The following is a 41,056-nucleotide window of genomic DNA, read 5'->3' on the forward strand; positions in this document are numbered from 1 at the left end:
GAAATTCCTTCAGAATAATTGTAAATATACTCTTGACCTGCTGTTACACTAAGTTTATGCTTTTTAGCGAATGTATTATTGTAAGTCAAAACGTTGTTGTAGTTTAAACGAGTCGAAAGATTATGTGTAATACCTCCGTTTGCTCCACCAGATCTGATAGCTTGTATTCCTTCAGCACCATTAAAGTACTTACTTTTAACGCTGTTATCCGTGTAACTTACCAAACCGCTGTAAACTAATTTTGGTGTAAGGTAGTACGAAAGTTGAAAGTTCATGTTGATAGAACGATTTACTGTTTCTCTTTTTTGGCTGTCAATAGTGATAAGCGGACTTTGAAATGCTGGTGAAGCTTGATTGTCTAACGGATCAATCAGCAAATATTTAAGATCATCATCAGAACCATTTTTTCCAATCGTAGGACGATATTGCAATAGCGTTTGCAGCATACTTAATCTAGCATTTCCACCATCATTTGTAGATAATCCTGTAATTTTTTGATTAGAATAATTGACAATAGCGTTAACCGTAAATTTTTTGCTTATCGCTTGTGTTACTTGCAATTTTGCAATGTTTTTTAAAGATTCACTGCCAATCATAATTCCTTGATCATTATTAACCGAATAAAACGCATTGTATTTTGTATCACTTTCGCCGCCGCTGATACCTATTTTATGATACTGATTTACAACAGCATTTCCAAAAACTTCATCTTGCCAGTTGATTCCCGCTCTATTTTTGTAAAGTCCTTCCATTTCATCATAAGTTCCAAAAGTGCTTAGGTATTTTTGCATTCTGGTGTCATCTGTCGCACTTTCGTAAACCAATTGTGTGTATTGGTACGGGTTCATTACCGGTAATGTTTTGGCAATTGTTTTTATACCGCCATAAGTATCGTAGCTTAATCTAAGTTTTCCGCCAGCAGATTTTTTTGTAGTTACTAAAATTACTCCATTTGCACCTTGCGCACCATAAATAGAAGTAGAGGATGCATCTTTTAAGACATCAATAGATTCGATATCCATTGGATCTAAAAAAGCAAGACCGCCAGTTTGTGCTACTCCATCGACTACATAAAGAGGTTCGTTACTCTGCGTGATCGAAGTTCCTCCTCTAATTCGTAATGAAGGTTGTGCTCCAGGAGTTCCGTCTGGCATAGTTACTTGCAATCCGGCAATACGACCTTGCATTGCCTGCGCTACATCCTGTACAGGAATTTTAGCTATTTCAGTTCCTTTTACAGAAGATATTGCACCAGTAAGGTTTTTTCGTGTTTTTGTTCCATATCCAACTACAACAACTTCATCAAGATTATTGGCATTGTCAATAAGCTTTGTATTGATAAGTGTTCTGTTCTTTACCTGTTCTTCAGTAGTTTTGGTTCCAATAAAAGAAAATACTAATACAGCATTAGATTTTACTTTAATTTGATATTCACCATCCATAGAGGTAATTGTGCTGTTTTTAGTTCCTTTTTCAGAAACGGTTGCCCCAGGCATAGGCATATTTTGGGAGTCGGTTACAACACCTTTAACTGTAATAACATCTTGCCCGTACATCACGCAAGTTGTCAGCAGTAAAAATAAAAATAGAGTCCTTTTCATAATTTTGGTTTTAACCGGAATAAGTTTTGGCTTATTCCAAATAGCTAATATTTGAGTTAGTTTTAACCTTGTAAAGCAAAAGTTACTGATGCATTATTTTTCCGGCAGTTAACGATTGGCTTTAATAAGGTTTGGTTTAATGTCTCTTAAATTGTATTCTTTTTAAATCACAATCGGCCGATGATTGTTTTTGGAGAAAAGTATAACAATTTATGAACTTGAAAAAATGACTTAGGGATTTTTTGTCTTGTAAACAAAAGATGTTTTTGTAAAAATTGATTCATTAGCTTTTGATTAGTCATGTTGGTTATTATTTGATAGAAACAAATATAGAAATCGACCTAAAATGACAGTTTTGAAAACGTCCAAAATACTATTGATTTTGATTAAAACAAGCTTTAAACCCCAAAAAATTAAGGGTAAAAATGTATTTTTAATATTTTTTCTTACTTTTTATTTAGTATTATCTTTTTCTATTTCATGCAAAAGATAAACAAGGTTTAAAATGCGGTTAAAAAGCATTTAAATAAGTGAAAAATAAAGTCGATATAAGCCGTTGATATTTAAGTAGAAAGTAAATTTAATCTGTTACAGTCTATTATTTTGTGTCTAGATTTTGAAAATTATAAGTAAAGGTTATTTGCTAAAAGGTGGATTTAGTTTCTTTGTAAAAGACAAGATAAAAACAAGACAAAAAAAAGACGTCCTGTTGAGACGTCTTTGAAATAGAATATTTAAAATATTTTCTTTTACTGTTTTTAGAAGGATGTTTTAATATCGCTTTTCTTGCCGTCAATACTAATTGTAAGGCTCACAATTCCTTTTTCCAGATTATGATCGGCATTTGGTTTAATACTGATTTCAGGAGCTTTAGAACCATTATAAGGATATACGATGCTTATAAAATCTTGTGTTTTGTTATCGATTTTATTTTTTTCGAATACAAAAGCAGGTCTTGGAGTTTCTTTGCCGTATGCATAAGATACTTTTCCATCTTCTTCACTAAGAGTTATTTTATCTGAATTTAAAGATTGTATCAACAAGTTGTTGCCGTCTTCGTAAGTAGTATACACCTTATTATTCGTTTTGTCGAAAAATGGTTTACTGTCTTCTTTCAATTGAAAATGAACACCTAATTTTCCAACTGCATTTCCGACAGCTTTATCTATGATCAAGAAATATTTTTTATTAATAAAAAGCACACTTCTCTGATGGTTTAAATCTTTATAACTTGGATTTGTGTAGGTTAAAATATCTAAATTTTGTCCAGTCTGCCATTTTTCTTCTTTCGCTTTAGTAATTACCATATTTTGGTTGTCTAAAGTCAATGTATTGTGCACTTTGGTTTGACGGTACCAATTTCTCATTTTGGTAACTTCAGCATCACCGCTGTAAATATAACAGCCTGTATCCGGCATGAAATTACGTCCGTTATTCCAAAGTTCAAAAGTTCCGTTGTCAGGTTGTGCGTGAAATTCTCCAGGAGGACTGGCTTTTAAAATCATTACAGTTGACTGCTCGTTCCAGCCGTTTCTAAAAGTATAAAAACCACCATTTGATAATGCGTTTGACAAGTTAGACGGCAGTTTTCCTGATGCGCCATCTGTTGCAAAATATTTAATTTCTTCATTCTCAGGAAACGCTTTTGACCATACAACAAATTGTTTTAATCTTGCGTTTTTCTCAACCAGCCATGCATCGCCAAACATTGGAATGTTATAGTTAGGGAAAGTGATGTTTATAAGTGCAAGTATCATTTTTTCGATTGTTTTCGAATAGGAAGCAGGAAATTCTTTTTCAACTCCTGCCATTTTAGCCGAATTGTATGCTTTTAAGAAAATATCGATTGTAGCAACATGGTAAGTAGGAGATAATTCCCACTGAACACCATCAGCCAAGACTTGTAATTTTATTTCTCGGTTTAGAATTTCAATACCGCTTTTTCGCCACTCAGAAGCTTCTTTTAGTTCAGGAAAAAAAGCACCCGCGCCTAAAATTCTCTGTGCTTCAAACAATAAATGGTTTCCATCTTTTGTGTAATGTGCTGGAATATATGAAGCTTGTTTAGCATAGCAATTCAAAAACTCCATTAAAAAAGCAGGAGTGAAATTGGGAGAGGATACAAACAAATTAAAAGTTCCAGGAAGACTTTGTACACGATCAGAAACTTCTAACGGACGCCATGCATATCGATCATTGTCTTTAGAAAGTCCTAACGGATTTTTTTTCTCCCAATCACGAAATTGAGCAATCCATTCTTTAGCATACTTTTCATCACCAGTACTTCTATACACAATACCCATTGGCTGCCACCAATTTACGCGGTGAAGCTGCCAGCGCATTTCGTTGTCTTTTATAGGCCAATAATTCCAGTCTATATCTGCGCCATAATCAAAATAGCTGTAACCTTTTATAGGTTGAAATTTATGCTGCAAAGCGTTATCAGCTTTTTCTTGATTTGCTTTTCCAACATCTTTTCCTTTAAATCTATCTTCATCACCCACATTGAAATCAGGATGTTTTATGTTTTTTCGATTGCGATAGTAGCTTAGCAACTCTTTTGCAGCCTCATTGTATTGTGCTGCGTCAAAGAGTTTTTTTGCTTTTTCTAAACCTGGATAGTTTAAATTGACAACGTCAAAATTTTCTTTTTTAATTAGAGTTTCTTGAGCATTGACAAAGGATGTTGTCAACGAAAGAAACAATATGCTTATAATGTTTTTTAGGTTTTTCATTCAGATTTTTAATTTAATTAGTTGCATAGATTGTGGTTATTTAATAAAATTAAAAGCTGTTTGATTTCAGTTTTTCTGAATTCCAAAGATAGCTTCGTAAAGTTTTTGTTGTATCACTGAGGCAATAAAAGTTGTCCTGAGTTTTTTAATCTTTTAAGGATTAAGGTTTTGTTGAATTTGGTTTATTTTTCCATTTATGGTTAAGGTTAGATCAATTTTACCATTTGGCAGATCATGTCCTTTATTCTCGATGATTTTTATTTCTGGTGGTTTGTTGCCATTGTATGGATAAAGTATGGAGATAAAGCCTTGCGTAAGCTCATTGTTTTTAGGTTTTTTAAATACAAAAGCAGGTCGATTTGTCTCTTTTTGATATTGGTAGGAAACAAAACTGGATTCTTCTTTTAGAGTAACTTTATCTTTATTAAGAAGTTGAATAACAAGATTGTTTCCATCGCTATAATTTGTAACGATGCTGTTGTTTAAGCTATTTATGCTCGCTTTACTATCTTCTTTTAAATTGTAATGAATTGCTAAATCGCCTTTTGCGGTTCCAATTGCTCTGTCGATAATGATGAAAAAAGTTTTATCTACGAACAAAAAGTTTCTTTCATGATTTAAATTCTTATAACTTGGATTGAGGTACGAAAGTAGTTGAAGATTTCCATCTGGCTGCCACTTAATTAGTTTTGCATCATTTTGGATATTTTGATCATCAAGAGTTAAGGTTTGATGTGCTTTAGTAGAACGATACCAATCTCTTTTACTATTTTCCTGATTACCAACATTCGCATAAACAAAACTGCCAGCGTCAGGAGTAAAGTCACGACCTTTTACCCAAAGAACAAAATTTCCGTTATCAGGTTGAGAATGAAACCCGGCGGGAGGTCCAGCTTTAATTTGCATTACGGTCGATGTTGTGTCCCAGCCGTTTCTAAAGGCATAAAAACCCGCATTGGGCAGACTGCTGGAAAGATACTCAGGTTTCAAACCTGATTTTCCGTCTGCAGCGTAATATTCAATTGTTTTATTTTGAGGAAAAACCTTTGTCCATACTTGATAATTTTTAAGCATGGCACTTTTAGTTGTTAAGAAAGAGTTGCCATATAATGGAAATGTATAATCAGGAAATGAATATTTACCAACTGCCAGTATCATTTTATCGACTAGATTATGATAACTTTCTGGAAACTCTTTTTCTACACCATTTAGTTGTGCAATTTGCAAGGCATCTAGAAAGATCTTAATTGTGCCAATATGATAGGATGGTGATAACTCAAACTGAACTCCATCAGGTAAAACTTGTTTTTTGATTTCGTCGTTTAAAACTGTGATACCGCTCTTACGCCATGTTTCGGCATGATTCATTTCTGGAAAAGAGCTTCCTGCATACATCATATGGAGTGCTTCGTATAAGCGATGATTTCCAATATCAGTATAATTATTCATTACATAATCAGCTTGTTCCTTATAAGAGTTTAAAAATTCCATTAAAAAAGCTGGAGTAAAATGCGGCGAATTAATAAACATATTAAAATATGAAGACCAGTGATTAAGCCTAAAAGAAACGACAAAGGCTTTCCAGGCATATTGTTTATCATCAGGATAAGCACCTTGTTTGTTTTTTTGGATCCAATCGCGTACTTCAAATACCCATTCTTTTGCATATGTTTCATTACCAGTACTATTGTAAACAATTCCTAACGGCTCCCAAAAAGCAGTACGATGCAAAAAGGTAGTCAGTAATTGATCTTGAACAGGACGATACTGCCAGTTGATGTCTTTTCCGTAATCGTAAGCAGGATAGCCTTTGTGCGGTTTAAATTTGTGCAATAAAATATCATTCGCTAGTTCCAAGGTATTGTCGCTTACTTTTTTACCAGCATATTTTTGTCTGTCTGTACTGTTAAAATCTAAATTTTTAACATCAGTACGACCGCGATAATATTTTAAAAGCTGTTCACTGGCATCTTCGTACTTTTTTGCAGTAACCAATGCTTTTACTTTTTCAAGTCCCTTATAATCAAGATTAATAAGGTCGAAACTCGTTTTATTTATTTTGGTTTCCTGTGCTAAAATGTTTTGTGCAGAAAACAGAATAAATGCAAAAATGAATAGGTATTTGTTAGTCTTCATCTTTAATTTATGGAGTTACGATTTCTCTGTAAAAGTTATTTTTTTAATTTCAGCATATTTTTTTAATGCCTCTAAATAATAATAATCTGCATAATCCAGTGGTGTATCAATTTCTGAATTGTATAAAAATGCTCCAACACTATGTTTCAATAAAAAGAAATTATTTTCACCTGGTTTAGCTAAATAAGCTTCAGAAGACAATGATTTTAAAATTGCTTCAGCATAATCTTCATATTTTTTTCCGTCCTTAACCTGAGTGCTTAAGTCTAATAATCCGCATGCAATTACTGCTGCAGCCGATGCATCTCTTGGAGCTAGTTCATCAGTATCCATTGCATTATGAACATCAAAATCCCAAACAGGAACCTTGTCTTTTGGCATACGAGGATGATTCATTATAAAAGAAGCAATGTTTTCTGCCTGCTGTAAAAATTTCTGATTTTTAGTATTTGCATAACACATTGCATAACCATAAAGTCCCCAAGCTTGTCCGCGTGCCCAAGCCGAATCGTCTGTTACTCCTTGGTGTGTTGCTTTGCGTAGTACTTTACCCGTTTTTGGATCGTAATCTACCAAGTGATAAGAACTATAATCTTTTCTAAAATGGTTTTTAATTGTTGTTAAAGCGTGTAAATTGGCAGCGTTTGCATATTCTGGCTTATTAAATTGATTAGCGCCCCAATACAAATATTCAAGATTCATCATATTGTCGATAATAACAGGGTAGTGCCACCAATCAAAATCCCAAGAACGAATGGCTCCAACTGTTGGACTAAAACGAGCGTATAAATTTTGGGCACCATCTGCAAGTGCAGGAAGATAAGTTTTATCACCAGTAATTCTGTAGGCATTTCCGTAAGAACAATAAAGCATAAAGCCTAAATCGTGCGTGTTTTTTATATGTCGGATAGAATCTAGTGCAAGTGTGAACTTTTGTGCTTCTTGAGCTAGTTTTTTATCTCCGGTTAATTCATATCCGTACCAAAGACTTCCGGGAAAGAATCCAGTTGTCCAATCGGTCAAACCAGCAAGTCTAACAGTTCCATCGGGATTTGTCGAACGAGGGTTTTTTCCGGGTTTATACGTTTCAGCAGCTTTGCTTAACTGATAATGTATTACTTCAGATGTTTTTTTTAACCAAGCGAGTGAGGGATCATTTTGGTTGGTTTGCGCAAACGAACTGAAGGTAATTACAAAGGCAGTAAAAAATAGGTTAAAGGTTTTTTTCATAGTTTAATCGTTTTTAGATCTATATCCATTTTGATTGGATATTTACAAAAGCGAAGTTAAACTTGAGGTGCAAATTCGTCTTTCAGTTTTTGTTATAATTGTTTCGAATTTGTCTAAACACTGCTGTTTTACTGACAATTTTAAGCAATTCTACTGAAAATCGTATAAAAACAAAAAACGGTCTGAAAAGACCGTTTTTGATTTAAAATAGAATTAAGAAATTTCTATTTTTATTCTTTCACTATTACAATTGTTGCTTTGTAACCCGTACCAACATTCCATTGACTCGCTTCAATCACAACACCTTTATCATCATAAACTTGAAACTCTGCTGTATTTGGCGAAGCAGATCCTTCATTTAATGCTTCAAAGTCAATTTTATTAACTCCGTTTACCAAATTAATTTTAAAACCTTTAAACTCTCCGTCTAAACTTACTTCTGGCTCAACAACTTTATCGTTTAAATATACTTTTATTTTATCACCGTCTACAAAAGCAGCGTCGCGATAACGAATTGTAGAAGTAAAAGATGTTGTTTTAAAACTTCCTAAAAATTGATTTCGTCTATAAAAAATACCATCAACATTTGACTCTTTTTTATACAGATTTGTATCTTTAAAAAGCTCCTCTGGATTAACTTTTAATGGATCTGGTTTTTCGGCAACAACCGGCGGTTCTGCTTTTGGAGTATTTTCTTTAGGAGGAGGAATCACTTCTTTAACTTCTGAATTCTTTTTAGGAATCGGTTTAAATTTGGCGTTGAGTTCATCCTGCGAATATCCTTGTAAGCAAACACTAAACATAATAACTAAAAAAACTATTTTTTTCATATCTCTGAACTATTTATTATAGATTAAACACTATTGAGGTGTATTTATAAAAACAATTAATTGAAATATTTATTGTATTTACAGAATAAATTAATGTTCTCAAAAGGATAATTAATTTGATGCCGTTTAAGTTCAAAGTTTTTATGTTTCTTCTCTATTTTTAGATCGTACTGGTTTTTCTTTCGGCAGGTCTAAAATACCAAGAAACAATAGTTAAAGCGATCAACAATATTGGACCAAAATAGTCTTTGGCAGAATCTCCTATAGCAAAATGCGAAAAAACAGCTCCTGTCATTGCAAAAAAGAAACCAGCATATGCCCATTCTTTCAATAAAGAGAATTTAGGGATTAAAATCGCTATAACTCCTAAAAGTTTCCATACTCCTAAAAGAGTTAAAAAGTATAAAGGATAACCTAAGCGCGTTATCATTTCTGCTTCATCTTTCATTTTTAATAATTGCACAATTCCTGTCGCAGTCATTCCTAATGCCAGCCAAAGCGTAGCAATCCAGTAGATAATTTTATTTCTTTTGCTCATAATATTTTAGTTTAATGTTTTACTTAAAATTTCTTGTAATCGATTATGTGCCATGTTAATACCTTGGGCAAACGGCATTTTCAATGTTTGATCTCTAAGTTCAATTGATCTATAAATAATTTGAATCGTAAGCCTGCTGGTTTCATCGGTGATTTTTTCAAATTCTAAAAATTCCAATTGAGGAGAGAAGCTCGTGTTTTCCATTTCAAAAGTTCGTGTTATTTTTTGATTAGGAATATATTCATGTATAACTCCGTTTGCTTTAAAAACCACATTTCCATTAGGATCTGAAGTTTCAAACTGCCAGCCGCCATGTTTTTTGTTTTCTAGTTTCAGTACTTTTGTTCCCATCCATTGTTCTACAATTTCGGCTTCCGTATATCCTTTGAAAAGTAACTCCAAGGGAAGATCAAAATCTCTAGTAATCACTAATTGCTGTTGTCCATTTACGGCACTAACTTTAGTTTTTGGTTCCATGTATTAATCGTTTTTGGGTTTATAGTTCTTCATTATACTTTCTAATTTATTAAACCTGTCATCCCACATTTTGCGAAAAGGTTCAATAAAACTGTCGATTTCCTTAATTTTTTCTGGATTTAAATGATAGTGAATTTCTCTTCCTGTTTGTGTTTGGTGCAGTAACTCACATTCACTCAATATTTGTATGTGTTTTGAAATAGTCTGTCTAGACGATTTAAAATTCTCGGCTATGGCTCCGGGAGTCATTGCTTGTATAGCAACTAAACTTAAAATTGCTCGGCGGGTAGGATCAGCGATCGCTTGAAAAACATCTCTTCTAATTTCCATTATGCAGTTATTTGACTGCAAATATAATGCAGTTATTTGACTGCGCAATATTTTTTTTAAGTTTTTTTCAAAAAAAAACTCCTAAATAAATAATTTAGGAGTTTTCAATGTCTTTATTTTTTTTGAATTATGATTCTGATTTTAAAAATGTTACACTAAACTTAAGTTAGATTTTCTTAAGAGTAAGCTTCATTTCTTTTGTATCTAAAACCAGTTCATCTGTTGTAATCGTGCTTTCACAAGGGTATGGAGTACCAACTTCATCTTTTATCACTAAACTTTTTCCACCTTTTGTCAATGCATAAGTACCATTTGTAATCTCTCTAGTTAAAAAGCCAGTTACGTGCCCATCTTCTGTAAAAGTTAGGGTTCCGTCGCTTAGAATAACTGCTTTTAAAGAATCTGAAAGTGGCATTTTAGCTTCTACAGCAGTAATTTTCCAAGAATTTACAAGTTTATTTCTACCCTTAGCGCATGAAATAATTAATACTGCAGCCAATGCAATTCCGAAGATAAATAATTTAGATTTTTTCATGATTTTGTGATTAAAAATTAGACAGGAAAAGTTACAAAAAAAAGTATTACTCCTAACATTTTATTAACACAAAATGAATTAATGTATCTGATTTATAATATTTTATTGAAATTGTTATTGCTTTCTTAGGTTTTATTTATTTTTAGAAAAGGCTTAGTAAGACGCTGTTTTCTTTCCATTATAAAAGTTAATTAAGAGTCAAAGCTCCTAAAATTTCCTCGTACATAAATGGTCCTCCAGGATATTTGGCAGTATAATCAAGATTCATCCACACCTGACCACGTTCATCAATATGATAGTGAATTTTCTTTTTATAGCTTTCCTTTGGAAAAAGCACATTTTTGATTAGATAATTGACTTTTTCCAAATCGATTAAAGAACCAATCAGTATTTCAGGATATATGTGTCCTTTTGTATGAATTAATCGCGGAGTGCCGCCAATAGAACGAATTGCGGCTGCCATTAAAATAGAGTGATCGTCGCAGTCTCCAGAAAAATATTCTAATGACTCGCTGGCAGTTGCAATATAATCGCCCTCTTTTGGATCATTTACATAATTCCAGCGGCTGTTGATTTCTTTAAATACTGCAAAACATTGAATTATAGTTCTATAATCAGAATATCCTTTTATTCCTTTAAAATGTTTAGTAGTCGCCATTATAGCAAAATTCCTAACTTTTGGATTTTGATATTCGATCGCGTTTATAATTTTTGATTTGTTTGGAAACGGCAGCAGTTTTGCAACAATAATATCCTGAGGAAAAGGATTGTCTGACATAGTGTAAATCATCGAATTATAATCCTCAGAGATTTCGCTGAATCCATAATTTCCTATCACAGTTCCGTAAAACAGTATCAGCAGGTAAAGCGCAACACATAATATTATTATGGTTCGAAGGAGCATTAGAGAGAAAAAAACGGCAGAGAAAACTACAATAAAAATTAATACACGATCTAAGTTAAAAGCCCAGTTTAAATCGATTAGATTTTGATGCAGTATGATAAAAATAGGTATCGTTATCAAAAGACTCAACAGCATAATAATCACCCTATCCCAAGGTGATTTCACCTGTAATTTGGATTTTAATTGCGGAAAGTCAATTTTAGGAAAATTTATCATAAGAATCGAAAGCAGTTTTTACAGCGCTTTTACCGTTTCAACAAAAGTACTTTTTTTATCAATAATTCCGAGATCAAATAATTGATTTTGGATTTTGATAAAAGCTTTCTCATTTAAATGTTTTTGAGACCATTGTGTTAATTTCAGCCATTCTTGAATGTCTTCTGCTTTTTGATTGAATAATTCAGCCAATGTTTTATCAATACTCGGAATTTGAGCAAAATCAACAGTAGTTTTGTTTATAATTTCTAGGACTTTTTCAACAACTTTTGGATTTTTCTTCAAAAATTCGTCGCGAACTGTTATTACAAAAGACGGCCATGGAGTAGGACAGTCGCCAATGCGTCTAAAAATACCTTTATCTACAAGAGGTTTGGTCATAAAACGTTCCCACATAAAATAATCTGCAGTTCCGTTTGTCAAAGCTTCAACAGCACCATCAATTGTATTTATGATTTCAAATTGCAAATCATCACTCTTCCAGCCTTGCTCGTTTGCATTAACGTAAGCCATCAATTGAGAACCTGATCCAATTCTAGAAATTGCGGCTTTTTTATTTTTTAAATCTGCGATATTCTTAAAATCAGATTTTGCAGCCACGTGAATTCCCCAGATTAATGGCGATTGCACATAAATTTGAACAATTTTACTAGGGTTTCCTGCAACAATATCTTTTACAATTCCTTCAGTCAAGATAACCGCCATATCAGTTTCTCCGTCGCGCAGCATTTGGCACATTTTACCAGTTCCTTCTGGAATGTCCTTCCATTGCAAATCAATATTTTCTGCTTCAAATTCGCCGTTTTCAATGCATAAATGCCATGGCAGATTGAAGTGTTCCGGAACACCTGCAATTTTTACCGTTTTCATTGTAGTTAAGTTTAAGTTTAAGTTAAGTTTGGTATGCGTATTTAAGTTTGTTTAGTTTTTTAATAAATCAGCACGATGTTTTTCAGAAAGACATGGCTCTGCAAATTCAAAAACAGAAAGCGTTTCATATTCATTTAAAACACTTCGCACAATCGAATAATCTGTTTCTCTTGCAATTTCGACAGCTAGAAAAGTATCGTTTAAACTTTCAGACAAACAATTAATTGCTTTCAGTTTTTCGATTATAATTTCCTTGTCAAAATCTTTTTCTAAAATTAAAATCTGAACTATCGAATTTCCAGAACTTTCAATCGTTTTTTGATAGACCAAACGTTCTTCTTTTTCATCTAATTCAGCATAAAATAAATCGTCTGTTGCAATTAATGCTCCAAAAAAAGGAATATTATCTAATTTAAAAAGTCCCTTTTCTAAGTCTACAATTTCAGCCCACATAGTTTCTGAAACGGTTTCTTCTAGATAATCGCTATAGTATTTGAATAGGATTTTTTTATGTGTTTCTGCCATTATTTATTTTGTAATATTTTTTTGCGCAATCTCTTTTCATTATCTAATTCTCAAATTGACTAATTATCTAATTCTATAATTGCTTAATTAATTTCACTTATTATTGCTTTCAATGGAGATATAACAATTCTATAACCATCAGGATCCTGAAACATTTTTCCGTTTTCATTCCAAAAAGGATTTACGGCAGTTATAGTTGAAATATTATGATGCTCAAGCTTATCTATTAATTCGTTGTAATCTAAAATTGTTTTTGGATATAGGATAATAACATCATCTTCATCAAAAGAATGATTGGCTTTTACTTTAGATTGCGTAAATTCAAAATGCCAGTCTAAACCTGTTTTTCCAATAAAAACGCCGTCATAATCTTTATGATTCTGAAAATCACCTAATCGCTCAAAACCAAGAATATTGATATAAAAATTTTCAATTATTTCTAAGTTATCCGTGTGTCTTGCAACTCTTAAAAACATAACTTAAGATTTTATTTGATTAATATGATGCTCTAAATGTTCAACATAATCGGTCATTAGAAATTTTAAATCAATTTCTGAATGATCGCTTAAGATAATTTTATATGCTAAGGCTTTCTCATTGACAGTTTTCATGATTCTAAGAATTTGTTTGTTGATTGATAACCACAACTGTGTTAATTCCTGAATATCCATTGTTTGATATTGATTTAAATTTACTAAATCAATTTGATTGTATGGTCTGTGGTGATAAGGTTTTTCTAGATAATTAATTTCTGTAAAACGAACCAAATTATGAATTCCTGAATCTGTCAAATGTCCGAGGATTTCCTTTTTTGACCATTTTCCTGGATTTCTAGCTTCTAGAATTTCATCCTCTATTGTTGGAAAAAAAAGGAAATTTTCGTTTAGTAATTTTTCAAATTTAAGAATTGCATCATTCATAAATGATCTAATTTTCTAATTAACAAATTATCTAATTATTTCCCCGCCAATTTATTCAATGTATAAGTAATAAGCTCATCAACTGCTCTATAAGGATCCTCGCTGAATGTTCCTGATGCACGGTTGGCAATAATGGCATTTAAAGATAAAGCATTATGACCTAAAAGTGCCGAAAGTCCATAAATCGCAGCTGTTTCCATTTCTAAATTTGTGATTCTTTCATCCTCAAATTTAAAATTATCCATTTTACTGTTTAATTCCTCATCCTGAATATTTAAACGTAAAACTCTGCCTTGCGGACCATAAAAACCTCCCGCAGTTGCAGTAATTCCTTTAAAAATTTTATCAGATTCTATAAGTTGTTCCAGTTTTTCTGAACACGGAATTACATAAGGTCTTCCTTTACGGCTGTCCCAATTGGTATGTTTGATAAAAGCATCTTCAAGAGCTGCATTTGAAACTTCGTCGATTAAATAGGAGCGAAGCATATTATCTAAACCAAGTCCAAATTTCGACATTACAAAACTATCCACAGGAATATCTTCTTGTAAAGAACCTGAAGTTCCAATTCTTATAATATTTAATGAAGTTAGGTTTTCTTTTGGTTCGCGAGTTTTAAAATCGATGTTTACCAAAGCATCCAGTTCATTTACAACAATGTCAATATTATCAGGACCAATTCCAGTTGAGATTACAGAAATTCTTTTGCCTTTATAAATTCCAGTTTGAGTTTTAAATTCTCTTTTTTGAGTCGAGAATTCAATTGAATCAAAAAACTGAGTGATTTTTTCAACTCTATTTTGGTCACCAACAAAAATTATATCATTGGCAATATGTTCAGGACGAAGGTTTAAGTGATAAACACTTCCGTCTGGATTAAGTATTAATTCTGATGATTGTATCATTTTTTTTAGGTTCTAAGGGTTTGTCTGAGGTTCAAAGGTTTTTTGTAGAGACGCACGGCTGTGCATCTTGCTGAAATTCTAATTTTAAAAATTGAGATTTTCTATTTATCCGCCAACGCGTTTCGTTTTAAATCCTTTTTCTTTTAAAATAGCCATAATTTTATCTCGGTAATCACCTTGAATAATTATAGAATCATCTTTAAAAGTACCGCCAACGCTTAATTTTGTTTTTATTTCTTTGGCTAATAGTTTAAAATCTTCATCACTTCCTTCGTAACCTTCGATTATGGTAGTTGCTTTTCCTTTTCGTTTTTCAAACTTGCAGATCATTGGTTCTTTTTGAATGTAAAGAACATGATCTTGCTCTTGAACCTCTTCTGGTTCGTTTGACTCGATATGATCGGGAAACAAATTTTTTAATTGATCTTTAAAATCCATATGTTTTCTTCTTCTAACAAAATAAGCTCCAATTTAAAAATTAAATTCCAAATTCCAATGAAAGTTTGGAATTTGGAATTTTTAAAATTGAAACTTAAATAAGTTTTATTTTTTGATTAAACCTAGATCTACCAAACGTTCGTATAAATAATCACCAGCGGTAATATCATCAAACTTCTTTGGGTTTTCTTCATCAATACAATTTTCTAAACAATCTAAACGCATATCACTTACAGGATGCATAAAGAACGGTACAGAAAAACGTGAAGTTCCCCATAATTCTCTAGGAGGATTCACCACTTGGTGAATGGTTGATTTAAGTTTGTTATTAGTATGTCTAGACAACATATCTCCAACATTGATAACCAATTCGTCATCAGCTGCAATAGCATCAATCCAGTCGCCATTATGGTTTTGAACTTGAAGTCCTTTACCTTGAGCACCCATTAATAATGTAATCAAATTAATATCACCGTGAGCCGCTGCACGAATTGCATTTTCTGGCTCAGAAGTGATTGGCGGATAGTGAATTGGTCTTAAAATAGAGTTTCCATCTTTTGCATATTGATCAAAATAAAATTCATCTAAACCAAGGTGCAAAGCCAAAGCTCTTAATACATATACACCAGTTTTTTCAAGCATCTGGTAAGTTTCTTTTCCTACAGCATTAAAACGAGGTAATTCAGTAACTTCTACATTTTCAGGATATTCTGATGCGTATTTTGAGTTTTCATCAACGTATTGGCCAAAATGCCAAAACTCTTTTAAATCTCCCTCTTTGCGGCCTTTAGCATGTTCTTTTCCAAAAGAAACATAACCTCTTTGTCCGCCGATTCCAGGAATTTCATAATTATGCTTAGTTTCTACTGGCAAGGCGAAAAATTTTCTAATTTCACCATAAAGTTCGTCTACCAATTGGTCGTCAAGAAAATGACCTTTTAGGGCTACGAAGCCAATGTTTTCAAATGCACTGCCGATTTCATTTACAAATTTTTGTTTACGTTTCGGGTCGTCCGAAAGGAAATCACGTAAGTCTACACTAGGAATGTTTTGCATACTTTACATTTTTATTTAAGAAAAAAAAGGCTTTAAAAGCCTTTATATAACAAAGGTAGAGAATATTTTAGAATTGAATTTTAAAAGTTATAATAAAATTAAAATTTTATAACATAAATAAGTAAAATTGTTATATTTTTTTATATTTGATATATAAAAACCAAGAACTATGATCTTTTATAGAGAAAACCTTACAGATGAGCAGTTGCTAGACCTATACAAAAAACTGCTTAAGCCGCGTTTAATCGAAGAAAAAATGCTCATTCTAATTCGGCAGGGTAAAGTATCTAAATGGTTTTCAGGAATTGGTCAGGAAGCAATTTCTGTTGGTGTTACTTCTGTTTTAGACGAATCTGAATACGTTTTGCCAATGCATCGAAATCTCGGAGTTTTTACTACTCGAAATATTCCTTTGCACCGATTATTTTCACAATGGCAGGGAAAAGCAAATGGCTTTACAAAAGGCCGTGACAGAAGTTTTCATTTTGGAACTCAGGAATATAATATTATCGGAATGATCTCGCATTTGGGACCTCAGTTAGGAATTGCTGACGGAATTGCGTTGGCGAATAAACTTCAAGATAATAAAAAAGTTACGGCTGTTTTTACTGGCGAAGGCGGTACAAGCGAAGGCGATTTTCATGAAGCATTGAATATTGCTGCGGTTTGGAAACTTCCAGTAATGTTTGTTATCGAAAATAATGGCTACGGATTGTCTACACCAACGAAAGAGCAATATTCTTGCGAGAATTTAGCCGATAAAGGAATTGGTTATGGTATTGAAAGTTATATTATTGACGGAAATAATATTTTGGAGGTTTATAATAAACTGTCAAAATTAAAAGAAGACATGCAAAACGATCCGCATCCTGTTTTGCTCGAGTTTAAAACTTTTAGAATGCGCGGTCACGAAGAAGCAAGCGGTACCAAATATGTTCCAAAGGAATTAATAGAGGAATGGGAAACTAGAGATCCAGTCGTTAATTATAGAAATTATTTAACAGAAATTGGAGTTCTTACTACTGAACTTGACGAAGAGTTTCACAATGAAATAAAGCAGGAAATTGACGAGAATCTTGCCATCGCCAATGCTGAACCTGAAATAATACCTACTTACAGCGGTGAATTAGAAGATGTTTATAAGCCATATCAATACGAAGAAGTTATTTCGACATCCGAAAACAAGAATATTCGTTTTATAGATGCTATTCGTAATAGTTTGGAGCAGTCGATGCAGCGTCATAAAAACCTTGTCATGATGGGGCAAGATATTGCCGAATATGGTGGTGCTTTTAAAATTACTGATGGATTTGTTGAGTTTTTTGGAAAAGATCGTGTTAGAAATACTCCAATTTGCGAAAGCGCCGTTGTTTCGACAGCCATGGGATTGTCTATAAACAATTATAAAGCAATTGTCGAAATGCAGTTTGCTGATTTTGTTTCAACGGGATTTAATCCAATAGTCAATTTACTGGCAAAATCACATTATCGCTGGGGCGAAAAAGCCGATGTTGTGGTTCGTATGCCTTGCGGAGGCGGTACTCAGGCGGGACCATTTCATTCGCAGACAAATGAAGCTTGGTTTACCAAAACTCCAGGTTTAAAAGTTGTTTATCCCGCTTTTCCTTATGATGCAAAGGGATTATTAAACACAGCGATTAACGATCCAAATCCAGTTTTGTTTTTTGAACATAAACAATTATACAGAAGCGTTTACCAAGATGTTCCAACAGATTATTACACTATTCCGTTTGGAAAAGCGGCTTTGTTAAAAGAAGGAACTTCGATTACTATCATTGCTTTTGGAGCTTCGGTGCATTGGGCGCTGGAAACTTTAGCGAAATATCCTGAAATCAAAGCTGATTTAATTGATTTAAGAACGCTGCAGCCTTTAGATACGGAAACAATATTCAAATCGGTTAAAAAAACTGGAAGAGCAGTAATTTGTCAAGAAGATACCATGTTTGGAGGTATTGCGAGTGATATTTCGGCTTTGATTATGGAAGAATGTTTTGAGTATTTAGACGCTCCAGTAAAAAGAGCGGCAAGTCTCGATTCACCAATTCCGTTTACAAAAGCTTTAGAAGATCAATTTCTACCTAAAAATCGTTTCGAAGAAGTTTTATTAGAATTATTGAAATATTGATTGTAAAAATCACATAGTTTTGCATAATGAACATTTTTTTTATCTTTAAACCATAAAAAAATAACTTATGAAAAAACTATTTGTTTCGGTTTTCGCGATTACGCTGCTTTTTTCCTGTAACAAAAGTACTAAGTCTAACGAAGATAAAGCCTTAGATGTAAAATTTGACAAGTATAAAGATGGTTTTGTGACCTCTTTATGGAAAATTAGTCCACATTGGGCTTCTAGTGTTGGTTATCATAAACTAGATAGTGTTTTGGTTATTCCTGATGATAATCAAAGAAAAATAGTACTTGATTTTGTCAACGCGCAATTGGACTCTTTAAGCAAATTTGATATTGATAAACTATCGGACAATAACAAAACCGATTTTCATTTGATTAAAAATGAGCTCGAAAGCAATATTTTCAGTATTAAAGAATTAAAAGCAGGCGAGTGGGATCCTTCCGGTTATAATGTTTGCGGCTCTTTTGCCGAAATTTTAAATGGCACTTATGAAACTCCTGAAATTCGTTTACGTGCTTTTAATGCAAAAATGAACGCAATTCCTGCTTATTATGAAGCTGCAAAAAAGAAGATCAAAAATCCAACTGTTGAACACACTGAACTTGCAATAGCGCAAAACTTAGGTGGATCTTCTGTTTTTGATGCCGATTTAAAAGTTGCTTTAGAAAAAAGTAAATTAAGCGCTGCCGAGAAAAAAGAAATGCTTGATAAAGCCCAAGTTTCAATAAAAGCAATCAAAGATTATGCTGCTTGGTTAAAAGCTTTACCAAATAAAACTCCGCGATCTTTTAGACTTGGTTCTGCACTATATGCTAAAAAGTTCAATTTTGAAATTCAATCTAGTTATACAGCTGATGAGATTTATAAAATTGCAATTGACCATAAAAAAGATTTACACGAAAAAATGTTCGTTCTGGCTGATAAACTTTGGGCAAAATACAAAGGAAATGAACCAAAACCGACAGATAAATTAGATTTAATCAAACAGGTTATTGATAAAATATCTTTACAGCATACGACTCCAGAAAAGTTCCAATCTGAAATTGAGAAACAAATCCCAGAATTAACGGCTTATGTAAAAGCTAAGGATTTGTTATATATCGATCCATCAAAACCACTTGTGGTTCGTAAAGAACCAGCTTATATGGCTGGAGTGGCAGGAGCGTCAATTTCGGCTCCGGGACCTTATGATAAAAATGCAAATACGTATTATAATGTAGGAAGTATGAGTGGTTGGACTCCTGAAAATGCAGAAAGTTATTTGCGAGAATACAACGATTATATTCTTCAAATTTTAAATATTCACGAAGCAATTCCAGGACATTACACACAATTGGTTTACAGCAATCAATCACCAAGTATCATTAAATCTATTTTAGGAAATGGCGCTATGGTAGAAGGATGGGCAGTTTATGCTGAGAAAATGATGTTGGAAAGTGGTTATAAAAATTCTGATGAAATGTGGTTGATGTATTATAAATGGAATTTAAGAACTACCTGTAATACGATTCTAGATATTAGTGTTCATACTAAAAAAATGACTAAAGAAGCGGGAATCAGTTTATTGACTAAAGAAGCTTTTCAGCAGCAAGCTGAAGCAGATGGGAAATGGAAACGTGTAACTTTATCTCAAGTACAGTTATGTTCTTATTTTACAGGTTATACTGAAATTTATAATTTAAGAGAAGAACTTAAAAAGAAAGAAGGAGATAAATTTAATTTGAAAAAATTCCACGAGAAATTTTTAAGTTTTGGAAGTGCCCCAGTTAAATACATAAGAGAGTTAATGCTCTCTGAAGAATAATTGTCTTAAAAAGGTAGTTTTAAAACAGGTTTGGTAAGATTAAGAATCTCGTCAAACCTGTTTTTTTTTAATGCTAAATTATAACAACCAATCGTTTTCCATCAGGAACTTCTGTGTTCCATTTTTGTTCGATATCAATCAGATTTACTTTTTCAATATTTACTTTTAGTTTGTTTTGAGCCGCAAGTAGAAACATTTCGGGAAGAATTTCTGAAAACAATAGTTTAACTTCCTCTTTTGTCCAGCTTCCTAATCCTGAACCTGACAATTGTAAGTCAGCGCTTCGTAAAATTTGTGCTGATAATTGAATTGTATCTCCTGACATTGAGCCAATAGAAACATATCGTGTTTTATTTGTAAAATTTCCATTTCCTTTTAGAGTAGAAAGAATAAGTTCTGCCGAATGTCCCCACAAATAATCCAAAATAATATCGATTGGAGTGTTTTGATGAATTTTTTTAAGCTGAGAAATAAAACTTTCGTCATCTTGTTTTAAAGAAATAATTTCATCTGCACCAAGTTCTAAAAGACTTTGAAGTGTTTTTTCATTTCGCCCCGTAACAATTATTTTCTTTGCCCCGTAATATTTAGCAATTTGAACAGCCATTTGACCTGTAAAACCAGTAGCGCCATTTATTAAAACTGTTTCTTCAGGTTTTATTCCGGCTCTAAATCGTAAAGCCATTGCAGAACCTGCAACGGCATTTGGCATTGCTGCCGCAGTTGCACTGTCAAGTTCGTTTGGGATTATAACCATTCTGTTTTTTTCGACTATTGCTTTTTCGGCAATTGTGCCAGAAATTCCGCGGACATAAACTCTAGTTCCGTTTTCAAGTAAACCAATTCCGTCACTGCCAATTACAAATCCGTTTTGAATTTCATTTTCAGACGAATAATGTTTTCCGCTGGCAATTCCTTTGTCTAAGTTTGTAATTGCGACAGCTTCAATCGAAACTAAAACTTCGTTTTCATTGCTTGCAATTGGTGTTGCAAAATCTGCATATTTTGGCAATTCGCCTTTTTTATAAATTACTGCTGCTTTCATAAGGTTTAAATTTTATGAAGCAAAAGTAGAAAGGCGTTAATCGGCTGACGATAACATTTGTTATCAAATACAATTGAATTATTTTTTGTGTGCCAGTTTGCTTTTTATTCGGCTTAAGTGAACTGTACTTACACCAAGATATGAGGCAATATAATGCTGTGGAACACGCTGAACGATTTGAGGTTTTTCTTCGATTAAATTAAGATAACGTTCAGCAGGAGATTCTTTTATAAAAGAGAAAAAGTGTTTCATATAATCAAATGTTCTCTGAAAAAGCACATCGATTAATTGGTCTCGAAGTGCAGGGATTTCTTTAATTTCTTCTAAGATTTGGTCAACATCTTTTTTGTGAATCCACCATAAAATAGAAGGTTCAATTGTTTCTACAACAACAGGACTTGGAAACTTTTTAATGAAACTTTCGATAGAAGCAACACTTTGGTTTTCAAAAAAGAATTGAGAAGTTAAGTCTTTTCCGTTATTATTAAACCAAACTCTAACACATCCTTTTTGAATAATAAATAACTTTTTCGAAATTTCGCCTTCTTCCAAAAGAACCGTTTTCGCAGGTACTTCAATGCGATTGAAATGATTGATGTATTCATTCCATTTTTCGTCAGTTAGAGGAAATTTATTTCGGAATTGGTTAAACATGGGTTTTCTTTGTAAACAATAGTAATTATACTGAATTAGAATTATATCCAGTTTTAGTAGATAGAATATGGATTATTATAGGATTTATAAATTCTTCGTGTTCCATATTGAGATTTAATGATATTTTTTGAGTTGTACTCCAAAATTTTCCTTTCATATCAGCTAGTTTAATTTTGTCCAAAAAGTAAGAATGTTTTAAATTAAATGAAAAGTACTTTTCACTTATTCTTTTAATGGTTCTATTTTGATCAAAGGATAGGGAAGTTTTTGTAATTTCAGTTATATCTTTTGTTATGTTTTTATTCTGAAACAAAATTTCAAACTTCGCTGAACTAAATGGTGTTTCATAACTTTGAAGTTCTAAAATGAGTTCATCAGTTGGATCAAAAATTTTGATTAAATTTTTTCGAAGCCAATTAAATTTGATAGTAGAATAAAACAATAGTTCTTCATTTCTATATACAAATAGACTTTGTTTTTTATTCTCAACTATTTCTATTACCATTTAAAAACCTAGTTTGAATCCGTTCTCACTTCAAACAACTGCACTTGACTTTTTAATCTGTCAATCAATAAATTCATCATACGTTTGTTCAAATCAGAAGAATTTTGGATATAAGTATCGTATTCTTCGATTGTAAAAAGCGCCATGACAATTCCTTTTAGAGAATTTCGAAACTTAATATCTTTTTGAATCGAATTTTCTATCGTCTGAAGTTTCTTTTCGATAGTGTACGAATAAAAATCGGCTTTGTTTTTATTTACATAATTAATAAAAACGGCTATAAATAAATCATTTTGAAGCTTTAAAATAGGTCTAATCGTTTGATTTTGAAATAACTCATCTGCCGAAGATTGAGCACTTACAGTTCCTAAAGTTTCGCCTCTGAATTCTTTTAAAAAAGTGTCTCTATCTGCCATGTTTTTTCTTTAAATTTATAAAAATTTCAAATACAAAAAACTCTATTTTTACTTTTATAAATTAAAATTATGCGATTTCATACCAGAAAGTGGGTTAAGCCCGAAGATTTAAATCCTAACGGAACTTTATTTGGAGGAAAATTATTAGCGTGGATAGATGAAGAGCTGGCGCTTTATACTATAATTCAGTTAGAAAATCCGAGAGTTGTAACCAAACATATGTCTGAAATTAATTTTAGAAGTTCTGCAAGACAAGGAGATATTGTCGAGATTGGAATTGATGTGGTTAAATTTGGAAATACTTCGGTAGTTTTAAAATGTGCAGTTAGAAATATGATGACGCGTGAAACCATTATTACAATCGATGAAACTACAATGGTAAACCTTGATGAAAATGGTAAGCCTAGAGCCCATGGAAAAACTCAAATTGAGTTTGTAAAAGATCGTTTATAAATTACTTAAATCATTATAAATGATATAAGTAAATTGTACAGCAGATAAGTTGTAGGTAATATTAGCTTATGTCAAAATAAATATATACTATGAATTTAAAATCACTTTTGTTCCTTTTTTCGATTTTTGCAATTATCGTTTCTTGTAATTCTAAAGAAGAAAAGAACGATTACAAACAAGTTTTTTATCGCGCTGTAAATAAAAATGATACTGCAATTTTGGTTTTAAATATCAGTGATAAACGTTTTTTTGGACGTTATGAAATATTGTATCATAAAATTGGTAAAGATTCTGGAGATGTAAGAGGTGATATAAAGGGAGATACGTTTAGAGGTGATTTTCATTTTATTTCTAATGGCGGAAGCTGGAAAAGAGTCCCTTTGGCTTTATTACGGAAAGAAAATAAACTAGTTTTAGGAAACGGTGTAGTAGGAACTTATATGAATCTTCCTTGTTTTTTACCTGGAACTATAGATTACAAGAACTCAAAATTTACTTTTGAAGAAGTGGAATAATAGGTTCAGTCTTTACTGGTATCACATCTAGTTTAAAACTATGTACTTTAGTTTATTAGCTTTAATTGGTAAAAAAATAGCAGCAAATTGTACTAAGTTTCACAAATTAATTAGTGCTAATTAGTGTAATTTGCAACAAATAAATAGATACAGTAACCTTGCAGACTTTTAGTCTGCTAACTAAATCTAAGGACTTTTAGTCTATTGTGGTTTGGTTAAAATTTCTTTTACAAAAATTTCGCTTTAAGTTCTGGCGTTGGAATCATGCAGCTTTGTTTTTTGCCGTACCATTTGTAGCGATTTGCAGCAATATAATCGTAGATGTAATTGCGAAGTTTTTCTGGGAGAATTTTAAAGATTGTGATTATACTGTATAATCCGCCCAAATCTTCGGCAATTTCAAATACAGCATCAGATTTATAATAATAAGCTACGGCAGGATTGTACATAATTATGCTGTCAATTTTAGTTTGATCGACACCAATATAAGTACAGATTTCTTTTCCTAAATCAGATTGCAAAGCCACAAAACGAAAAATGTCTTTTTTATCGTGTTTTATAATAAATTGAACGGCGTTACTGCATAAATTGCAAACGCCGTCAAATAATATTATTTTTTTGTTCTCTGCAGTTTTACTTAGCAGCGAAACTATTTCACTCTGTTTTTCCATTTTATATATACGCTTCATTTCGTCGTTTTCCGACTAAAGCTCCAATTCGCATTTAAAAATCCATTGACGATCAAGTATTAACGATCAACCATCAAACACAAACCATCAACTATTTCTTAGCAGCTTCGACAAGCTCCAATTCGTCTAAACTTACTTTTGAGGTAAAGATACCGTAGTTTACTGTTGCTTTATTTTTTTCGATAGAATCAATACTTCCCACAGATCTTCCGTCGAGCATTCTAACTCTGTCGCCGACTTTTAAAACAGGTTTTGGTTTTTCGATAATTGGCTTGAGTTTCTTTTCTTTTTTCTCTTTTCTAATTTCTTCCACTTTCACAGAAACTTCTGCAATTACTTCTTTTTTCTTTTCAATAATCGCTTTGTTTTCTTTTGGAGTTGCTTTTTTACGTTTAGAGTTTTCAATTTCAACAATTTTTAAAAACTCACCAATAAGTTCTTTCTTGTTTTTATTGTTGAAATATTTCTCCGCAATATCTTCTATTTTTTGACCAATGTAAATTGTCTTCTGATTGCTGTCGTATAATTCCTGATAGCTTTCTAGTTTTTGTTTGATTTTTACATTGATGTTTTCCATCTTTTTGCTTTCCTCGCGTGCTCGAGTTTCTTCTTCTTTTAAATTTAAAGAAGTTTTTTCCAGCTTTGATCTTTCTTTTTGAAGTGTTGCAATAGTTTTATCAAAGCGGACTTTTCCAACTTCGATTTTCTTCTTTGCACGGTTAATCAATCCAAATGGAATTCCGTTTTTCAGCGCAACTTCAAAAGTAAAAGAACTTCCCGCTTGTCCTAAAGCCAGTTTATACATTGGTTCAAGCGATTTTTCATCAAACATCATATTTGCATTTGTAGCAAATGGTAATTCGTTTGCTAAAATTTTCAAATTAGAATAGTGCGTTGTGATAATTCCGAATGCCTCACGATGGTAAAATTCTTCTAGAAAAATTTCGGCTAAAGCGCCTCCTAATTCAGGATCAGAACCAGTACCAAATTCATCAATTAAAAACATGGTTTTCTTATTGCATTTCTTCAAGAAATAATTCATGTTTTTTAATCTATAGCTGTAAGTACTTAAATGGTTCTCAATAGATTGATTGTCTCCAATATCTGTTAAAATTCGATCAAATAAGAAAGTCTCACTTCGCTCGTGTACAGGAATCAGCATTCCAGATTGCAGCATCAATTGCAGTAAACCAACAGTTTTTAAAGAGATTGTTTTACCTCCGGCATTTGGACCAGAAATTACAATAATTCTATTTTCCTGTTTTAGTTCAATAGTCTGCGGATGCGTAACTTCGTTTTTTTCTTTGTTATTTAGATATAAAATAGGATGATAAGCTTCTCTAAAAAACAATCTTCTTTCTTCCGTAATCGTTGGTAAAATTCCGTTGATTCGATTAGCGTATTTTGCTTTTCCGGCTACTACATCAATATCACTCAGGAATTCTTGATATTCAATTAAAAGCGGTAAAAACGGACGAATTGAATTTGATAATTGTTTTAAAATCCGAGTGATTTCTTCTTTTTCTTCGTATTCTAAATTGCTTAATTCACGCGAATATTTTAAAGTCGCTTCTGGTTCAATATAAGCAATGCTTCCTGTTTTAGAACTTCCTAAAATAGAACCTTTTACTTTACGGCGATACATAGCAAGAACAGCCAAAACGCGGCGATTTTGAACAAAGCTTTCTTTAATATCATCAAGATATCCTAAGCTGTTGTATTGTGTTAATGCAACGCCAAAACTTTGGTTCACTTTTCCTCGTACTATATTCATGCTCTGACGAATGCTCAAAAGAGCAGGAGAGGCATTGTCTTTTATTTCGCCGTATTTGTCTACAATTGCGTCAATTAAAGAAACAATGTCTTTTGTATATTCAACTCTTGAAGCTCTTGCATTTATATTTGGATAATAATCATCAAACTTTTTTAGAAAAGTAAGCAAGGTGTTTGTTGTTGACGAAAGTGTGGCAATTTTTCTAAAACTTCCTACTTCTAGAAAACTGTCTTCGATCGCCAGAAATTTAATTTCATGTGTTATCGCATCAAATCCATGATTTGGAAGCGCATTATTGTTTTGAAATGAAGAAACATATTCTGACGTTTGCATTAAAGCCTGCATCAATGTTTCTTTATCTCTAAAAGGTGTTATTTGTAAAGCTTTTTCTTTTCCAATATCTGTATTACAGCCAGCCGAAATAGTTTCGAGCACCGTTGGAAATTGTAAATCTTGTAATGTTTTTTCGGTAATAGATATCATTATATATCGTAAGTTGTAAGGTTTCAAAGTTACAAAGTTTTGAAAACTAAATAGTACTATTGATTAGTAGTTTGAAAAAAACTTTGCGTAATTTGTAATAAAATTTTAAAATGAAAATTAATTTATCTCAAGATTGGCAAGACGTTTTAAAAGACGAAATTCAAAAACCTTATTTTACAGGCTTAATGGAGACTTTAGATGTTGAGTATAAAACGCATACTTGTTTTCCTCCGGCTGAATTGATTTTTTCCGCTTTTAATAATTGCAGTTTTACCGATTTGAAAATTGTAATCATTGGTCAAGATCCTTATCATGGAGATGGAGAAGCCAATGGATTGAGTTTTTCAGTAAATGATACGGTAAAAATTCCGCCTTCACTTCGCAATATTTTCAGAGAGATAAATACTGATTTGGATTCGATTTTTATGCCGTCATCAGGAAATCTTGAAAAATGGGCAAAGCAGGGAATTTTACTTCTAAATGCTTCGCTGACGGTTCGTAAAGATAGTCCAAATAGTCACAAACATTTAAAATGGAATCTCTTTACAGATGCTGTAATTCAAGCTGTTTCTGACCAAAAAGAAAATGTTGTTTTTCTATTGTGGGGAAGTTTTGCTCAGAAAAAAGGATTAAAAATAGATCGCTCTAAACATTATATTTTAGAATCAGGCCATCCTTCTCCTATGAGTGCAAATCAAGGAAAATGGTTTGGAAATAAGCATTTTAGCCAAACAAATGCTTTTCTAAAATCAAAAGGGATTAAAGAAATAGAATGGTTGTGAGATTGATCTTGTCATTTCTCTCCGGAGGCTTCGGGATCGAAATGACAAAGCATTCCTTTTACCTGCTATTTATCTGCTGGTTTCTTTGTGATTTCTTCTAAAACAGCTTTCTTTTCGTAGTTTACTACTTTTAAAATAATCTCTTGATTTTTAGCTGTTTTTCCTTCAATAATATATACTTTTCCATTTTTGAATGGAACATTACTTTGGTCAAAATCTACGTCGCCATACGTCAATGTATTTTTTACATCGGCAGTATCAACCCATTTTTCATTTAAAGTTTGAACGGCTTTATCAGAATATTGAAAAGGTTTTGTTCTTAAATCATTTAAAACTCTGGCATTTGGAAAATAGTTGCAACGAGTATCTTTACCACTAAAAATAAGGGCTACAACAAAACAACCCATTACTAAACCAATCAAATAATATGCAAAACGGTGTACGAACTTCATGAAATAAAATTTTTGCAAAGGTACATTAAAGTTCCTTTAAAATACAAGTAAATTAATATCGTTGTCTGGCAGATCAAACCAGTCGCCAATTGCTTTATTTGTTAGAATTCCGTGGTATAAATAAATTCCGTTTTTAAGCCCTTTGTTGCATCTGATCGCACTCTCTAATCCGCCGTCTTCAGCAATTTGATGAAGATAGGGAGAAAGTATATTGCTTATTGATAACGAGGCAGTTTTTGAATAACGAGAAGGAATGTTTGGCACACAATAGTGCAAAACGTTGTTTTTGATAAAAGTTGGCTTTTCGTGTGTTGTTACTTCAGAACTTTCAAAACAGCCGCCAGTGTCGATACTAACATCAACAATAACAGCGCCTTTTTTCATGTGCTCTACCATAGTTTCAGTAACAATAATTGGGCAGCGTTCTTTGCCTCGCATAGCGCCAATTGCGACATCACAACGTCTTAAAGCTTTTAATAATGCTTTTTGCTGAATTGTAGAAGTGAAAATACGCTGGCTTAAATTATTCTGCAGTCGGCGTAATTTAGTGATAGAATTATCGAATACTTTTACGCTTGCGCCAAGTCCAATTGCGGTTTTTGCAGCAAATTCACCAACAGTTCCCGCACCTAAAATTACTACTTCGGTAGGAGGGACGCCGGTAATGTTGCCAAATAAAAGTCCTTTTCCAAATTCATCCGTAATCATTAATTCGGCAGCGATAAGTATTGAAGCTGTTCCAGCAATTTCACTTAAAGATTTTACGGCAGGATAAGTGCCGTCTTCATCTTTAATATATTCAAAAGCTAATGCTGTAATCTTTTTTTGCGCTAAAGCTTCAAAGTAAGATCTTTTTTTTGTTTTTAATTGAATTGCCGAAATGATAATAGTTTCTGGATTTATCATTTCGATTTCGGCTAAAGTCGGCGGTTCTACTTTTAATAAAAGCGGACAACCGAAAACCCTTTTGGTATCTTTAGTAATTTCTGCACCAGCATCAGAATATTCTTTATCTGTATAACTCGAACTTTCTCCAGCTCCAGATTCTATCATTACGCGATGACCTTCATAAGTTAAAGAATTCACGGCATCGGGAGTCAGACAGATACGCCTTTCCTGATAGCTGGTTTCTTTTGGAATTCCTATAAAAAGTTCTCTTTTAAAACGACCAACCTCAAGTTTTTCTTCTTGCGGAATTAATTGTTGCTTTGTAAACGGAGTTAAGGTAATTGACATGAGTTATGCAAAAAATTAAGAGTACAAATTACGTAAAAAGTTTTAGAATTAGTGTAAAAATTCTGCTAATACTAAGGTCAAATGTTAAGATATTATTTTCTCCATTTTAATGTCGGCTCTTTTGTAAACCCCCGCTTCTAAAGGGATTTCTACGAAACCAAATTTTTTATACAGATGAATTGCAGGAAGTAAAGTTGTATTAGAATATAAAAAGAGTTTTTTTATGTCATTTTCTTTCGCAATATCGATACAATGTTCAAGTAATTTGTTACCAATTCCTAATCCTTGAGCATTATCAGAAACAGCCATTTTGCTTAATTCGAATGTTGAATCATCAACTTTTAGTAAAGAAACTGTTCCAATAATTTCGTTATTATATTTCGCGTAGAAAATCATTCCGCCTTTATCGATAATTTCTTCCTGCGGATTTGAAAGTGTTACTTTATCTTTTTCTTCAACTTTAAAATATTTGGTTAACCAAGCTATATTTAAAGTTTTAATATGCTCTTTCAGATCTTCTGAAAAAGGAATTATTTCTACGGTATTTTCGGATTTCATAGTTGCATTTTTTGCATATTAAGTTTATGCAGTTGAGTTGAGAATTTTAAAGATAAATGTAGGTCTTCCAGATTTAGAAGTGCTTAACATCCAAAATGCCTTTTCGATACATTTACTTTTGTCTGATACCAATTTTTTGAGAGCACTTTTACATATTCTGGATAATTTGGATATCCAATAGGATTGTCTTTGCAATTACAAATGGGATCTTTTTCATAGATTATGAACATTTTTTTATAGGCTCCTACAATGCTGTAATCATGTTCAGATGTTTTAATGCAAAACATAATGCAATTTTTCGCTTCGCTAATTTCGATGTATTGGCAAAATTTAGTATTAAGCAATTGCTGAAATTTCTGTTTATCTTGAATATTAATTTTTGAGAATAGTTTAGAAATATCTTCGTTGTTTTCGATGTAATATCTTATACATTTTCCGTCTCCATCTGCATTTAGAGAAATACTATCTTTTATAAAATTACTATTTCGATCAATAATACTAACGATTTCTTTGCATTTTGCAATTTCAGAAGCTTCAATTTCATCTGATATAAAATCTGTTGTAATACCAACAACAAACAAGAAGAAAAGTCCAATTAAGATAAAGATAGACCCTAATAAAATAATTAATTTCTTTTTCAATGTTATTTGATTATTTCTAAGACCGTTTTAAAATTTACATAAATTTCAATTCTCTTTTTCCGTCTGCCAATAACTCAATTGTAATAGTTGATGTGTCTTCTGGAAGCAGATTTGCAATTTTCTCAGACCATTCTATAAAACACCAGTTTCCAGAGTATAAATAATCATCAACGCCCATATCCAGCGCTTCTGTTTCTTTGTTTAAACGGTAAAAGTCAAAATGATAAACAATTTGATTGTCAGAAGTGTAATATTCGTTAACCAATGAAAAGGTAGGACTGCTGGTAGCATCTTTAACGCCTAGATTTTTGCATAACTGCTTGATTAAAGTAGTTTTTCCAACGCCCATTTCACCATTAAAAAGAATGATTTTTTTAGGATTTGAAGCTAAAATTTGTGTTGCTGCTTCTTGAATTTGATCTAAAGAAAAAACGATGTTCATTGTTATGTTATTTTTGCCACGAATTTCACAAATTTTCACGAATTAAAATTTACTTTTTTGATATAAAATAAAAATTCATGAAATTCGAGGCGATATTTTTTTATTTCGGGTTAAAGACCAAAAACGGAATAATCATTTCTTCTAATGAAATTCCTCCGTGTTGATAGGTGTTTTTGTAATAACTTACATAATGATTGTAGTTGTTTACATACGCCAGAAAAAAATCATTTTTGGCAAAAATAAACGAACTGCTCATGTTTATTGCGGGTAAACCAATTGTTTTTGGCTCCTTTACTACGTAAACATCTTTTTGTTCATAGGTTAAACTGCGGCCCGTTTTATAACGCAAGTTTAGACTGGTATTTTTATCTCCCACAACTTTCGATGGATTTTTCACATTAATAGTTCCGTGATCTGTTGTCAGAATTAATTTAAAGCCTAAAAGTTGTGCCTGTTGAATGATTTCTAATAACGGAGAATTTTTGAACCAGCTTAATGTTAAAGAACGATATGCTTTATCATCCGAAGCTAATTCTTTTACAACTTCCATTTCTGTTTTTGCATGCGACAGCATATCTACAAAGTTGTAAACTACGGTAACTAAATCATTTGTTTTTAAAGCTTTGAAGTTTTCTGCTAATTTTTTACCGCCGGCATAATTGGTGATTTTAAAATAGTCTTCTTTAATATTTAAACCCAAACGTTTTAATTGTGCCGATAAAAATTCTGCTTCGTAAAGGTTTTTTCCGCCATCTTCTACGTCATTTTTCCAGTATTGCGGAAATTGTTTTTCCATATCCAAAGGCATTAAACCAGAGAAAATAGCATTTCTTGCATATTGTGTAGCTGTTGGCAGGATTGAAAAATACGGAACTTCTTTTTCTAATTTGTAATAGTTAGAAATTACAGTTTCAAAAGATTTCCATTGGTCGTATCGAAGGTTGTCGATCACAACAAATAGAATTGGTTTGTCTTTCTTTTTAAGTTCTGGAACGACTAATTCTTTGAATAAATTGTGAGACTGAATTGGTTTGTCGGCTTTTGGAGTGAACCAATCTTCGTAATTTCGTTCAATGAATTTTCCGAATTGTGAATTGGCTTCTACTTTTTGAGATTCTAGAATTTCAATCATCGCCTGATCGTTGATATTTTCTAGTTTTAATTCCCAAAAAAGCAGTTTTTTATAAAGTTCAACCCAATCTTCATAAGAATTAACCATTGCTAATTCCATCGAAATTTTCCTGAATTCTTTTTGATAATCTAAAGTTGTTTTCTCCGAAATCAATCTTGAATCGTCTAAGTTTTTCTTTAAACTCAATAAAATCTGATTTGGATTTACAGGTTTAATTAAGTAATCGGCAATTTTAGATCCAATTGCTTCTTCCATTATGTATTCCTCTTCACTTTTAGTGATCATAATCATAGGAATAGCTGACTTTTTTTCTTTCATTTCTGAAAGCGTTTCTAAGCCGCTCATTCCAGGCATATTTTCATCCAAAAAAACAATGTCAAAGTTGTCTTCCTCAAATAAAGCAATTGCGTCAAGACCATTGTTACAGGTTGTTACAGCGTAATTCTTTTTTTCGAGGAATAATATATGTGGCTTTAGAAGATCGATTTCATCGTCGACCCAAAGTATTTTTATTTTGTCCATAAACGAGTTTAATTTTAATGCAATTTAGAAGTATAGAACTTAAAAAGTATTAAAAATAGTATAAAATTAGGAATGTTAAATATAAATTAATTCTACTTTGATTTTTCTCTATTCTTGAAATTTAAGAAAATACTGATGTTAAATATCGATATTTTAAGTTAAAAACTAAAACCTGTTTATGGTTAATTACTTATATTTGTTGACCAAAAAATAGCCAACTAGTGACTCATTATAACAAACTTAAAATATTCAACGACCCTATTTACGGGTTTATATCTATCCCGAACGAACTTATTTATGATTTAATTCAGCATCCGTATTTTCAGCGTTTGCGTCGTATTTCGCAAATGGGAATGTCGTATTTGGTTTATCCAGGAGCAAATCACACACGTTTTCATCATGCTCTTGGCTGTATGCATTTAATGCAGAAAGCTGTAGATACGCTTAGATTTAAAGGAGTTGCGATTTCTGGAGAAGAAGAGAGTGCGCTTTACATTGCAATTTTACTGCATGACATTGGACACGGGCCATTTTCGCATGCTATGGAAAAAAGTATTGTTGAAGATGTAAATCATGAAGCTATTTCACTGTTATTCATGAATCAGTTAAATGATGAATTTGACGGAAAATTAAGTTTGGCCATTCAAGTTTTTAAAGGGGATTATCATAGAAAGTTTATGCTTCAATTGATTTCAAGTCAGTTGGATATGGATCGAATGGATTATCTAAAACGTGACAGTTTTTATACTGGTGTTGCCGAAGGAAATGTTAACTCTGAGCGTTTAATTCAGATGATGAATGTGGTTGACGGTGTTTTGGTAATTGAAGAAAAAGGGATTTATTCGGTAGAGAAATTTTTACTTTCAAGAAGATTGATGTATTGGCAGGCTTACTTGCATAAAACAAGTTTGGTGGCTGAGTTGATTTTGATGAAAGTTTTAAAAAGAGCAAAAGAATTGACTTTAAAAGGAGTTAAACTGCCTTGCAGTGAGCCGCTTTTGTATTTCATGCAAAACAAAATTACAATTGAAGATTTTGATGCTGAAAAATTGGATTTGTTTTCTCAATTAGATGATTTTGATATTATAAGTGCGCTTAAGGCATGGCAGAAACAGGATGATTTTATTCTTTCTACTTTAAGTAAAATGCTTATCAACAGAGATTTATTGAAGATAAAGCTGAGCGCAGAGAAAATTCCGATGGAAGAATCACAATCTTTAAAAGAAGAATTTGCTGAAGAACATCATATTTCGCAGTTAGAAGCAGGTTACTTTATATTTAGAGGAAAAATTAAGAATCAGGCTTACAGTAAAGAAGCGGAACCGATTCGAATTTTGAAAAAAGATAAAACAATTGAAGATGTTGTAGAAGCCTCTGATCAGTTGAATTTGAAATCGTTATCTAAATTGGTGACAAAATATTACATCTGTTTTCCAAAACAACTTATCTAAAATTAACATTTAAAATCTATTTTTTATATTTTTGTCGCGATGAAATTTACAGCAGAACAAATAGCGGGAATTTTAGAAGGAGAAGTTGTTGGGAATCCCAATGCAGAAGTTTCTAGGCTTTCTAAGATAGAGGAGGGCGAGGAAGGATCGCTTACTTTTTTGGCTAATCCCAAATATATCAATTACATATATACTACAAAAGCAAGCGTTACAATTGTTAACGACAGCTTTATACCTGAGCAGGAAATTACTACAACTTTAATAAAAGTAGAAGATGCTTATGCTTCTTTCTCTAAACTTTTACACTTTTACAATCAAGTAAAATTGAATAAGAGCGGAATTGAGGCGAACTCTTTTATGACGGAAGGAACTAAATATGGTGAAAATCTATATTTGGGAAGCTTTAGTTATATAGGACAAAATGTTGTTTTAGGTAATAATGTAAAAATTTACCCAAACAGTTTTATTGGTGACAATGTAGTTATTGGTGACAATGTATGTATTTTTGCAGGTGCAAAAATATATTCGGAGACAGTAATTGGAAACAATTGTACAATTCATTCAGGTACTATAATAGGTGCAGATGGTTTTGGTTTTGTGCCAAATGAAGAAGGAGTTTATAGTAAAGTACCGCAAATTGGTAATGTTATCATTGAAGATAATGTTGACATTGGTGCTAATACTACGATCGACAGAGCAACTCTGGGTTCTACAATTATTAGACAAGGAGTTAAATTAGACAATCAAATTCAGATCGCTCACAATGTAGAGATTGGTAAAAATACTGTGATTGCTGCTCAAAGCGGTGTTGCGGGTTCTACTAAAATTGGCGAAAACTGTATGATTGGCGGGCAGGTTGGTATAGCAGGCCACTTAATAATAGGAAACAATGTTAGGCTTCAGGCACAGTCTGGGGTTGCTAGAAACATTAAAGACGATGAAATTCTGCAAGGAACACCGTCACTTGGATATACAGATTTTAATAAATCGTATGTTCATTTTAAGAACTTTCCTAAGATTGTTGCCGAACTGGAAGAATTAAAAAAACAAATAATAAACCCAAAAAATGGAAATAATGGTTAAACAGAAGACCATCAAAAATGAAATTTCACTAACAGGAGTTGGATTACACACTGGAAAAGAAGTTACAATGACTTTTAAACCAGCTCCAATTAATAACGGTTTCACTTTTGTCAGAGTTGATTTGCAAGGTCAGCCAGTCATTGAGGCTGATGCTAATTATGTTGTTAATACACAAAGAGGTACTAACTTAGAAAAATTAGGTGTTAAGATACAAACTCCAGAACACGTTTTAGCTGCATTAGTTGGCTGCGATTTGGACAATATTATTATTGAATTAAATGCCTCTGAACTTCCTATCATGGATGGTTCATCAATATATTTTGTTGAAGCAATTGAAAAAGCTGGAATCGAAGAACAAGATGCCAGTCGTAATGTTTATGTTGTAAAAGAAGTTATCTCATTTACTGATGAAGCAACGGGAAGTGAAATTCTGGTAATGCCAAGTGATGACTATCAAGTAACAACTATGGTGGATTTTGGTACAAAAGTACTAGGAACGCAAAATGCTACACTAAAAAGCATAGCTGACTTTAAAAATGAAATTGCTAATTCAAGAACTTTCAGTTTTTTACATGAATTAGAGTCATTATTAGAGCACGGATTAATTAAAGGCGGTGATTTAAATAATGCAATTGTATATGTAGATAAAGAAATTTCTGAAACTACAATGGCTAATTTAAAGAAAGCTTTTGGTAAAGATGAGATTTCTGTTAAGCCAAATGGTGTTTTAGATAATCTGACTTTACATTATCCAAACGAAGCTGCTAGACACAAACTACTTGATGTTATTGGTGATTTATCTCTTATTGGAGTTCGTATTCAAGGAAAAATCATTGCAAATAAACCAGGTCACTATGTGAATACTCAGTTTGCTAAAAAATTGGCAAAAATCATTAAAATCGAACAGAGAAATCATGTTCCAGTTTATGATTTAAACCAAGAGCCATTAATGGATATCCATAAAATTATGGCAATGCTTCCTCATAGACCTCCATTTTTATTGATCGACAGAATTATTGAAATGTCTGATCGTCATGTTGTTGGTTTGAAGAATGTTACTATGAATGAAAATTTCTTCGTAGGTCACTTTCCTGAAGCTCCAGTAATGCCAGGTGTTTTAATTGTTGAAGCAATGGCGCAAACAGGAGGAATTTTAGTATTAAGTACAGTTCCAGACCCTGAAAACTATTTAACATATTTCATGAAAATTGACAATGTTAAGTTTAAGCACAAAGTATTGCCGGGTGATACATTAATTTTCAAATGTGAGCTTATTTCTCCTATCAGAAGAGGAATCTGCCATATGCAGGCAAATGCTTATGCAAACGGAAAATTAGTTACTGAGGCAGAATTAATGGCACAAATCGCAAGAAAACAATAATAAATAATCAATTTTATTGTTTAGGTTTACTGCCCCAAATTAGATTATTTTAATTTAAAATATAAAACATAGATGAATCAACCATTAGCATATGTTCATCCTGGCGCTAAAATCGCTAAAAACGTTGTAATTGAGCCTTTTACAACAATTCACAATAATGTTGTTATTGGTGATGGTACTTGGATTGGTTCAAATGTAACCATCATGGAAGGTGCCCGTATTGGTAAAAATTGCAATATTTTTCCTGGTGCTGTAATTTCAGCTGTGCCGCAGGATTTAAAATTTGGCGGCGAAGATTCTCTTGCTATTATTGGAGATAATTGTACAATTAGAGAGTGCGTTACTATCAATAGAGGTACAGTTGCTTCAGGACAAACTATTCTTGGAAACAATTGTTTAGTAATGGCTTACGCTCATATTGCGCACGATTGCGAAATTGGTAACAATGCAATTATTGTAAATGGAGTTGCTTTAGCAGGTCACGTAGTGGTTGGTAATCACGCAGTTATTGGCGGTTTGGCTGCTATTCATCAATTTATTCATATTGGAGATCATGCTATGATTTCTGGTGGATCATTGGTTAGAAAAGATGTTCCGCCTTATACAAAAGCGGCAAAGGAACCATTATCTTATGTTGGAATTAACTCTGTAGGTTTAAGAAGAAGAGGTTTCAGTACAGATAAAATCAGAGAAATTCAAGAAATTTACAGAATTCTATATCAAAAAAATTACAATACAACACAGGCTTTAAGTATTATTGAAGCCGAAATGGAAGCTACTCCTGAGAGAGATGAAATTCTAGATTTTATTAGAAATTCATCAAGAGGAATTATGAAAGGTTATTCAGGAAACTATTAAAAATAAAATTTAATTGTTTATTTGTTTAATCGTTTATTCGAAAACAAATCAACGATTAAACGATTCAACAAAAAATTAAATAAAACAAAGTAAAATGGCATCTACATCAGATATTAGAAACGGATTGTGTATTAAATTTAATCACGATATCTATAAAATCATCGAATTTCTTCACGTAAAACCTGGAAAAGGTCCAGCTTTCGTAAGAACTAAATTAAAAAGTTTAACAACAGGAAAAGTATTAGACAATACATTTTCTGCTGGACATAAAATCGAAGATGTTCGTGTTGAAACACATACTTTTCAGTTTTTATATGCTGAAGGAGATGAGTTTCACTTCATGAATGCTGAAACTTTTGAGCAGATTTCTTTAAACAAGAATATCTTAGATGCTCCAGGATTATTGAAAGAAGGTACAAATGTAATGGTTCAGATTAATACTGAAACTGATTTGCCTTTATCAGTAGATATGCCGGGATCTGTAATTCTTGAAGTTACTTACGCAGAGCCGGGAGTAAAAGGAAATACAGCTACTAATGCAACTAAATCTGCTACGGTAGAAACTGGTGCGTCAGTAAACGTTCCGTTGTTTATCAACGAAGGAGATAAAATTAAAATTGATACAGCTTCAGGTTCTTACATGGAGCGTGTAAAAGAGTAGTTTATCTATTAGATAATTTGTCAATGAGTCAATTAGAAAATTGATACAGCAAAAGTTGAATAATTTTGTTTTCTAATTGACTCATTTTCTAATTGACACATTCTCTAATTGACAAATTTTCTAATTATAAAATATGAAATTTCCAAAAGTTCACTCTTTAGAAGAAATTGCAAATTTGCTTAACTGCGAATTTATTGGTGATAAAAACTTTCCCGTTTTAGGCATGAACGAAATTCATGTTGTAGAACCAGGAGATATCGTTTTTGTTGACCACCCGAAGTATTATGACAAAGCTTTACAATCTGCCGCGACTATTGTTTTAATTAATAAAAAAGTCGATTGTCCAGAAGGTAAAGCTCTTTTAATTTCTGATGATCCTTTCAGAGATTTTAATACGTTAACCAAACATTTTAGACCTTTTCAAGCGACAACTGTATCGATAGCACTTTCTGCAACTATTGGAGAAGGAACTGTTATTCAGCCTAACTGTTTTATTGGAAACAATGTTACTATTGGTAAAAACTGTTTAATACATCCAAACGTTACTATTTATGATCATACCGTAATTGGAGATAATGTTATGATTCATGCAGGAACTATACTAGGAGCTGATGCTTTTTATTATAAAAAACGTCCTGATGGATTTGATCAGTTAATTTCTGGCGGTAGAGTAGTAATTGAAAATAATGTTGGAATAGGAGCGCTTTGTACAATTGACAAAGGTGTTACTGGAGATACAACTATTGGAGAGGGGACAAAATTGGATAATCAAGTGCATGTTGGACATGACACAGTTATCGGAAAAAAATGTTTAATTGCTTCTCAAACTGGTATTGCCGGCTGTGTAATTATTGAAGATGAAGTGACTATTTGGGGACAAGTAGGTACAACAAGCGGAATCACAATTGGAGCAAAAGCGGTTGTAATGGGGCAGACAGGTGTTACGAAATCAGTAGAAGGAGGTAAGTCTTACTTTGGAACACCAATTGAAGAATCAAGAGAAAAGTTAAAACAATTAGCCAATATCAAAAAGATTCCTGAAATTCTAACTAAATTGAAGTAATATGTCTATAAAAGAGTTTGTTCAAAAATTTTATAAGTCGGATGCCTTAATTGATAGTGAAATTCTTAAAACGTATCTCCATCCTGAAGTTATTTTAGAGTGGAATAGCAGTAAAGGATATATTGAGATGAATCATGACTCAATGCTGGAAATGGCCAATGAGCTAAGTCGAGCTTATGTTCGTTCAAAAGTACGAATCAGCCATATTATTGCTGAAGAAGATTTAGTTTCAGTACGTTATTCTCACTATGTAAAAACAATTGAGAATCCTCGTGAAGAGATGCTGCTTGCGCATTTTTCTGCATTTTGGCAGATAAAAGATGACAAACTTTATAGAGGTTATCAGATGAGTCAATTTTCTTAATATTTTTTTGACAATAAAAGAGGCAAAATACATTACAAAACCTTATTTTTGCAACACAATTTTAAAAACTACATAAAATATATATCATGAGTGTTTTAGTTAATAAAGATTCCAAAATAATTGTTCAAGGATTTACAGGGAGCGAAGGAACTTTCCACGCTTCTCAAATGATTGAGTACGGTACTAATGTTGTTGGTGGTGTTACTCCAGGAAAAGGAGGAACGAGTCATTTAGATCGTCCAGTTTTTAATACAGTAAAAGACGCTGTTGATCAAGCTGGTGCTGATACATCTATCATTTTTGTACCGCCTGCTTTTGCTGCAGATGCAATTATGGAAGCTGCTGACGCTGGAATTAAAGTAATTATTGCTATTACAGAAGGAATTCCTGTAGCAGATATGATTAAAGCAAATAATTATGTTAAAGAAAGAAATTCTAGATTAATTGGACCAAACTGCCCAGGAGTTATTACTCCAGGTGAAGCTAAAGTTGGAATTATGCCAGGTTTCGTTTTCAAAAAAGGTACAGTTGGAATTGTTTCTAAATCAGGAACTTTAACTTACGAAGCTGCTGACCAAGTTGTAAAACAAGGTTTAGGAATTACTACAGCTATCGGAATTGGTGGAGATCCAATCATTGGAACTACAACTAAAGAAGCTGTTGAATTATTAATGAATGATCCAGAAACTGAAGTAATCATTATGATTGGTGAAATTGGAGGTCAATTAGAAGCTGATGCTGCAAGATGGGTAAAAGCTGATGGTAACCGTAAGCCAGTTATTGGTTTTATCGCTGGAGAAACTGCTCCTGCTGGTAGAACAATGGGTCACGCAGGTGCTATTGTTGGTGGTTCTGATGATACAGCTGCTGCTAAAAAACAAATTATGAAAGACAACGGTATTTATGTTGTTGATTCACCAGCTGAAATTGGTAAAAAAGTAAAAGAAGTACTTGGATAATCTTCAAGTTATTTAAAATAACAAATTCCAAAAAAGTCTCAATATCTTGTTGAGACTTTTTTACATTTTTAAAATGTTGGAATATAAATTAAAAACTTAGCAACTTTGTGTCTCAGTATCTTAGGAGCTTAAAAATAAAAAACGATGAGTAAAGAATTAGAAAAGTTTAAATCAAGTAATAGTTTTACTTTTACTGTAAATGATAGTTTAGAGGAAGTTTGTAATGCTCCTGAAGGAAGTGCTGGGATTTTTGTAGTTTACGAAATTGATGGAGATGCAAAAGAGCTAATCATGGCAGGTTCTACAGGAACTGTGCAAAATGACGGAACTCTTAAAAGCAAAAGCGGAGGATTATACGATAAAATTGTAAATGGACACCAGTTTGCAAAAACTGGAAGAAAATACTCTTGGCCGGCGCAAATGAAATTAGAGAATATCTCTGTTCTTGAAGTAGTTTGGTATGAAACTTTTAATGCAGATGTAAAAGCAATTCCAACTGCTGTTGAAGGACAAGTTTTACAAAATTTCTTAGATGAAAACGGAAAATTACCAAGATGGAATGTTGCTTTCTAAAAGCTGTTTCTTAATGTAAATTACCAAAGCCTTACTTTTAGTAAGGCTTTTTTATTGAGTTGATGTAAAATTATTTGAGTAGTTTAAATCTTACTTTTTATTGTTTTGAAAGAATGAATATTTTTTTAACATTTATTTAAGAACGCTGACACAGTCTAAGTT

43 protein-coding genes (1 of these 43 only partly in view) are annotated in these 41,056 nt (G+C 32.5%); 14 read left to right on the forward strand and 29 right to left on the reverse strand.

Annotated features, from left to right (window positions below):
- From B0A81_RS03560 to B0A81_RS03640, 17 genes are all read right to left on the reverse strand, one after another.
- A protein-coding gene (locus B0A81_RS03560) for a SusC/RagA family TonB-linked outer membrane protein (protein WP_165768029.1) crosses the window boundary here: on the reverse strand, nt 1-1,601 show its 5' portion. The gene continues 1,549 nt to the left of window position 1, outside the view; 1,601 of the gene's 3,150 nt are visible here — the first part of the coding sequence; the start codon lies at nt 1,599-1,601; its stop codon lies beyond the left edge, outside the window.
- 758 nt (nt 1,602-2,359) lie between these two features.
- Nucleotides 2,360-4,336 carry a heparin-sulfate lyase HepC gene (gene hepC / locus B0A81_RS03565; RefSeq protein ID WP_089056739.1) on the reverse strand — a complete coding sequence of 659 codons (1,977 nt, stop codon included), beginning with the start codon at nt 4,334-4,336 and terminating at the stop codon, nt 2,360-2,362.
- Between the two features lie 153 nt (nt 4,337-4,489).
- On the reverse strand, nt 4,490-6,472 hold the full coding sequence (hepC, locus tag B0A81_RS03570) for a heparin-sulfate lyase HepC (RefSeq protein ID WP_089056740.1): 1,983 nt from the start codon (nt 6,470-6,472) through the stop codon (nt 4,490-4,492).
- Nucleotides 6,473-6,487: 15 nt separating this feature from the next.
- Complete coding sequence (locus B0A81_RS03575; protein WP_089056741.1) at nt 6,488-7,702, reverse strand: glycoside hydrolase family 88 protein; 1,215 nt, start codon at nt 7,700-7,702, stop codon at nt 6,488-6,490.
- A gap of 230 nt (nt 7,703-7,932) precedes the next feature.
- Entirely contained in the window at nt 7,933-8,532 is a 600-nt protein-coding gene (locus tag B0A81_RS03580; RefSeq protein WP_089056742.1) for a hypothetical protein, read from the reverse strand.
- 160 nt (nt 8,533-8,692) lie between these two features.
- Entirely contained in the window at nt 8,693-9,070 is a 378-nt protein-coding gene (locus B0A81_RS03585) for a DoxX family protein (protein ID WP_089056743.1), read from the reverse strand.
- A gap of 6 nt (nt 9,071-9,076) precedes the next feature.
- The gene (locus tag B0A81_RS03590; RefSeq protein ID WP_089056744.1) at nt 9,077-9,547 is read right to left on the reverse strand and encodes an SRPBCC family protein; all 471 of its coding nucleotides are present in this window, start codon (nt 9,545-9,547) and stop codon (nt 9,077-9,079) included.
- Nucleotides 9,548-9,550: 3 nt separating this feature from the next.
- Nucleotides 9,551-9,877, reverse strand: a complete 327-nt coding sequence (locus B0A81_RS03595; protein ID WP_089056745.1) for an ArsR/SmtB family transcription factor — start codon at nt 9,875-9,877, stop codon at nt 9,551-9,553.
- A gap of 166 nt (nt 9,878-10,043) precedes the next feature.
- Entirely contained in the window at nt 10,044-10,412 is a 369-nt protein-coding gene (locus B0A81_RS03600; RefSeq protein WP_089056746.1) for a hypothetical protein, read from the reverse strand.
- Nucleotides 10,413-10,599: 187 nt separating this feature from the next.
- Nucleotides 10,600-11,532 (reverse strand): transglutaminase-like domain-containing protein, encoded by a 933-nt coding sequence (locus tag B0A81_RS03605; RefSeq protein WP_089056747.1) that lies wholly within the window; start codon nt 11,530-11,532, stop codon nt 10,600-10,602.
- A gap of 18 nt (nt 11,533-11,550) precedes the next feature.
- Nucleotides 11,551-12,402 carry a substrate-binding domain-containing protein gene (locus B0A81_RS03610; RefSeq protein WP_089056748.1) on the reverse strand — a complete coding sequence of 284 codons (852 nt, stop codon included), beginning with the start codon at nt 12,400-12,402 and terminating at the stop codon, nt 11,551-11,553.
- Between the two features lie 51 nt (nt 12,403-12,453).
- The gene (locus B0A81_RS03615; RefSeq protein WP_089056749.1) at nt 12,454-12,927 is read right to left on the reverse strand and encodes a DUF4265 domain-containing protein; all 474 of its coding nucleotides are present in this window, start codon (nt 12,925-12,927) and stop codon (nt 12,454-12,456) included.
- 83 nt (nt 12,928-13,010) lie between these two features.
- On the reverse strand, nt 13,011-13,403 hold the full coding sequence (locus B0A81_RS03620; RefSeq protein WP_089056750.1) for a VOC family protein: 393 nt from the start codon (nt 13,401-13,403) through the stop codon (nt 13,011-13,013).
- A 3-nt stretch (nt 13,404-13,406) separates the two neighbouring features.
- Nucleotides 13,407-13,847: a DinB family protein gene (locus B0A81_RS03625; RefSeq protein ID WP_089056751.1), complete on the reverse strand. Its 441-nt coding sequence runs from the start codon at nt 13,845-13,847 to the stop codon at nt 13,407-13,409.
- Nucleotides 13,848-13,882: 35 nt separating this feature from the next.
- The gene (locus tag B0A81_RS03630; RefSeq protein ID WP_089056752.1) at nt 13,883-14,752 is read right to left on the reverse strand and encodes a nucleoside phosphorylase; all 870 of its coding nucleotides are present in this window, start codon (nt 14,750-14,752) and stop codon (nt 13,883-13,885) included.
- Between the two features lie 105 nt (nt 14,753-14,857).
- The gene (locus tag B0A81_RS03635) at nt 14,858-15,190 is read right to left on the reverse strand and encodes a translation initiation factor (protein WP_089056753.1); all 333 of its coding nucleotides are present in this window, start codon (nt 15,188-15,190) and stop codon (nt 14,858-14,860) included.
- A 105-nt stretch (nt 15,191-15,295) separates the two neighbouring features.
- Entirely contained in the window at nt 15,296-16,246 is a 951-nt protein-coding gene (locus B0A81_RS03640) for an isopenicillin N synthase family dioxygenase (protein ID WP_089055504.1), read from the reverse strand.
- 169 nt (nt 16,247-16,415) lie between these two features.
- On the opposite strand from B0A81_RS03640, the gene B0A81_RS03645 reads away from it, so the two are divergent.
- A complete protein-coding gene (locus B0A81_RS03645; RefSeq protein WP_089056754.1) occupies nt 16,416-18,392 on the forward strand; it encodes an alpha-ketoacid dehydrogenase subunit alpha/beta in 1,977 nt (658 codons plus the stop codon).
- A gap of 67 nt (nt 18,393-18,459) precedes the next feature.
- Nucleotides 18,460-20,202: a DUF885 domain-containing protein gene (locus B0A81_RS03650; protein ID WP_089056755.1), complete on the forward strand. Its 1,743-nt coding sequence runs from the start codon at nt 18,460-18,462 to the stop codon at nt 20,200-20,202.
- 73 nt (nt 20,203-20,275) lie between these two features.
- Here the strand turns inward: B0A81_RS03650 and B0A81_RS03655 are convergent, their stop codons facing one another.
- From B0A81_RS03655 to B0A81_RS03670, 4 genes are all read right to left on the reverse strand, one after another.
- Nucleotides 20,276-21,247 carry a quinone oxidoreductase family protein gene (locus tag B0A81_RS03655; RefSeq protein WP_089056756.1) on the reverse strand — a complete coding sequence of 324 codons (972 nt, stop codon included), beginning with the start codon at nt 21,245-21,247 and terminating at the stop codon, nt 20,276-20,278.
- 78 nt (nt 21,248-21,325) lie between these two features.
- Entirely contained in the window at nt 21,326-21,901 is a 576-nt protein-coding gene (locus B0A81_RS03660; RefSeq protein ID WP_089056757.1) for a Crp/Fnr family transcriptional regulator, read from the reverse strand.
- 25 nt (nt 21,902-21,926) lie between these two features.
- A complete protein-coding gene (locus tag B0A81_RS03665; RefSeq protein WP_089056758.1) occupies nt 21,927-22,406 on the reverse strand; it encodes a hypothetical protein in 480 nt (159 codons plus the stop codon).
- 8 nt (nt 22,407-22,414) lie between these two features.
- On the reverse strand, nt 22,415-22,822 hold the full coding sequence (locus tag B0A81_RS03670) for a glyoxalase (RefSeq protein WP_089056759.1): 408 nt from the start codon (nt 22,820-22,822) through the stop codon (nt 22,415-22,417).
- Between the two features lie 69 nt (nt 22,823-22,891).
- Here B0A81_RS03670 and B0A81_RS03675 point away from each other — a divergent pair, with 69 nt between their 5' ends.
- Together B0A81_RS03675 and B0A81_RS03680 are read left to right on the forward strand one after the other, a co-directional pair.
- On the forward strand, nt 22,892-23,275 hold the full coding sequence (locus tag B0A81_RS03675; RefSeq protein ID WP_089055500.1) for an acyl-CoA thioesterase: 384 nt from the start codon (nt 22,892-22,894) through the stop codon (nt 23,273-23,275).
- An 89-nt stretch (nt 23,276-23,364) separates the two neighbouring features.
- On the forward strand, nt 23,365-23,790 hold the full coding sequence (locus B0A81_RS03680) for a hypothetical protein (protein ID WP_089056760.1): 426 nt from the start codon (nt 23,365-23,367) through the stop codon (nt 23,788-23,790).
- A gap of 227 nt (nt 23,791-24,017) precedes the next feature.
- Here the strand turns inward: B0A81_RS03680 and B0A81_RS03685 are convergent, their stop codons facing one another.
- Together B0A81_RS03685 and B0A81_RS03690 are read right to left on the reverse strand one after the other, a co-directional pair.
- Nucleotides 24,018-24,461, reverse strand: coding sequence for a thiol-disulfide oxidoreductase DCC family protein (locus B0A81_RS03685; protein ID WP_089056780.1), 444 nt, complete (start codon nt 24,459-24,461; stop codon nt 24,018-24,020).
- A gap of 109 nt (nt 24,462-24,570) precedes the next feature.
- Nucleotides 24,571-26,736: an endonuclease MutS2 gene (locus tag B0A81_RS03690; protein ID WP_089056761.1), complete on the reverse strand. Its 2,166-nt coding sequence runs from the start codon at nt 26,734-26,736 to the stop codon at nt 24,571-24,573.
- A gap of 110 nt (nt 26,737-26,846) precedes the next feature.
- Here B0A81_RS03690 and B0A81_RS03695 point away from each other — a divergent pair, with 110 nt between their 5' ends.
- The gene (locus tag B0A81_RS03695) at nt 26,847-27,518 is read left to right on the forward strand and encodes a uracil-DNA glycosylase (protein WP_089056762.1); all 672 of its coding nucleotides are present in this window, start codon (nt 26,847-26,849) and stop codon (nt 27,516-27,518) included.
- A 65-nt stretch (nt 27,519-27,583) separates the two neighbouring features.
- On the opposite strand, the gene B0A81_RS03700 is transcribed toward B0A81_RS03695, so the two are convergent.
- The 6 genes from B0A81_RS03700 to porX all read right to left on the reverse strand — a co-directional run bounded on the left by B0A81_RS03700 (nt 27,584) and on the right by porX (nt 32,501).
- A complete protein-coding gene (locus B0A81_RS03700) occupies nt 27,584-27,970 on the reverse strand; it encodes a DUF4258 domain-containing protein (protein ID WP_089056763.1) in 387 nt (128 codons plus the stop codon).
- Between the two features lie 36 nt (nt 27,971-28,006).
- Complete coding sequence (locus B0A81_RS03705; protein WP_089056764.1) at nt 28,007-29,206, reverse strand: alanine dehydrogenase; 1,200 nt, start codon at nt 29,204-29,206, stop codon at nt 28,007-28,009.
- Between the two features lie 84 nt (nt 29,207-29,290).
- A complete protein-coding gene (locus B0A81_RS03710) occupies nt 29,291-29,764 on the reverse strand; it encodes a GNAT family N-acetyltransferase (protein WP_089056765.1) in 474 nt (157 codons plus the stop codon).
- 83 nt (nt 29,765-29,847) lie between these two features.
- Nucleotides 29,848-30,405 (reverse strand): hypothetical protein, encoded by a 558-nt coding sequence (locus B0A81_RS03715; RefSeq protein ID WP_089056766.1) that lies wholly within the window; start codon nt 30,403-30,405, stop codon nt 29,848-29,850.
- A gap of 34 nt (nt 30,406-30,439) precedes the next feature.
- On the reverse strand, nt 30,440-30,847 hold the full coding sequence (gene tsaE, locus B0A81_RS03720) for a tRNA (adenosine(37)-N6)-threonylcarbamoyltransferase complex ATPase subunit type 1 TsaE (RefSeq protein WP_089056767.1): 408 nt from the start codon (nt 30,845-30,847) through the stop codon (nt 30,440-30,442).
- A 100-nt stretch (nt 30,848-30,947) separates the two neighbouring features.
- Nucleotides 30,948-32,501, reverse strand: a complete 1,554-nt coding sequence (porX, locus tag B0A81_RS03725) for a T9SS response regulator signal transducer PorX (RefSeq protein WP_089056768.1) — start codon at nt 32,499-32,501, stop codon at nt 30,948-30,950.
- A gap of 221 nt (nt 32,502-32,722) precedes the next feature.
- Between porX and B0A81_RS03730 the strand changes: the two genes are divergently transcribed.
- The 9 genes from B0A81_RS03730 (at nt 32,723) to B0A81_RS03770 (ending at nt 40,894) form a co-directional block, all read left to right on the forward strand.
- Nucleotides 32,723-33,952 carry an HD domain-containing protein gene (locus tag B0A81_RS03730; RefSeq protein ID WP_089055489.1) on the forward strand — a complete coding sequence of 410 codons (1,230 nt, stop codon included), beginning with the start codon at nt 32,723-32,725 and terminating at the stop codon, nt 33,950-33,952.
- Between the two features lie 39 nt (nt 33,953-33,991).
- Nucleotides 33,992-35,035: a UDP-3-O-(3-hydroxymyristoyl)glucosamine N-acyltransferase gene (gene lpxD / locus B0A81_RS03735; RefSeq protein WP_089056769.1), complete on the forward strand. Its 1,044-nt coding sequence runs from the start codon at nt 33,992-33,994 to the stop codon at nt 35,033-35,035.
- A complete protein-coding gene (locus B0A81_RS03740) occupies nt 35,028-36,416 on the forward strand; it encodes a bifunctional UDP-3-O-[3-hydroxymyristoyl] N-acetylglucosamine deacetylase/3-hydroxyacyl-ACP dehydratase (RefSeq protein ID WP_089055598.1) in 1,389 nt (462 codons plus the stop codon). The genes lpxD and B0A81_RS03740 overlap by 8 nt, the downstream gene beginning before the upstream one ends.
- A gap of 72 nt (nt 36,417-36,488) precedes the next feature.
- Nucleotides 36,489-37,274 carry an acyl-ACP--UDP-N-acetylglucosamine O-acyltransferase gene (lpxA, locus tag B0A81_RS03745; RefSeq protein WP_089055487.1) on the forward strand — a complete coding sequence of 262 codons (786 nt, stop codon included), beginning with the start codon at nt 36,489-36,491 and terminating at the stop codon, nt 37,272-37,274.
- A 94-nt stretch (nt 37,275-37,368) separates the two neighbouring features.
- A complete protein-coding gene (efp, locus tag B0A81_RS03750; protein ID WP_089055486.1) occupies nt 37,369-37,935 on the forward strand; it encodes an elongation factor P in 567 nt (188 codons plus the stop codon).
- 133 nt (nt 37,936-38,068) lie between these two features.
- The gene (locus tag B0A81_RS03755; RefSeq protein WP_089056770.1) at nt 38,069-38,998 is read left to right on the forward strand and encodes a UDP-3-O-(3-hydroxymyristoyl)glucosamine N-acyltransferase; all 930 of its coding nucleotides are present in this window, start codon (nt 38,069-38,071) and stop codon (nt 38,996-38,998) included.
- 1 nt (nt 38,999) lies between these two features.
- Nucleotides 39,000-39,362, forward strand: a complete 363-nt coding sequence (locus B0A81_RS03760; protein ID WP_089055484.1) for a nuclear transport factor 2 family protein — start codon at nt 39,000-39,002, stop codon at nt 39,360-39,362.
- Nucleotides 39,363-39,448: 86 nt separating this feature from the next.
- Nucleotides 39,449-40,321: a succinate--CoA ligase subunit alpha gene (gene sucD / locus B0A81_RS03765; RefSeq protein WP_089055483.1), complete on the forward strand. Its 873-nt coding sequence runs from the start codon at nt 39,449-39,451 to the stop codon at nt 40,319-40,321.
- Between the two features lie 144 nt (nt 40,322-40,465).
- Nucleotides 40,466-40,894, forward strand: coding sequence for a hypothetical protein (locus B0A81_RS03770; protein WP_089056771.1), 429 nt, complete (start codon nt 40,466-40,468; stop codon nt 40,892-40,894).
- Nucleotides 40,895-41,056 lie beyond the last annotated feature (162 nt).

The organism is Flavobacterium plurextorum (assembly GCF_002217395.1).
GTDB classification, from domain to species: domain Bacteria; phylum Bacteroidota; class Bacteroidia; order Flavobacteriales; family Flavobacteriaceae; genus Flavobacterium; species Flavobacterium plurextorum.

What these genes read in the sequence shown, in the direction of transcription:
- B0A81_RS03580 (WP_089056742.1), bottom strand. Translation starts at nt 8,532, where the DNA reads ATGAAAAAAATAGTTTTTTTAGTTATTATGTTTAGTGTTTGCTTACAA.
- B0A81_RS03685 (WP_089056780.1), bottom strand. Translation starts at nt 24,461, where the DNA reads ATGGAAAAACAGAGTGAAATAGTTTCGCTGCTAAGTAAAACTGCAGAG.
- B0A81_RS03690 (WP_089056761.1), bottom strand. Translation starts at nt 26,736, where the DNA reads ATGATATCTATTACCGAAAAAACATTACAAGATTTACAATTTCCAACG.
- B0A81_RS03640 (WP_089055504.1), bottom strand. Translation starts at nt 16,246, where the DNA reads ATGCAAAACATTCCTAGTGTAGACTTACGTGATTTCCTTTCGGACGAC.
- B0A81_RS03595 (WP_089056745.1), bottom strand. Translation starts at nt 9,877, where the DNA reads ATGGAAATTAGAAGAGATGTTTTTCAAGCGATCGCTGATCCTACCCGC.
- B0A81_RS03600 (WP_089056746.1), bottom strand. Translation starts at nt 10,412, where the DNA reads ATGAAAAAATCTAAATTATTTATCTTCGGAATTGCATTGGCTGCAGTA.
- efp (WP_089055486.1), top strand. Translation starts at nt 37,369, where the DNA reads ATGGCATCTACATCAGATATTAGAAACGGATTGTGTATTAAATTTAAT.
- B0A81_RS03665 (WP_089056758.1), bottom strand. Translation starts at nt 22,406, where the DNA reads ATGGTAATAGAAATAGTTGAGAATAAAAAACAAAGTCTATTTGTATAT.
- porX (WP_089056768.1), bottom strand. Translation starts at nt 32,501, where the DNA reads ATGGACAAAATAAAAATACTTTGGGTCGACGATGAAATCGATCTTCTA.
- B0A81_RS03620 (WP_089056750.1), bottom strand. Translation starts at nt 13,403, where the DNA reads ATGTTTTTAAGAGTTGCAAGACACACGGATAACTTAGAAATAATTGAA.
- lpxA (WP_089055487.1), top strand. Translation starts at nt 36,489, where the DNA reads ATGAATCAACCATTAGCATATGTTCATCCTGGCGCTAAAATCGCTAAA.
- sucD (WP_089055483.1), top strand. Translation starts at nt 39,449, where the DNA reads ATGAGTGTTTTAGTTAATAAAGATTCCAAAATAATTGTTCAAGGATTT.
- B0A81_RS03585 (WP_089056743.1), bottom strand. Translation starts at nt 9,070, where the DNA reads ATGAGCAAAAGAAATAAAATTATCTACTGGATTGCTACGCTTTGGCTG.
- hepC (WP_089056740.1), bottom strand. Translation starts at nt 6,472, where the DNA reads ATGAAGACTAACAAATACCTATTCATTTTTGCATTTATTCTGTTTTCT.
- B0A81_RS03655 (WP_089056756.1), bottom strand. Translation starts at nt 21,247, where the DNA reads ATGAAAGCAGCAGTAATTTATAAAAAAGGCGAATTGCCAAAATATGCA.
- B0A81_RS03605 (WP_089056747.1), bottom strand. Translation starts at nt 11,532, where the DNA reads ATGATAAATTTTCCTAAAATTGACTTTCCGCAATTAAAATCCAAATTA.
- B0A81_RS03660 (WP_089056757.1), bottom strand. Translation starts at nt 21,901, where the DNA reads ATGTTTAACCAATTCCGAAATAAATTTCCTCTAACTGACGAAAAATGG.
- B0A81_RS03700 (WP_089056763.1), bottom strand. Translation starts at nt 27,970, where the DNA reads ATGAAGTTCGTACACCGTTTTGCATATTATTTGATTGGTTTAGTAATG.
- B0A81_RS03615 (WP_089056749.1), bottom strand. Translation starts at nt 12,927, where the DNA reads ATGGCAGAAACACATAAAAAAATCCTATTCAAATACTATAGCGATTAT.
- B0A81_RS03675 (WP_089055500.1), top strand. Translation starts at nt 22,892, where the DNA reads ATGCGATTTCATACCAGAAAGTGGGTTAAGCCCGAAGATTTAAATCCT.
- lpxD (WP_089056769.1), top strand. Translation starts at nt 33,992, where the DNA reads ATGAAATTTACAGCAGAACAAATAGCGGGAATTTTAGAAGGAGAAGTT.
- B0A81_RS03770 (WP_089056771.1), top strand. Translation starts at nt 40,466, where the DNA reads ATGAGTAAAGAATTAGAAAAGTTTAAATCAAGTAATAGTTTTACTTTT.
- B0A81_RS03740 (WP_089055598.1), top strand. Translation starts at nt 35,028, where the DNA reads ATGGTTAAACAGAAGACCATCAAAAATGAAATTTCACTAACAGGAGTT.
- tsaE (WP_089056767.1), bottom strand. Translation starts at nt 30,847, where the DNA reads ATGAACATCGTTTTTTCTTTAGATCAAATTCAAGAAGCAGCAACACAA.
- B0A81_RS03625 (WP_089056751.1), bottom strand. Translation starts at nt 13,847, where the DNA reads ATGAATGATGCAATTCTTAAATTTGAAAAATTACTAAACGAAAATTTC.
- B0A81_RS03645 (WP_089056754.1), top strand. Translation starts at nt 16,416, where the DNA reads ATGATCTTTTATAGAGAAAACCTTACAGATGAGCAGTTGCTAGACCTA.
- B0A81_RS03755 (WP_089056770.1), top strand. Translation starts at nt 38,069, where the DNA reads ATGAAATTTCCAAAAGTTCACTCTTTAGAAGAAATTGCAAATTTGCTT.
- B0A81_RS03710 (WP_089056765.1), bottom strand. Translation starts at nt 29,764, where the DNA reads ATGAAATCCGAAAATACCGTAGAAATAATTCCTTTTTCAGAAGATCTG.
- B0A81_RS03670 (WP_089056759.1), bottom strand. Translation starts at nt 22,822, where the DNA reads ATGGCAGATAGAGACACTTTTTTAAAAGAATTCAGAGGCGAAACTTTA.
- B0A81_RS03590 (WP_089056744.1), bottom strand. Translation starts at nt 9,547, where the DNA reads ATGGAACCAAAAACTAAAGTTAGTGCCGTAAATGGACAACAGCAATTA.
- hepC (WP_089056739.1), bottom strand. Translation starts at nt 4,336, where the DNA reads ATGAAAAACCTAAAAAACATTATAAGCATATTGTTTCTTTCGTTGACA.
- B0A81_RS03650 (WP_089056755.1), top strand. Translation starts at nt 18,460, where the DNA reads ATGAAAAAACTATTTGTTTCGGTTTTCGCGATTACGCTGCTTTTTTCC.
- B0A81_RS03705 (WP_089056764.1), bottom strand. Translation starts at nt 29,206, where the DNA reads ATGTCAATTACCTTAACTCCGTTTACAAAGCAACAATTAATTCCGCAA.
- B0A81_RS03630 (WP_089056752.1), bottom strand. Translation starts at nt 14,752, where the DNA reads ATGATACAATCATCAGAATTAATACTTAATCCAGACGGAAGTGTTTAT.
- B0A81_RS03575 (WP_089056741.1), bottom strand. Translation starts at nt 7,702, where the DNA reads ATGAAAAAAACCTTTAACCTATTTTTTACTGCCTTTGTAATTACCTTC.
- B0A81_RS03680 (WP_089056760.1), top strand. Translation starts at nt 23,365, where the DNA reads ATGAATTTAAAATCACTTTTGTTCCTTTTTTCGATTTTTGCAATTATC.
- B0A81_RS03760 (WP_089055484.1), top strand. Translation starts at nt 39,000, where the DNA reads ATGTCTATAAAAGAGTTTGTTCAAAAATTTTATAAGTCGGATGCCTTA.
- B0A81_RS03635 (WP_089056753.1), bottom strand. Translation starts at nt 15,190, where the DNA reads ATGGATTTTAAAGATCAATTAAAAAATTTGTTTCCCGATCATATCGAG.
- B0A81_RS03610 (WP_089056748.1), bottom strand. Translation starts at nt 12,402, where the DNA reads ATGAAAACGGTAAAAATTGCAGGTGTTCCGGAACACTTCAATCTGCCA.
- B0A81_RS03695 (WP_089056762.1), top strand. Translation starts at nt 26,847, where the DNA reads ATGAAAATTAATTTATCTCAAGATTGGCAAGACGTTTTAAAAGACGAA.